Annotated in this window: 37 protein-coding genes and 2 pseudogenes (1 of these 39 running past the window's edge); 35 read left to right on the top strand and 4 right to left on the bottom strand. The window is 42.9% G+C overall.

The window, feature by feature from the left end; genetic code table 11:
* The 4 genes in view from AC6CIF_RS21670 to AC6CIF_RS21655 are tightly spaced (at most 46 nt apart) and all read left to right on the top strand, a layout consistent with a single transcriptional unit that may run on beyond the window.
* Positions 1-309, top strand: partial view of an ABC transporter permease gene (locus AC6CIF_RS21670; RefSeq protein WP_498201500.1) — the 3' portion only. It extends 633 nt beyond the left edge of the window; the window shows 309 of its 942 coding nt (coding positions 634-942); its start codon lies beyond the left edge, outside the window; its stop codon occupies positions 307-309.
* 12 nt (positions 310-321) lie between these two features.
* Positions 322-1194, top strand: a complete 873-nt coding sequence (locus tag AC6CIF_RS21665) for a carbohydrate ABC transporter permease (RefSeq protein WP_347398345.1) — start codon at positions 322-324, stop codon at positions 1192-1194.
* Between the two features lie 46 nt (positions 1195-1240).
* Positions 1241-2413, top strand: a complete 1173-nt coding sequence (locus AC6CIF_RS21660) for an alpha/beta hydrolase (protein WP_498201499.1) — start codon at positions 1241-1243, stop codon at positions 2411-2413.
* A gap of 14 nt (positions 2414-2427) precedes the next feature.
* Positions 2428-5238: a glycoside hydrolase family 3 protein gene (locus tag AC6CIF_RS21655; RefSeq protein ID WP_498201498.1), complete on the top strand. Its 2811-nt coding sequence runs from the start codon at positions 2428-2430 to the stop codon at positions 5236-5238.
* An 82-nt stretch (positions 5239-5320) separates the two neighbouring features.
* Here the strand turns inward: AC6CIF_RS21655 and AC6CIF_RS21650 are convergent, their stop codons facing one another.
* Positions 5321-6931, bottom strand: a complete 1611-nt coding sequence (locus tag AC6CIF_RS21650; protein WP_062329962.1) for a response regulator — start codon at positions 6929-6931, stop codon at positions 5321-5323.
* A gap of 249 nt (positions 6932-7180) precedes the next feature.
* On the opposite strand from AC6CIF_RS21650, the gene AC6CIF_RS21645 reads away from it, so the two are divergent.
* From AC6CIF_RS21645 to AC6CIF_RS21565, 17 genes are all read left to right on the top strand, one after another.
* Positions 7181-8233 (top strand): family 43 glycosylhydrolase, encoded by a 1053-nt coding sequence (locus AC6CIF_RS21645; protein ID WP_249912593.1) that lies wholly within the window; start codon positions 7181-7183, stop codon positions 8231-8233.
* A 24-nt stretch (positions 8234-8257) separates the two neighbouring features.
* Positions 8258-9613 carry an alpha/beta hydrolase family protein gene (locus AC6CIF_RS21640; RefSeq protein WP_498201497.1) on the top strand — a complete coding sequence of 452 codons (1356 nt, stop codon included), beginning with the start codon at positions 8258-8260 and terminating at the stop codon, positions 9611-9613.
* A 16-nt stretch (positions 9614-9629) separates the two neighbouring features.
* Positions 9630-10724: a pectin acetylesterase-family hydrolase gene (locus AC6CIF_RS21635; RefSeq protein WP_498201496.1), complete on the top strand. Its 1095-nt coding sequence runs from the start codon at positions 9630-9632 to the stop codon at positions 10722-10724.
* A 546-nt stretch (positions 10725-11270) separates the two neighbouring features.
* The gene (locus AC6CIF_RS21630) at positions 11271-12893 is read left to right on the top strand and encodes a carboxylesterase/lipase family protein (protein WP_498201495.1); all 1623 of its coding nucleotides are present in this window, start codon (positions 11271-11273) and stop codon (positions 12891-12893) included.
* Between the two features lie 192 nt (positions 12894-13085).
* A complete protein-coding gene (locus AC6CIF_RS21625; RefSeq protein ID WP_498201494.1) occupies positions 13086-14192 on the top strand; it encodes a pectin acetylesterase-family hydrolase in 1107 nt (368 codons plus the stop codon).
* Positions 14193-14733: 541 nt separating this feature from the next.
* Complete coding sequence (locus tag AC6CIF_RS21620) at positions 14734-16440, top strand: type 2 periplasmic-binding domain-containing protein (protein WP_498201493.1); 1707 nt, start codon at positions 14734-14736, stop codon at positions 16438-16440.
* Positions 16441-16898: 458 nt separating this feature from the next.
* A complete protein-coding gene (locus AC6CIF_RS21615) occupies positions 16899-18449 on the top strand; it encodes a tannase/feruloyl esterase family alpha/beta hydrolase (protein ID WP_498201492.1) in 1551 nt (516 codons plus the stop codon).
* A 70-nt stretch (positions 18450-18519) separates the two neighbouring features.
* Positions 18520-20124, top strand: a complete 1605-nt coding sequence (locus tag AC6CIF_RS21610; RefSeq protein ID WP_413036925.1) for a carboxylesterase/lipase family protein — start codon at positions 18520-18522, stop codon at positions 20122-20124.
* Positions 20125-20347: 223 nt separating this feature from the next.
* Positions 20348-21712, top strand: coding sequence for a hypothetical protein (locus tag AC6CIF_RS21605; RefSeq protein WP_498201491.1), 1365 nt, complete (start codon positions 20348-20350; stop codon positions 21710-21712).
* A 273-nt stretch (positions 21713-21985) separates the two neighbouring features.
* The gene (locus AC6CIF_RS21600; protein ID WP_498201490.1) at positions 21986-22918 is read left to right on the top strand and encodes an ABC transporter permease; all 933 of its coding nucleotides are present in this window, start codon (positions 21986-21988) and stop codon (positions 22916-22918) included.
* Positions 22919-22930: 12 nt separating this feature from the next.
* Positions 22931-23803, top strand: coding sequence for a carbohydrate ABC transporter permease (locus tag AC6CIF_RS21595; protein WP_498201489.1), 873 nt, complete (start codon positions 22931-22933; stop codon positions 23801-23803).
* Positions 23804-23978: 175 nt separating this feature from the next.
* Positions 23979-26132, top strand: a complete 2154-nt coding sequence (locus AC6CIF_RS21590; RefSeq protein WP_498201488.1) for a glycoside hydrolase family 3 N-terminal domain-containing protein — start codon at positions 23979-23981, stop codon at positions 26130-26132.
* A 113-nt stretch (positions 26133-26245) separates the two neighbouring features.
* The gene (locus tag AC6CIF_RS21585; RefSeq protein ID WP_498201487.1) at positions 26246-28879 is read left to right on the top strand and encodes a glycosylhydrolase-like jelly roll fold domain-containing protein; all 2634 of its coding nucleotides are present in this window, start codon (positions 26246-26248) and stop codon (positions 28877-28879) included.
* Positions 28880-29344: 465 nt separating this feature from the next.
* Positions 29345-30373, top strand: a complete 1029-nt coding sequence (locus AC6CIF_RS21580; protein ID WP_249912583.1) for an alpha/beta hydrolase — start codon at positions 29345-29347, stop codon at positions 30371-30373.
* A 717-nt stretch (positions 30374-31090) separates the two neighbouring features.
* Complete coding sequence (locus AC6CIF_RS21575) at positions 31091-33550, top strand: glycoside hydrolase family 2 TIM barrel-domain containing protein (RefSeq protein ID WP_498201486.1); 2460 nt, start codon at positions 31091-31093, stop codon at positions 33548-33550.
* A gap of 337 nt (positions 33551-33887) precedes the next feature.
* Positions 33888-36716 carry an alpha-L-rhamnosidase gene (locus tag AC6CIF_RS21570; RefSeq protein ID WP_498201485.1) on the top strand — a complete coding sequence of 943 codons (2829 nt, stop codon included), beginning with the start codon at positions 33888-33890 and terminating at the stop codon, positions 36714-36716.
* Positions 36717-36773: 57 nt separating this feature from the next.
* Entirely contained in the window at positions 36774-37703 is a 930-nt protein-coding gene (locus AC6CIF_RS21565) for an AraC family transcriptional regulator (protein WP_498201484.1), read from the top strand.
* A gap of 130 nt (positions 37704-37833) precedes the next feature.
* On the opposite strand, the gene AC6CIF_RS21560 is transcribed toward AC6CIF_RS21565, so the two are convergent.
* A complete protein-coding gene (locus tag AC6CIF_RS21560; protein WP_402872793.1) occupies positions 37834-38259 on the bottom strand; it encodes a TetR-like C-terminal domain-containing protein in 426 nt (141 codons plus the stop codon).
* Positions 38260-38464: 205 nt separating this feature from the next.
* On the opposite strand from AC6CIF_RS21560, the gene AC6CIF_RS21555 reads away from it, so the two are divergent.
* The 6 genes from AC6CIF_RS21555 to araA all read left to right on the top strand — a co-directional run bounded on the left by AC6CIF_RS21555 (position 38465) and on the right by araA (position 46020).
* Entirely contained in the window at positions 38465-39616 is a 1152-nt protein-coding gene (locus AC6CIF_RS21555; RefSeq protein WP_430020793.1) for a pectin acetylesterase-family hydrolase, read from the top strand.
* Positions 39617-39692: 76 nt separating this feature from the next.
* The gene (locus AC6CIF_RS21550; RefSeq protein WP_498201483.1) at positions 39693-40631 is read left to right on the top strand and encodes a poly(ethylene terephthalate) hydrolase family protein; all 939 of its coding nucleotides are present in this window, start codon (positions 39693-39695) and stop codon (positions 40629-40631) included.
* A 352-nt stretch (positions 40632-40983) separates the two neighbouring features.
* Positions 40984-42507, top strand: a complete 1524-nt coding sequence (locus AC6CIF_RS21545; RefSeq protein WP_413036914.1) for an FGGY-family carbohydrate kinase — start codon at positions 40984-40986, stop codon at positions 42505-42507.
* Between the two features lie 40 nt (positions 42508-42547).
* Complete coding sequence (locus tag AC6CIF_RS21540; RefSeq protein ID WP_498201482.1) at positions 42548-43426, top strand: class II fructose-bisphosphate aldolase; 879 nt, start codon at positions 42548-42550, stop codon at positions 43424-43426.
* A 35-nt stretch (positions 43427-43461) separates the two neighbouring features.
* Positions 43462-44511: an aldose 1-epimerase family protein gene (locus AC6CIF_RS21535; RefSeq protein WP_062319811.1), complete on the top strand. Its 1050-nt coding sequence runs from the start codon at positions 43462-43464 to the stop codon at positions 44509-44511.
* Positions 44512-44526: 15 nt separating this feature from the next.
* Positions 44527-46020 carry an L-arabinose isomerase gene (gene araA / locus AC6CIF_RS21530; protein ID WP_498201481.1) on the top strand — a complete coding sequence of 498 codons (1494 nt, stop codon included), beginning with the start codon at positions 44527-44529 and terminating at the stop codon, positions 46018-46020.
* 356 nt (positions 46021-46376) lie between these two features.
* Here araA and AC6CIF_RS21525 read toward each other — a convergent pair whose 3' ends face one another.
* The gene (locus tag AC6CIF_RS21525) at positions 46377-46763 is read right to left on the bottom strand and encodes a winged helix-turn-helix transcriptional regulator (RefSeq protein ID WP_062319807.1); all 387 of its coding nucleotides are present in this window, start codon (positions 46761-46763) and stop codon (positions 46377-46379) included.
* A 149-nt stretch (positions 46764-46912) separates the two neighbouring features.
* On the opposite strand from AC6CIF_RS21525, the gene AC6CIF_RS21520 reads away from it, so the two are divergent.
* On the top strand, positions 46913-47869 hold the full coding sequence (locus AC6CIF_RS21520; RefSeq protein WP_430020788.1) for an NAD(P)H-dependent flavin oxidoreductase: 957 nt from the start codon (positions 46913-46915) through the stop codon (positions 47867-47869).
* Positions 47870-48019: 150 nt separating this feature from the next.
* On the opposite strand, the gene AC6CIF_RS21515 is transcribed toward AC6CIF_RS21520, so the two are convergent.
* Entirely contained in the window at positions 48020-49231 is a 1212-nt protein-coding gene (locus AC6CIF_RS21515; protein WP_068963925.1) for an MFS transporter, read from the bottom strand.
* A gap of 204 nt (positions 49232-49435) precedes the next feature.
* Between AC6CIF_RS21515 and AC6CIF_RS21510 the strand changes: the two genes are divergently transcribed.
* From AC6CIF_RS21510 to AC6CIF_RS21480, 7 genes and pseudogenes are all read left to right on the top strand, one after another.
* Positions 49436-50362, top strand: a complete 927-nt coding sequence (locus AC6CIF_RS21510; protein WP_062319802.1) for an AraC family transcriptional regulator — start codon at positions 49436-49438, stop codon at positions 50360-50362.
* 1234 nt (positions 50363-51596) lie between these two features.
* Positions 51597-52433: a BglG family transcription antiterminator LicT gene (gene licT / locus AC6CIF_RS21505; RefSeq protein WP_062319797.1), complete on the top strand. Its 837-nt coding sequence runs from the start codon at positions 51597-51599 to the stop codon at positions 52431-52433.
* Positions 52434-52576: 143 nt separating this feature from the next.
* Complete coding sequence (locus AC6CIF_RS21500) at positions 52577-54463, top strand: beta-glucoside-specific PTS transporter subunit IIABC (RefSeq protein WP_498201480.1); 1887 nt, start codon at positions 52577-52579, stop codon at positions 54461-54463.
* Between the two features lie 29 nt (positions 54464-54492).
* Positions 54493-55906, top strand: a pseudogene (locus AC6CIF_RS21495) (6-phospho-beta-glucosidase).
* A 235-nt stretch (positions 55907-56141) separates the two neighbouring features.
* Complete coding sequence (locus AC6CIF_RS21490) at positions 56142-56252, top strand: helix-turn-helix domain-containing protein (protein WP_498201479.1); 111 nt, start codon at positions 56142-56144, stop codon at positions 56250-56252.
* Positions 56253-56362: 110 nt separating this feature from the next.
* A complete protein-coding gene (locus AC6CIF_RS21485; RefSeq protein WP_498201478.1) occupies positions 56363-56698 on the top strand; it encodes an aldo/keto reductase in 336 nt (111 codons plus the stop codon).
* 51 nt (positions 56699-56749) lie between these two features.
* A pseudogene (locus AC6CIF_RS21480) lies at positions 56750-57088 on the top strand (aldo/keto reductase); the annotation flags it as partial.
* Between the last annotated feature and the right edge of the window lie 583 nt (positions 57089-57671).

Here is a 57671-nt window from a genome sequence, read left to right as displayed (position 1 = left end):
GGAGCGGGCAAACTGAAACAAATGTTGAATATCACCCTTCCAAGTCTGATCCCCACCATCTGTGTCATGCTGACGATCTCTCTGGGCGGCGTACTCAATGCAGGCTTTGACCAGATCTTCAACTTGTACAATCCGCTGGTCTACGAAAGCGGCGATATCATCGATACCTTTGTGTACCGCATTGGCTTGATCGGGGGGAACTACAGTTTCGGTACAGCCATCGGATTATTCAAGTCCGTGGTGGGTCTGATCCTGATTTTAGTGGGATACCGAATCGCTTACAAAGTAGCAGGATACAAGATTTTCTAAGGAGTGGACCTAATGCGTACAACAGCCAAATTCAGTACATTTCAACTCATCAACAATCTGGTCATGATCATGCTGGCCGTGATGTGTATTCTGCCCTTTCTGCATGTGTTGTCTGTATCTTTAAGTTCCAGTGCAGCCGTATCCGCTAATCAAGTGACGTTCTGGCCGATTGGTTTGAACTTGGGTTCCTACAGCAAGGCACTGGAAGATACCCAATTACTTCGTTCCCTCTGGATCTCGGTGGAGCGAACCTTGTTAAGTGTCACGCTGGGACTTCTGGTGACCAGCATGGCAGCCTATGTGCTCTCCAAAGGGGGAGGACGAAACGGGATTGCGGGCTACAAATGGTTTGTCGGATTTTTTATTGTAGCGATGCTGTTTAACGGGGGGATGATCCCGACGTATCTGGTGGTGACCAAAATCGGTCTGTATAACTCGATATGGGCATTGATCCTGCCGACGATGGTCAATGTCTTTAATATCATCCTGATAATGAATTTTTTCAAGGCATTGCCGAAAGAGCTGGAAGAAGCGGCTTTTATCGACGGTGCCGGGCATTGGAAAGTGTATCTGAGAGTCATGATGCCCTTATCGCTGCCTGTCATGGCGACTGTGGGTCTGTTCACCGTAGTAGGGGAATGGAATGAATGGTTATCAGGTCAAATCTATATGAAGCCTGAGAATGTTCCTCTAAGTACATTTTTAAAAGCCGCTATATCCATGCCTAATATTGATATCAAGAATGCAGAAGAGGCCGCGAAATTCAATGCCTTGTCCCTGAATTCTGCGCAGATCTTCATCGGAGCTTTACCGATCTTGCTGATCTATCCGTTCCTCCAAAAATTCTTTGCTAAAGGTATCGTCATTGGTGCAGTGAAGGAGTAGGACAAGCTTGATAAATTACATCTAAATTTAAGGAGAAGAATGACAAATGAGTTATAGCCAAGAAGCAATCGCGAGAACTTTGGCAGGCGAAGGTACTGTAATCGTTAACGGTGCGGAAGTGAAGGTCTGCAAGGGTGCAGACTATCCTGAAGGCAAGCTTGACCCCTGGCTAATGGAAATATTGAAGCGGAAAAACAAGCTCAATGAAAAGGATGATACACCTGGTGTAGACATTGCTGCATTAACAGGTGTAGATATCGAGAAGTTAATTTCTGGTGAGGAAGATCCGGCTCAACTGATGTTGGTCCTGCGTAATTTACAAGAGAAAGTTCACTTGAACGCTGATAACGAAGACAGCATCAACCTCTGCGAAGGAGAAATTGAGGTTACATATGAGGACCGGGTATATTATCGCAACATTAACCGCTTATGGCGCTATCAGAGGCCAAATATGGACACTCAAAAGGCCTATCCATGCTTCATTCATTTTCACGGCGGGGGATGGTTTACCGGTTCTCCCCGGGGGAGGGATAATATGTTGAAATATATTGCTGAAAAATCGGACGCGGTCATATTTGATTTCGATTATTCGCTTGCACCAGAATACCGTTTCCCAGAAGCCTTTAATGAATGTTATGAAGTCATTAAGTACATCTATGATCATGCAGAGCAGTATCATATTGATCCGAAGCGAATAGCAGTTGGCGGCGGCAGCGCCGGAGCGAACCTGACGGCTGGGTTGACACTACGAGCTAAACATGAAGGGCGGAACGGGCTCATCGCTCTTCAAATTTTAATTAATCCGCCACTTTTGTGGACAGATGACCATCCCGATGGATTTATTTGGTCTATAAATCAGTTTCCTGTTACTGAAGGAGGAGAATCCTTTTTTGGAAAACAAACGGATCGCGCCACGGATTGGGCTTTGCGCTTGATGGCCCAAAACTATATGGGCAAAGAACCGCTAAGTAATATATACTTTTCTCCCATGTTGGCGGATGATTTTAGCGGGCTGCCGCCTGCGCTGGTCGTTACCGCCGAGCTGGATGGCCTACGGCTGGAAGCAGAACATTACGCAGGCCAATTAAAAAAAGCAGGAGTTCCTGTTAAAGCTTGCCGCTACAATGGAACTAATCACGATTCACTGGCTTACTTCGGTCATTTTCCGGCAGGAGAAGCGTGTGCAATTGAAATTGTGAACGAACTGACCAAGATGTGATAGGGGGGCAAGGGATGAATGAGATAAACTTTGACTTGCAGCGCTACGCTGCAAAAGCGCGGCAGGCCGCAGCAGAAGGTGCTGTACTGCTCAAAAATGATTGCAATGTTTTGCCTGTTGCACCAGGAAGTAAGGTCGCTCTGTTTGGCCGTTCACAGTTTAACTATTACAAGTGCGGTACCGGATCCGGGGGATTGGTCAATACCAAATATGTTGTTGGGATTGCTGAGGCCTTGGAAAGTAAAGATGGCTATGAGATTAATCAGGCGGTCAAGCAGTCTTATCTCGAATGGGTGCAGGAGCATCCGTTTGAAAAAGGTTCTGGTTGGGGTAAGGAACCGTGGTTTCAAGAAGAAATGTTCCTTCATGCTGATCTGGTTAAGCAAGCGGCCAGGGAGTCAGAAGCGGCAATCATCATTCTTGGCCGCACAGCTGGGGAAGACCAGGATAACAAACCGGAAGCCGGAAGCTATTTACTGACAGAAGCTGAGGAAGTTATGTTAGAAATGGTTTGTAAAGAATTTGAACGGACTGTGGTGTTGCTGAATGTAGGCAATATCATAGATATGAAATGGGTGGAGATTTATAAACCTTCGGCTGTGCTGTATGTTTGGCAAGGTGGACAGGAGGGCGGCAATGGTGTTCTCGATGTTTTGACCGGAAGGATAAGTCCGAGCGGACGAATGACAGACACCATAGCAAGAGACATTGAGGATTATCCGTCCACGGCGAATCATGGGGGTTCAATACGCAACTTGTACCAGGAGGATATCTATGTTGGATACCGCTACTTTGAGACTTTTGCCAAAGACCGTGTCCTGTATCCATTTGGCTTCGGCCTGTCCTACACCACATTTGAAACACGGACAGAACGGATAGAGCGTTTGAACGATAGTGTCCGGATTTATGTTACTGTTACCAATACCGGAGATAGGCCAGGGAAACAGGTCGTTCAGGTTTACTGTGAAGCTCCGCAAGGCAAACTGGGTAAACCAGCCCGCGTGCTCGCTGGGTTTGCGAAAACCAAAGAACTGATTCCGGGTGGAAAACAATCCGTTGAAATCGAAATAAATTTTAAAACAATAGCGTCCTATGATGATGCCGGCATCACTGGGTGCAGATCGGCTTGGGTATTGGAAGCCGGGAGCTACATCTTCCATGTGGGAGATCATGTGAGGAATGCGAAATCCTGCGGGAGCATTGCCATAGACAAGCTGCAGGTACTGGAACAATTACAGGAGTCCATGGCACCGGTTGTTGCATTCGAGCGAATGCGTTGTGCCTCTGACGGCAGTCTAATCTATGAACCGGTTCCAATACGGACTATAGAACCAAAGACGCGCCGCGTGGAAACTCTTCCAAATGAAATTCCTTATACTGGAGATAAAGGATATAAGCTTGCAGATGTCAAATCGAATATGGTCAGCATGGAAGATTATATTGCTCAGCTTTCGGATGAAGATTTATGTTGTATTGTGCGTGGTGAAGGCATGAGCAGTCCAAAGGTTACTCCGGGTACAGCCGGCGCATTCGGCGGTGTGACAAAGAGGTTGGAAGCTTTCGGAATCCCTCTTGCTTGCTCAGCAGATGGTCCGAGCGGTATACGTATGGACTGTGGAAATACAGCATTTTCCATGCCCAATGGGACCTGCCTGGGCTGTACTTTTAATGAAGCATTGCTGAGAGAACTGTATGCGTACGCAGGTTTGGAACTGCGGAAAAACCATGTGGACACTCTACTTGGACCCGGAATGAACATCCATCGTAATCCTCTGAATGGCCGGAATTTTGAATATTTCAGTGAGGATCCGTTCCTGACGGGCAGGATGGTGGTTGCACAACTGCATGGTATGAATCCCTATGATGTGACGGGTACCATTAAACATTTTGCATGCAATAGCCAGGAGGCGCACCGCAACACGGTGGAGGCTGTGGTATCGGAAAGGGCCCTGCGGGAGATTTATCTGCGAGGGTTTGAAATTGCGGTCAAGGAGGGCAATGCGATTTCGGTTATGACTTCGTATAACCCGATCAATGGGTTTTGGTCTGCCAGCAACTATGATCTCACAACTACAATCCTGCGGGGACAGTGGGGCTTCAGAGGGATTGTAATGACCGATTGGTGGGCAAAGGGAAATGACGAAGGAGAAGAGGGGAGTGTCCAGAATGTGGCAGCAATGATACGGGCACAGAACGATTTGTTCATGGTAGTAAGTGACTCCGAGCAGAATGCCCGAGGGGATAACTCGGCCGAAGCCATGCGGGAGGGAACCGCGACACGGGGTGAGTATCAGCGCTCAGCAATGAACATTTGCCACTATTTGATGGGAACAACAGCTTTTAACCGGATGCATGGGATGGAAACAGAGCTGGACAAGGCATTGGCTGCCTTCAGGGAAGAGGAAGGCGATGTGGTCTTGGATATACTTTCGGTACCAGTGGAAAAGGAGTCTGTTGTGTCAGGAGAGATATTTGATATCTCTCGGGGACGGAGTACTTTTATACGAGCTGACCTAAAGGAGCGGGGGATATACCGGGTGGAGTTGACGTGCCGCGCTGGCGCTGAGAACAGTGAACTTGCCCAAATTCCAGTGAGTATTTTCCACAATGCTGAATTTATGCACACAATAACGCTGACAGGTGCAGATTCTGAATGGAAAACCTACACGGTTGATATCCAGCAGCCGATTTTGCAAAAGCACACACACTTTAAGTTCGTTTTTAGCCAAAGCGGAATGGAAATCAAGGAGTTTAGAATCATTATGACCAGCTCTTTGGAGGAACGTATTCAGCAGGCACTATCAGTCCCCGGCGGTCAAATTTAGTAACTGGGTACAATTTAGCAAAAAAAGGCTTCCAGTAATCAATTACCTGGGAGCCTTTTGTCGTGTGATCGATAAATAAGTTTTACCGGTTCCGATAATCCTGCGGCGTCTTGCCGAAATGTTCCTTGAAGATTTTGATGAAATGAGGGGTTGCCTGAAAGCCCAGCTGGTCGCTGATTTCAGATATTTTCAAGTCCGTATTTCGCAGGAGATGAACCGCTCTTTCCATTCGGAAATGATAAATATAATCACCAATCGTTTCATTCATAACCGTCTTGTAAATCTTGGAGAGATACACCGGATGCAGACCCACATGGTCGGCAATGATTTGCAATGAAATCCCCTCAGACAAATGTTCATGAATAAATGTTCGGACTTTGGTGGCAACCTGCTGTTGTGCATTCTCCATTTGGGTCGACGTCTTAGCCTTTAATGCAATTATAATTTTACTTGCCCAGTCGTAAATTCGTTGTCTTGAGAGATGCCCCTTCTTGCGGAGCAACAAATCGAATTCTGGTCCCATCTGATCATATAAGCTGGATCCATTCGGCTGGAAACAGATGGTGAATGAGGATGAGAGATAAAGCAGCACTGTAAATAATTGATCCTGTGAAAGATCGTAAGATTGTTCGTCTGCACTACTGCCGACAATGAGCAATTCATCAATCTTGGCAATCGCCTCGTCCCAGCTGCCTGAATCCAGCAGTGTTGAAAGTGCAGGCGGAGCATATAATTTTTTGACGATGGAGCTCTGAGGCTGCTCACTTTTTTCATTAATGGTTAGGAAGAAACTTTTATTATTTCCAATATTCCGGTTAATGGCGTTTATTGCGGCCAAATATAAGTTTTGCAGGTCGTCTGGAAACTTGGCGATGTTGCTTAGGCAGATCGAGAGCGAGCCCTTCAGGAATTTTTGGACATGGTTCTGCAGCTTCACTGCAAATGAATCCACCAAGTGCAAGTCGTCTGACTGGTTGCCTTTGATGAGAAAAACTAAGTATCCCTGCTCGGTGACGCAGTGCCATAAAGTGAACAATTTTTGGAACACTTCATCTGCAATGTTGGTAACGGCATATTCAAGGAGTGATAAGGATTGGAGGTCGTACCCCGAGAAGTCCTCCTCCATGCGAACAACCATCATCATATAGGGGTCATCGAACCGAAAGGGAACACCTACCAGAGCAAGTCTCTCATCCAAAACCTCATGGCGGATGATCTTGTTCTTAAGCAGGTCGTTAAGCAGCTGTGACCGCATCAGTGGGAGATTAGCCTCTAGGGTTTGCTTAATACGCTGGAAGGATATGACTTCCTTCCATTCCTCTTCAACATTATGAATTGCTTTCTTAACCGAGTTAATTAACTCATTATAATCGACTGGCTTAAGCAAGTAATCCTGTGTCTGAAAAGCTAAGGCTTTTTTGGCGTATTCAAACTCGTCATGTCCCGAAAGGATGATACAGCGGATTTTGCGTGAATAATGCTGCATCACTTCGATTAACTCCAATCCGGACATTTCTGGCATCTGAATGTCCGTAATCATAATGTCAATCGAATACTTGGCCGCAATGTGCAGTGCTTCTTGCGCAGAGTATGCACAATGTACCTCTTCTATTCCATAATCTTTCCATTGTACAGTCATAGCCAGACTATCTACGACAGAGGTCTCATCATCAACAATAAGTAGTTGGTACATAATTTTATTCCTCCGGTTGGTTGCTAATCTCCCATTTCTGCTTGAGGTAACCTCATTATATGAATCTGTTAGTCGGCTGGCAATGTCTATAGACTGGAATTCCGTCTTAGATTAGAAATGAGATATTTATGTTTGGATTCCTATATATCAACAGCTAAATACAGGAACCTATAATTAAGCTGTGAGGAAAGTATAGAATTTGTCAACACATGACTAAAATCTATTACCAAGAAAGGATCCAAATTATCTATGCAAACATCAATTAGACCGGGGCAAATCTGGCTGGATACGGAAGGCAAACGAATTCAAGCTCACGCAGGTTCTATCTTTTACGAGAATGATACGTTCTATTGGTACGGTGAGAATAAGGAGAAGACAACACCGGGCAGCGGAATCTGGCACTGGGGAGTCCGTTGTTATTCGTCCAAGGACCTTTACAATTGGCAAGATGAGGGGTTGATTATTCCCCCAGTGGAAAATGATCCTGCTTCTTCTCTTCATCCAGCCAGTTATATGGATCGTCCACACATTATTTTCAACAAGAATACCGGGAAATATATTTGCTTCCTCAAGATTATGGAAAAGGATAGCACCCAGACTCTGACCATCATGTCCGCAGATCAATTACTAGGGCCTTATATGATGATTAAAACCAAGTTCCGCCCTTTAAATATGAGTGCCGGTGATTTCGACCTGGCAGTTGCACGGGACGGGAAAGCGTATTATTACTTCGAACGGGTTCACAGTGAATTGATTTGTGCTGATTTGACCGCGGATTATACAGGTGTAACGGGATTTTATTCAACTCATTTCCCCAATTTTTATCCGCCTTACGTCCGTGAGGCCCCGGCATATTTTACAAGAAGAAACTTGCATTATTTGGTGACCTCAGGTACGACAAGCTATAATCCGAATCCTTCAGAAGTTGCATGTTCACGGTCTTTCCACGGCCCATTCGAAATTCTGGGTAATCCGCATGTGAATGATCCCTCAAATACTTCCTTCTGTTCCCAGATCTCTTCGGTATTCAAGCATCCGAAGAAGAAAGATCTGTATATCGCCTTGGCTGACCGCTGGATTACTGATGAAGAAGGCATGATTTCATATGACGTTCTGGCTGACGCCTATGACCGGTATTTTAATCCAGACCGCCAAGATGAACCAGTTACGTTTACCGGTTCCTCTTATAATGTGAATGAGAATACACATAAAGCAGATTATGTTTGGCTACCGTTCCGGTTCGACGGGAAGATGGCTTATCTGGACTGGAAAGACGAATGGCGGATTGAAGATTATGATTAATCATGGAGCGAAGGAGGAACATGCATGAAACGTGATATCCGAAAAATGATGGCACTATTATCGGAAGCCAATGTAAAAGAACAGGACCTGCCTTTCTCCGTTGAAAAACGGGATATTGAAATTCCTTTCATTTCAAAAAACGGCACTGTGCGCCGGCGTCCCCTTCGTATTTATGTTCCGGAAACTGGGCCGACTCCGAAACCGCTGGTGTTCATCGCGCATTATGAAATGCCCGAAAATGACGCAACGTTGAACCTTTATTTGAGGAAAGGCTGGGCTGTATCGACACCGATTGATTTTCAGTCTGAATATAATGGGAATCTGATCGATGACGACCTGATTTTCAACAGCGCCGCATTATCAGCCGTCAGGAAGCAGCCCGACATGGACCGGACACGGATCGTTGTCAGTGGGGGAAGCGCCGGCGGCTATATGACGCAGATGTTGTCTGTTCTGCATCTTGGTCTCTGCTGCTCTGTTTCCTTTAGCGGAATTACCAATATATTATTTAACATGAAGTATCTTCAGTCAGCAAACGAACATAACAAGGAGATTCTTGAAACGCTAACCGCAGACGAACGAAAAGACTTCATTCGCTGTCTGGAAGTAATTCCAGTGCCTATAATCGGTGCGATATTCGGACAGTTCGCTCCAATTCTGGCAAAGATCCAGGAGAATTCACACGGCGAGATTTGGAAGGCTTTATCTCCATCCTGCATGGCAAGATGTTTTACCGGTCCGGTATTATTTTCTCATTTTACCTCTGACTTGCTGGTACCCATTGATCAACTGACCAAACGATTCACATATGCCGAGCTTGACAAGTCCCTTCCCGACGGATTCCGTATCCGTATGTCAGAGTTCCCGCTCGAAGAAGAGCTGCAGCGATCAATGGCTGAAATGCTTCCTGCAGGTGATTTATTTGAGAATCTTTGTCCGCCCCCGCAAACATCAGGAGAAAATTTCAAGCTCTCCTTCGATCTCAGCAAACGCTTCAACATACTCGTATTCGATGAAGGCAATGTCGAAGCAGAGGGTGGGCATTATAAAAAAATGGATCTTGGTTCCATTGACGCGACCGCCTATATACAGGCTCAGCTTCAGAAGTCGTCCAGAGAAACAAACTGGCTGACCGCCGGAAAACTGGCGCTCATGGCTGAGCGGTATGCGGGAAAAGGCTTCCTGATTCCCGGACAGGCTGGCATCGACGATACCGTTTATGGTTCGGTTGCTATGAACTGTCAGGAGATTCTTGAGGAGCTGTCGGAGTTTGGCGAGCTTCATCCTGAGGAATTTGCCGATACGCTTCGTACAGTAATGACTGCAAGACCGGATCTTGCGGATGCACTGGGTGAGATCAAAAACCGACTATTAATCTAATAAGGAGCGCTGTCATATGTTTGATAATGACGAAGAGTTAAGGGGATATTTGCCGAAGCACTTCCCGATATTAGAGGGAAAGCCTGAAGCCGGACAATGGTATAGGCTCCCGGTTCCCGGAGCAATTAGTGCAGATGGCTTGCCTTACTGGGGATTTCTGCGGAAAGGAACAGAGCCGGGCCTTATCGTTTATTTCTCCGGTGGAGGTGTATCGCTGAATGCATATATGGCGGCACGTCCCAATAAGTTAAATGAGATTTCGGAGACATTTTATTTTGACGGCAAAGCGTTGCCGTACATCGATGCATTCGTAAAGCAAGGCCTTTTTGACCCTTCCCAAGATAATCCCTTTCGGAACTGGAGCTGCATCTTGGTAAGCTATACAACAGGTGATTTCCATGTGGGGAATAGCGACTACCCTTATACAGCAATAGACGGTTCGCCTGCTGTGCTGCATCATCATGGCTATCGCAATTATCGGGGGCTTATGGAGCAGGCGCTTCAATTTATATCAGCTCCCACGAAACTGCTGATCACCGGCGGCAGTGCAGGCGCTTTCGGTGCTTCGGCTTTGGCTGCGGATGTCATGGATTATTTCCCGGAGTGCCGGGATGTGACCTGCTGTCCGGATAGCTCATTGTTGCTCTATAACGAGTGGCAGGCAGTTGCTCAGCATGTCTGGCAGGCAAATGAACGGATATGGAAACCGCTGCACGGGCAAAATATTTGCCTTGACTGGCTTCGCGCCCTTTATGCTGAGAAGGGTGACGGCGTAAGGTACCTCTTTATTTGCTCCATTAGGGATAGTGCTCTGGCAAGGTACCAACATTTTTTGGATCACGGCACTATGGAGCTTACAAGGGAACAAAGTCTACAATTCGAAAAGGATCTCAGGAATATGGTCGATGTGCTGAAGAGCGAAATCCCTGGCATTGGTGTCTTCCTGCTGGATAACCCCGATACGGGGCTTGATCCGGAGCTCCTGGGTACACAGCATACCTTTCTTCACACTCCCGAGTTTTTTCAGCCCGTCAAAGATGGTGTCAGTCTTCGTGATTGGCTGTGGAATGCCGTGAATGGAAGTGTTCTAAATATAGGGTTGGAACGTTGAAAAGGCAAAATTGAATTGTGATGGAATGAAAATTAAATCGAAAGGCTCCGTGGCAATTTAAAGATTGCTCAGGAGCCTTTTTTTTATTAGAAAGCTTGATGCAATCGAATAAGTACTCTTAGAAATCTAGATGTAAACTTCCCATTAAAGATATAAATGCACACTGTACTGGATGTCCATAAGGTTCATGGCCAGCTTTAATTTTCGATGGTAATTACAATCTATAATTAGAACACTTAGAATGAGATACCTATGTTTGTATTCCTTTATTTCGGAGGTCAGATGCATCAAATTATAATGAAGTTAACTCAATCGTGAGGGGTGATAACACACCTTTTTTTAGCATGTATACATTGTTTTTCATGGTTGGTTACGTTCCTCGTAAGAAAAATCTGTCAAAAATAAAGGGAGGAATGTTGAGATCAAAATGGTAGTCGTTCTTGTTGTAGGGTGAATCACGACCGCGCAGCCCATTTTGCGCATGGATTGTATTAACCATGGTGGAATGTTGTTTGATTAAGGTAATCCGAGAGAGGGGTAATGCTCGTGAAAAAGGTGATAGTAGTTATCTTAAGCGCAATGTTGATTCTGTCTGTTTTTGTACCCAACAACGCACTGGCAGTCACAAACGACAATCAAGAGCAATCAATCCGAGATCTTAATTACAAGAGAATTATAAAAGGGGAGGAAAATAATACTCTCAAACCTGACAAGATTACAAAACATGTCACTGGCGGCAAAATTAGAGGTTATCTTTCCCCAAATGATAGTTCAGTGGCAATATATAAAGGAATCCCTTATGCTGCGCCTCCTGTTGGAGAAAACAGATGGCGGGCTCCACAGGATGTAAAAGCATGGTCTGGTGTAAAAGAGACGAGAGAATATGGATTTTCATGTATGCAAAAAATAAATAAAGAAGATTACACAAATTATCCTGAATATATGGTTTCAGACAAAGTATCCGAGGATTGCTTGACTCTAAATATATGGACTAACAGCAAAACGGGAATGAAGGCAAATATGCCGGTTGTATTTTACATTCACGGAGGAGGTTGGGTCGGAGGCGGGTCGGACATCGAAATTATAGACGGAGAACATCTTGCATCACAAGATGTTATATTTGTAAGTGTCAATTATCGTTTGGGTGTATTTGGATGGTTTGCGTCCTCCGATTTAGTTGAAGAAGATCCTGAGAACTCTAGCGGAAACTACGGACTGATGGATGTGGTGAAAGGATTGGAATGGGTAAATGACAATATTAGTGCGTTCGGCGGAGATCCGAATAATGTAACAATTATGGGGGGCTCCGCTGGAGCGAATCTGGTAAACACATTATTGGTATCCCCTAAAGCCAAAGGGTTATTCAAGCACGCTTTCAGCATGAGTTATCCTCTCGATATCATCAATACGTACCCTAAATTGAGTGATAGAAAGTTGAATGGTGATCGAATTGTAGAGAATGCAGGAGGCTTGGAAGCCCTCAGAAATATGTCGACCGAAGAAGTATATAATTTAGGTTTATTCGCAGCACCTTGTATTGACGGAACTTATGTTACCAAAAATTTCAGAGAAGCTCTGGAATCAGGCATGTCAAAAGATATAGATTTAATAACTGGAGTAGTTTGGAATGATATTAACGGGACTGATGAAAGTATGAGAGGTGACGGTTTGTTTACTTCATTTATGGTTCCTGTTCCCGAAGCGACCGAAGGTGAAGTGCTGGCAACGGTATTAAACGGTGTTGCTATTGCAAGGGAAAAGGGAGGTTCAAAAGGAAAGACATATGTTCTAGAGTTCAATCACATTATGCCTGGACCTGTAAATTTAGGGGCATTTCACGGGTCTGAAATCCCTTATTTCCTGAATTACTTTTCTGATTTTAGAAAAGCCTTCTGGCAGAAGAAGGATTATAACGTAGGAAAAATAGCATCCTCCTACTTAATCAATTTCAGTAAAACAGGATCTCCCAATGGAAAAGGTTTAGTCAAGTGGAATCCGAGTAAGGGAGATTACACACATTTTGTAATGAAAGCCAAGAGTGAAGAGCAGAAAATAAAACACGCAGACATTATTGTTGAGGAGTTCAAGAAAGCAGGATTTGACTTTTTACAGTATGGAAAAAAAACAAACTTAGATATTCAAGAGCTTGCTGTGGCAAATGAGAAATAAATGGTAAGAGAACATTAATGAACCACATTTTAATGAAGTAAATTAAATGGTTGCCTTATTTGAAAGCGTTACCAGATTTGAGAAGGAATGAAGATTAGATTGAGATGGCTGTCTTTCTTATTATAGGGTCACTCACGACAGAGTTAACCGTTGTAAGAATGGAATGTATTAGACTTTAAAGGAGAGAATCATATGTTGGATAATGTTGAGGGATATAAAAAATATCTTGAAGAACATCAGTTACCTGTGTTGGAGGAAGTGCCGGTTTCCGGACAGTGGTACAGAGTCCCGGTTCCCGGAGCTATTTGTGCAGGGGGTTCACCTTACTGGGGCTACATGCGTAAAGGAACGGAGCCTGGTCTCATCGTCTTTTTTTTAGGCGGAGGTGTATCGATAAATGCCTACACGGCTGCCCGGCCATCCAGGTTAGGTGTGCAAGGAGAAACCTTTTATTTTGACGACAAATCATTGCCTTATATGGATATGGCACTTAATCGCGGTATCTTTAATGACACACAGGATAATCCTTTTCGAAACTGGAGTTGCATTTTCGTCAGCTACGCTACAGGGGATTTTCATGTGGGAAATGGTGATTTTCATTATACAACAACGGACGGCTCACCTGCTGTGCTGCACCATCATGGGTACTCCAATTACAGTGGGCTTATGGAGCAAGCGACGAAGCATCTGTCTGCTCCGACAAAACTGTTGATTACGGGAACAAGTGGGGGTGCTTTCGGTGTTGCAGCCTTAGCTTCGGATGTCATGGGTTATTTTCCGGAGTGCAGCGATGTAACCTGCTGCCCTGATAGTGCTTTGTTACTTAATGATCAATGGAGGACAATAGCACAGAACAACTGGCAGGCAAGCAAACGGATATGGGAGCCTCTCCAGGGTCCAAATATCTGTCTTGAATGGATGCGTAACCTCTATGCCGAGAAGGGTAATACCGTTCGATATCTTTATATCAACTCCATTAGAGATGTTGCTTTTGCTATGTATCAACACTATATTGATCACGGCACCTTAGAAGTGAAGCGGGAACAATGTCTGCAATTCGAGAAGGATCTCAAGGAGATGGTGGATACCTTGAAGTCTGAAATCCCCGGCATCGGAATTTTCCTGTTCGACAACCCAATTGGGGAAATGAACCCGGAATCTATGGGTACAGTTCATACCCTAATTCACGACCCCGAATTTTATCGACCGGTCAAACATGGCACAAGCCTGCGAGATTGGCTGTGGAGTGCCGTGAATGGTAACGTGTACAATGCTGGTCTAGACCTACTAGAAGGGTAGATTTGAATAATTCAATTGTAATAATGGTTTACAAGGAAACGAGATAAAGTATGAGAATTTGCAGAAAAATAGGACATTTATGGCTGACGTTGACGCACAGACGACGTCAGTTTTTTTGTTTGTTCTCATTCTGTCTCAATTAAATATAAAATGAGATAGGTATTTTAACCGTAATACGACGATTATGGCGCTATCAGTGGGCAAATAAGGACACTCATTATTTATTTTTAGCGGGCGGACTCTCCCAAGGGTGAACACGATATTTAGAAGTAAATTACGAAGAAATCCGATACTACGTCACAAAAGCATTGCGAGCATTGGCAGAAGGATCAGTAGGGATAAAAAATAACCGATATTTTGCTCCTTACATAATCCCGCTGTTTGGCCCTTCGTAGTTTAAACTATTATACAAAAGCAATACCAGTTCTGGTGCTTCCAAGTTGTTGTTTGGATTAAGATATCGGATGTTGCTTATTCGTTATTTCATAGGTGACATCATGTTTCTATAATGAAAGCGTAACCAAAAAAATAGGGGGGTTGAATGAATATGAAATGGTTAGCTACCGTTCTTTCTGTTGGTTTACTTACTACTGCGCTAATCGGTTGCAGCAATGTCAATAACAACGGCGAGGCCGAGAAGGGAAAGGCAAATCTGGAAACAACGAAGAAGCTGAATATCGTGAATGGCAAGATTGAGCCAACAGCGTCGTTTACCACAGTTATGGGAGAAAATCCGGGCTATAAATATAGAGAAGGGGAATCCGTTACGGACAATGTGTTCACCCGCTGGGTCGAAGACAAGTTTGGCGTAAAGATTAAAGCTTTATGGACAGGAGGCGGTACGGATGGTTCGTATAATACAAAATTGAAACTCATGCTATCCGCGAACGACGAATTGCCGGATATTATAAGCTCGGCTAATCCCGATAACACCAATCTTCTCATCGATTCGGGCAAGTTTATGGAAGTGGAAGAAGTATTCGAGAAATACGCCTCCCCAACTTGGAAACAGGCGTTAGCCGATATAAAGGATCCTTGGTTACCGGTCACTCGAGACGGCAAAAAGATGGCGATTCCTGGAACTGGTACAGATTATGGGCAAGCAAACAACGTTTTATGGATCCGTCAGGACTGGCTGGACAATCTCAAGTTGAAAGCACCTACTTCAATTGAAGAGTTGGAAACGGTCATGGATGCTTTCGTCAATCAGGATCCCGACGGTAATGGGCAGAAGGATACATATGCCCTGGATTTTGCCATGAAGGATAGGATGACCAGTAGTCTCCTTGGAGACGGGTCCTGGATCTTTGGACTTTACGGGGCCATGCCGGAAAGATGGTATCCAGGAGAAGACGGCAAGCTTCAAAATGGTTCGATTTTACCGGGGGTCAAACAGGGCTTAATGAAGATGAAAGAGTGGAAGGATAAAGGGTATTTTGCGAGCGATATTGCCTTACATGACCCAAATACAATTGTCACCGCGGTCACATCCAATAAGGTTGGAATTGTTGCAGCTCCCTCTTTCTTCATCCAATATCCTGGTTCCATGTTGCTTGCGACCAACCCTACGGCGATGTTTAAACCATATCCGCTGCCTAATGGGGTCAATGGTCCAGCTTTGCACACCTATTTTACGATGTCCGGCGGAATTATGATTAATAAAGATATTTCGGATGAAGCGCTTCAAGCTTTCTTTCATTATATGAACTCGATGTATGCTGTCTACGAATCCGATAACCCGCTTGAATATTTTAAAGGATTTCAAGAGGGCTATCAGTATGTTGTCAAAGATGGAAAGATTGTGACCGACGAGAAGCAAATTCCCGGTGGAAAGATTGATTCGAACAGTTACATTTTTGGGGGCATGCCGGATGTTTCATCAAAGATGAAGGAAATAATAGTAAAAGTAGCAAAGAAAGAAGAACTCACAAAGAAAGATCAAACTTTTATGCAAGCTCTTGGGATTGCAGATGACACGAATCCATTACAAAGAATCGTGTACGATGCGATGCTTCTGTCCATGGATGGAGAATCTTCGCGCGTAAAGGAACATTACAAGGGACCGGTAACGCCAACTATGTCGTCCAGAAATGAGCTGTTGCAAAAAATGCAAATGGAGACATTCTCGAAGATCATTTATGGAGAGTCTTCGATTGATGCGTTTGATAAATTTGTAGAGAAGTGGAAGTCTTCGGGCGGAGATACCATTACAAACGAAGTCAATGAATGGTACGATTCGGTTAAGTAATAAGTAGAGAGGTTCTCGAGCAGACCGAGAACCTCTTTTTACATACTTGTTGATTTCACCAAAAATGGACTGCCTGCATTTTCCGCCATTTATTCTTTCAACTTTAAAATGCGATATTCATATTTAAATTCCTTTATATCATCCTTGGGAAGCGCCAACTTATAATTAGACTAATTGATTACAGGCTACATTCCAGGTGCCTTTGGTGCTACAGCCCTGGCTTCCAATTTAATCGGTTATTTCCCTGCTCGTCGCGTTGTGACCTGCTGCGAGGACATTCTCTATCATCGATGGCAGTCAGTAGCGCGACTTTTGGCAGGCTAGAGGGTCTGCAAATGCTGGAGATGGATGTTGAGATCTGTTTATCCTAAGTCAAGCGTGGACTCGAGGTTAATTTGGCATGGGATAAGCAGCTCGTTCTTCTGTACTTTTCAAGAAAAGACGAAAGGGGCACCAACATGTGTACTGAAGATGAGGCAAGAGGAAAACTGAAATCCCTGAAAATTACAAATGGAGAAATTACGCAAATCGAGTTTGTGCCAGCTGGCGTGCCTGATTTTGGTCTGGCCTTTCCATTGGAACCGCTTCCGGAGCACTGTCGCGTCTGCGTCCGAATGAGTCCGGAAGGCGACTCGAATATTCTGATCGAAGTATGGATGCCGCTTACCAATTGGAACAGTAACTTCTTGGGGACTGGAAACGGGGGCCACGCAGGCACCATGAACCGATTGTCTTTGATTAATGGAATCCGTCGAGGATATGCTACAGCCAATACAGATATGGGAACCGCCCCGGACCCGGACATGCTTATCGGTAAGCCGGAAAGGTGGGTTGACTTCGGTTACCGGGCAACGCACCTTATGACCGTTGTTGCAAAGGAAATCATTCAAGCATTTTACGGCAGAGCGCCTAAATTTTCTTACTTTACAGGAGGCTCCACTGGTGGTCAGCAAGGATTAATGGAGGCACAACGGTATCCTGAAGATTACAATGGGATTCTAGTAATGGCACCAGCCAATAATCGTACCCATTTACACATTGCTTTCATATGGAATTGGCTTGCCCTAACGCAGAATCCGGATGCAGGGTTTGACGAACAACAGGCTGCAACTGTTACGGAGCAAATCCTTGTGCATTACGGCGCTGAAGGCGGATGCATTCCAGGAGACCATTTTTTTGCACAGCCTGATCGGATAACCGTTAATACGGATATTTTTAAAGACGGTAAGCTATTGAATGATGAACAGATCCGTGCAATGCAAATCATCTATAACGGTCCTGTAAACCCTGTAACGGGGGAACGGATTTTTGCTCCGGTTGTTGTACCGGGCAGTGAGCGTTTTCCTTTGGGCCTTTCCGCTCAAAGTGATAAGGATGAGTTTGCTAAAGGTTTTCTTTACCTATTCCGCTGGATTTTTGGCAAAGACTATGACTTCGCGAAGTTTGATTTTAATCGCGATGTGGATTTTGTTGACGAACAGTTGGCCCCAATTCTAAATGCAAATAGCGCAGACTTACAGGATTATAAGAACGCGGGCGGAAAAATTATCATGCTTCACGGCACGGCCGATCCGATTATCCCGTACACGGACTCCCTGCAGTACTACGAGCGGGTGATCGAAGCACAGAACGGCCTAGAAAATACACAATCGTTCTTCCGGTATTACATCATCCCGGGGCTTGCCCATGTCTTCGATGGTCCGGGTGTTCAGGATATTGGGATCGGAATCCGGGCAACGCCCAAGGATAGAGAGCATGATGCGCTAACTGCGCTTTCTGCTTGGGTCGAAGAAGGAATCGCTCCGGAACGGTTGCTGCCTGTTGCCTTCAAAGATGGTTCGATAGTGAACGGCTTTATTTTGGATGAATACGAGTATGAGAGACCTGTATATGCCTATCCGAGCATGGCTGTATACAAATCGGGTGATCCCAATCAGCTCGCTCATTATAGTAAAGAGAAACATATCATCAGCAATTTGCCAAAACCTGCTCTTAAGTACCTGAATTGACAGTTCAAAGAAAAACGATTCGGTTTCTATACGAAGGTTATTCTCAGCAAATGACAGGAGGATATAGGATATGAAACCTGTAGAACAAAGTTGGTCACAGGTAACTGAAGTTAACCCGGTCATAGAGATTAATACCGGAAAAATCATGGGGTTTAATCGAAATGGAAACGGCGTTTTTTTAGGAATTCCTTACGGTGATCGTTGTGATGGAGAGTATCGTTTTAAAGCACCGCGACCAGCTACGAGGTGGGACGGAATACGAGACTGTACCCGGTTTGGTCCGATCGCAATGCAGGAACAGAACTCGCTGGATACGTTGCCTGATGCAGTGAGACAAGTGCTGTTGGAATACGGTAAACACTTTTCCGGCGGGACTCCTTATGACAAGCGTGAAGAATATTGCGATGAGAACTGCTTGGTTCTCAACGTGGTAACTCCCGGAATTGATGAGAGAAAACGGCCGGTTATGGTGTATATTCATGGTGGCGGTTATATGTCCGGCTCGGGAGCGGTAACGGCGGCAATCTGCGACCGATTGGCGGACGAGGAAGATATCATTATCGTGACAGTTAATCATAGATTGAATCTGTTCGGAGGATTGTATCTTGGAGAATTTGATGAGGAATACGCGGAGTCCGGAATAGCAGGACAGCTAGACTTGGTTATGGCCCTGCAGTGGATACGAAGTAATATCGAAAAGTTCAGTGGCGACCCGTCAAATGTTACATTGATCGGCGAATCCGGTGGCGGAATAAAAATCGGGCATCTGATGTCGATGCCTGCTGCCAAAGGGCTTTACTCAAAGGCAATCATCGTTAGCGGATCGATTCAGATCGGAGCCAAAACAAAAGAACAGGGTACGGCTGAAACGCTGAAGGTGTTGAAGCAGCTTGGCATTGCTAAAAAGAATTGGCGAAAGCTTCTGGAAGTACCGGCAGAAACCTTGATAGGTACCATTCGCGGAATGAGATTGGTGCAGGAAGAAAGCACTCCGTTTTATCCAACACCCGACGGTGTACACATTCCCTTCAATCCGGATCGCGTTTATCAAACATTTGATTGTTCAGCGGAAGTGCCGCTTCTGGTGGGTGCTTCCGAGGAAGAACTGGCTATGGAAGTAAGGGATCCCATGATGACCTGGGAAGAGGTAAGAATAGAGTTGCTTAAGCAGAGCTTTGCTGAGGTTCAAAGGATAAAAGGCCTGTCGGAAGATAATGTGGATGCGGTGATTCGAACCTTTCGCGATGCATGTGAAGACCGGAAACAACCATGGAAAATCTTGGTGCAAATTATTTCCATGTGTCATTTCCTTGGTGGCGGTGCTTATAAGAATGCCATGGCTAAGGCAGAGCAAAAGGTTGCGCCGGTTTGGCATTATATGACGACCTATGATTCTCCGATGCCAGGAATGGGGGCGCTGGCTTGCGCTTGGCACACAGCTGATTTACCGTTGATTTTCCGTGCCGTCTATCATAAAGAAGCCGAACGACTTTCAAAGTCAATGGCGCACGCCTTGGCCTCCTTCGCCCGTACCGGTTCCCCGGCAACAGAAAAGTTGGATTGGCCGGCATTTACCGTAGAAGACAAAAAGACCATGCTATTCGATGAAGAATCGGGCTGGAAAGAAGATCCTTATCAAGCGATTCATAAGGTTCTTGACGAAATCAACACATGAGTAATCGAGAGGAGCCAATATGCTTCAGATCTATGATATAAGAACGGAATACTTTTCGAATAAGATGGGCTTGGATACGGTAACCTCGCTTTTTATAGAAATTAAGAAGCAACAATGGGGGAGTCCTCCAGATAAGTTATCGTATCGTTGCAAGAACATCTGCATTTACAAAAATTAGACAAGGGGGGAGGATGTATCGGATTACGGATACATCCAAAAGAAGATGAGAAAAAATCTGTTTACTGTAAATGAAGATAGATTTTTTGCAGAAGCATTTTCTAAAACGCTTGATATGAACCAGTCAGTTGAACTGGGAGGTTTAGCAATTAGTCTTTATAAATCTTTATCAGATAACAGCAAAGAGACATTAGATAATATTCAGAAAGTATATGAGGTTTATGAAAGTGCCAGCTTAACGTTCTATCCCAATGGAAAAGTAAGTGTTGCTCATAAAATTACCGATAAAGTTTATCATGCGTTGGCAGAAAATGACGTGTTCAAATACATGATGAAACAAACGGCCAATAAGGTGCTGGACTACTCGGTTGATCATGAAAAAGGGCTCATCGCTATAGGGGATGGATCGACATATGTCTACAATATGGAAGTTGACTCAATATATAGACAATCCATATTGGCTAATGAAGTATTTTTTTCTTCCGGACAAGTAGGAGATATTCCTTCGGATGAGAACGAAGCTGCTTATACTGTGATGAGGAATGTTTCGTATGGTTCTAATCCGTCAGATATACGAAATCAAATGGATGTGTATATACCTGATAATTTGGATACGAGTAAGAAAAATGGAGCTTTCCTCCTTCTTTATGGTGGTGGATGGGTATCTGGAGGGAAAGAATCCACGCAGAGTACTGCTCGGATGTATGCTTCCGAAGGATATATATCCATTGCCATTAATATGCATAATACCTACATTAATCCCGAAACTCAAAAAACAGAGACGACAGTTTTTGATATGTTGAATGATATTCACAATAGTGTTAAAAAGTTAAAAGCACTATCTGACGAAAATAATTGGAATATAACTCAAATGGCTACGTACGGTGGATCAGCTGGAGGAAATCTTGCTCTGCTTTATGCATACTCAAGAGGAACAGATATGCCGTATTTTGAAACAGAAGAGATTTTGCCAGTAAAATTTGTTGTAAATCTGGTAGGTCCAGTAGATATGCATTTTTCAGCTTTCGGAGGAGATAAAGACTGGGAGGATCACGAGGCGCATGCAGCATTGATGGGTTCAGGGATTACACTAAAATTGACCGGTGCAGCAAATAATCCGGATCTGACAGAAGAAGAAAAGGAAAAACATATACAAGCCATGTCGCCAGTGTATTACGTAGAAACGTTTGGTGGAGTCCCAACGGTGATGGGGTACTCTAAGAGAGATACTGCAGTAAATCCAAAACATGGGAAAATTCTAAAAGAACATCTAGATAAGAAATCTATCCAAAATGATTTATTCACGTTCCCTAAATCAATTCATGGTTTAGATGATGATCCAGAAGAGGCTGAAGCATTCCATGCTAAATCAATTGAATATGCAGAAATCTACTTCAACGTAATGGATTAAGTTAAAAAGCAGGAATAACCTTTATGGCTGACGCTGACACATAGTCGACGTCAGCTTTTGTTGTTCATTCTGTTTTAAATTGCAATTTTATGATTTTAAAAGATAGCGTCATTGGCGCAGATTAGAGCCTGCTACTCCTTTAAATAGCATTCTGCATATTCAATATTTAGAATGCGTTATTGGTATTTGCATTGCTTTATATCAAGCCGAAATGGCAGAAATTATAATGAAAATGAACATGGATTATAAGAATCAGCTGGGAGGATTTAGATCATGGGCATGAATACTGCTGTACCGGCAAAAAAAATGAAATTATCCAGAACAAAAGGTAGCTGGGGATTATATTTGATGATCCTGCCTGCGGTGGTACTGACCGCGATTTTTGTCTATGTACCCATGAGTGGCCTCTTAATGGCCTTTCAGGATTATAAGCCTTATCTGGGGATCTCCAAATCTCCCTGGGTCGGGTTAGACCAATTCAAGTTTTTATTCGAGTATCCAGACAGCATCCAAGTCATTTGGAACACCCTGAAAATTTCGTTCCTCAAATTGGTCATCGGTATGATCAGTACGCTTGCGTTTGCCCTGTTGATCAATGAAGTGAAACATAAATTTCTGCGCACCTCGGTTCAGACCTTTGTGTTTCTACCTCACTTCATTTCCTGGGTAGTGCTCGGCGGCATTTTCATCCAGCTGCTCAATCCGGAATATGGATTGGTGAACCAGCTGCTTATCGCCTTGGGTCAGGAGCCTGTGTTCTTCCTCGGGAGCAACAAGTGGTTTGTGCCAATTGTGCTCTTGACGGACGCATGGAAAGAATTCGGATACGGGTCCATCATTTATCTGGCAGCTCTGGTGGGCATTAATCCGGCTCTATATGAAGCCGCTCAAATTGACGGAGCAGGCAAGCTGAAACAAATGTTGAATATCACTCTTCCGAGTCTGATCCCCACCATCTGTGTCATGCTGACGATTTCTCTGGGCGGCGTGCTCAATGCAGGCTTTGACCAGATCTTCAACTTGTACAATCCGCTGGTCTACGAAAGCGGCGATATCATCGATACCTTTGTGTACCGCATTGGCTTGATCGGGGGGAACTACAGTTTCGGTACAGCCATTGGACTATTCAAATCCGTGGTGGGTCTGATCCTGATTCTAGTGGGCTACCGGATCGCTTACAAAGTGGCAGGATACAAGATTTTTTAAGGAGTGGACCTAATGCGTACAACAGCCAAATTCAGTACATTTCAACTCATCAACAATCTGGTCATGATCCTACTGGCCGTGATGTGCATTCTGCCCTTTCTGCATGTGTTGTCTGTATCTTTAAGTTCCAGTGCAGCCGTATCCGCCAATAAAGTGACGTTCTGGCCGATTGGTTTTAACTTGGGTTCCTACAGCAAGGCACTGGAAGATACCCAGTTACTTCGTTCCCTCTGGATCTCGGTAGAGCGGACCTTGTTAAGTGTCACGCTGGGACTGCTGGTGACCAGTATGGCAGCCTATGTGCTCTCCAAAGGCGGAGGACGAAACGGGATTGCAGGTTACAGATGGTTTGTCGGATTTTTTATTGTAGCCTTGCTGTTTAACGGGGGAATGATCCCGACGTATTTGGTAGTGACCAAAATCGGTCTGTATAACTCGATATGGGCGTTGATCCTGCCGACGATGGTCAATGTCTTTAACATCATCCTGATTATGAATTTTTTCAAGGCATTGCCGAAAGAGCTGGAAGAAGCCGCTTTTATCGACGGTGCCGGGCACTGGAAAGTGTATCTAAGAGTGATGATGCCCTTATCGCTGCCCGTCATGGCGACCGTGGGTCTGTTCACCGTGGTAGGCGAATGGAATGAATGGTTATCCGGTCAAATCTATATGAAGCCGGAGAACGTGCCGCTGAGTACGTTTTTGAAAGCTGCCATATCCATGCCGAATATTGATATCAAGAATGCAGAAGAGGCCGCGAAATTCAATGCCGTGTCCCTGAATTCTGCACAAATCTTCATCGGAGCTTTGCCGATCTTGCTGATCTATCCCTTCCTCCAAAAATTCTTTGCAAAAGGTATCGTCATTGGTGCTGTGAAGGAGTAAGTACATTCAGGAATGGGAGGGCCAAAGTTCATATGAAGAAAAAAAAGAAATCAGCAGTATTGGAAGCGATGGAAACGGACGCATGGTCGTTATTTATAAATAATTTGAAAAACTCAATGTATATGTAGTAATGACTGGTAGCTAAATTTAATTTATATTTTCCGGAGGAATCAAATTGAAGAAGAATTACGAAAATGAAATTCAATCCTTATTACTTAAAATGACCATAGAAGAAAAGGTTGGACAACTTCAGCAGTGTGGACCATCTTTGGTAGGAGCATTTGATGTAAGCTTCGAAGAACTGGTTAATATGGTGTTTGACGGAAGGATCAGCAAAGCCGATTTCCAGATCATGATGAGTACAGCTAAACAGGATTTTCGCGAGGAAGACTTAAGAGCAGGCAAAATCGGTTCCTATAATGGACTAAATGATGCGAAAAAGGCTAATGAGCTGCAAAAAATAGCTGTAACTGAAACGCGTCTAGGTATTCCACTTTTGTTCGGATACGATGTGATTCATGGCTATCGCACCGTAACACCAATTCCGCTTGCAGAAAGCTGCGCGTGGGAGCCTGAATTATGGAAAAAAACAGCAAGGATATCGGCAGAAGAAGCGACTGCAGGCGGTGTCCATATGACATTCGCTCCAATGGTGGATGTAGCAAAGGATGCCAGATGGGGCCGTGTCAGTGAAGGGGCAGGAGAAGATGTTTTACTGTCATCCATTTACGGTGCTGCAAAAGTAAATGGATTTCAAGGGGATGATTTGACAAAGGAAGACGCGATGGTGGCCTGCGTTAAACATTTTACCGGTTATGGTGCAGCGGAGGCGGGGAAAGATTACAACCGGGTGGATATATCGATGCAGCGTTTATTCGAAGAATATCTCCCGCCATTCGAGGCTTGTATTAAAGCCGGAGCAAGAGCGGTCATGCCCGCTTTTAATGATATTAATGGAATGCCATGCACGGTGAATTCATGGCTCCTCACAGGTGTTCTTCGAGGTGAATGGGGATTTGACGGAATGACCATTAGCGATGCGAATGCCATTGCAGAATGTGTCACTCATGGAATTGCAGAGAACCTAGCAGATGCATCTAAGCAGGCCATTGAAGCCGGACTCGACATGGATATGACCTCGAATGCTTACATTGAAACGCTGGCTGAACTGATTGCTAACGGTGATGTGGAAGAACATGTGCTGGATAGAGCTGTGGCTGATATCCTGCGGATTAAGTTTGAACTGGGATTATTTGATCAACCGTACCGTACTTCGGAAGCACGTGAGAAAGCTGCTATATTGAAGCCAGCCTACCGTTCCCTGGCAAGAGAAGCTGCAGAGAAATCCATCGTTCTGCTGAAAAACGATAATGTGCTGCCTTTAAAAAATGGGGTGAAGTTGGGTTTAATGGGTGAGCTGGCCAATAACCGGGAGGAGATGACGGGAGCCTGGGCCATCAAAGCAGACGGACAAGACTGTGTAAGCCTTGTCGATGCTTGCAAGGCTCAAGGAATTAACTTTATTTACATGGCTGAAGATACAGTGATTCCTGAAGAGTGCGATGTTTATGTCGCTGCTATTGGAGAATTCAAAAATCAGAGTGGTGAAGCGGCCTGTCGTGCTTCTATAGAGCTGCCCACAGAACAGATCGATTTATTGAAGAGATTAATAGAAACAGGTAAACCGGTGATTGCCGTTCTGTTTAATGGAAGGCCCCTAGCAATCCCGTGGGTAGCGGACAACGTACATGCAATTGTCGAGGCATGGCATCCGGGTGTAGAAGCAGGGAATGCCATCTTAAATATACTGTTCGGGATAATAAATCCATCCGCTAAATTAACCACAACCTTTCCTTATTCCAGCGGGCAATGCCCGGTTTACTATGCACATACTAATACCGGTCGCCCGGGAGGAAAGAGTAAATTCACTTCAAAATATTTAGACACACCGCTTGAGCCGGTTTATCCGTTTGGATATGGCTTAAGCTATACAACATTCCTATATTCGGATCTGCAGGTGAGGAAAGAGCATGAAGGAATCAGAGTGTCCGTTAAGGTAAGGAATACTGGAGATCGCGATGGAACTGAGATTATTCAGTGTTATATCCGCGATATCGTGGCGAAGCGTGTCCGGCCTGTAAAACAGCTGGTCGATTTTACGAAGATTCCATTGCAGGCAGGAGTGGAAAACGAAGTCGATTTTCTAGTTCCCTATCAGGCAATGGGCTACTATGACATGAGTATGAATTATGTTATTGAAGAAGGAGAATTTGAAATTTTTGTGGGAGGTAATTCAGTAGATTGTCTGTCAAGTAGGTTCTGGCTGTAAAACCGTAAAACTTGCTCTACTGCGATTTTTCAGAAAAAGAACATAGCGAGATCATTACTTATTTACATCGAATCGAAATCAATGAGTTAAAAATAGAAGGGAAGGGTCTTGTAGTGCCAAATAAATTAAATGATGTTCTATCCGGAAGGGAAGCTAACTATATCTTGCCGTTTTTTTGGCAGCATGGGGAAGATGAAGAGGTTCTTCGGGAAGAAATGGCCCGGATTCACGAATCGGGTATAGGTGCAGTATGTGTTGAAGCACGTCCGCACCCCGACTTTCTTGGACCGAACTGGTGGAGAGACATGGATATAATTATAGAAGAAGCCAAGACACGAGGAATGCGAGTATGGGTTCTCGATGACGATCACTTTCCAACAGGTCACGCTGCCGGCCGGTTAAAGGACGCGCCGGAAGAATTGCGCCGCGTTTTTCTATCTAAACTGCATATTGATGCTCTAGGACCAAAGGCGGGCTCATCATTTGCTGTGGCCGTTCCCAATCTTCCCGGATTTTATGAAGCCGCCTCGTCCAACCTGACTGCCATTGCGGTTCAGCGGAACTCTGTTACAGGCGAATTATTAGACGAGGCTATTGATTTGACCTCACGGGTGGTGAACGGCAGATTGTATTGGGATGTACCTGAAGGATACTGGAGAATATTTACGGTTTTTGAGAATGCCATCGGAGGAGACCCTTCAAAGCGGGATTACTTGAATCCGCTTATAAAGGATTCAACCAAAGTCTTGATCGATACCGTGTATGAAGCCTTTTACTCACGTTACCAGGAATACTTCGGGAATACCTTTGCAGGCTTCTTTTCGGATGAGCCGGGCTTCTACAGTGGAAAGAATGCAATTATTACCAACTATGAGATTACCGTTGGGCAAGATAAGGCAGATTTGCCATGGTGCCCTGAGATGGAACGGCTGCTTGAGCAAGAACTGGGCTCTGACTATAAAACACTTTTACCCTTGCTATGGCAAAATGGCAGCAAGGAGGCAACTTCGAAGACTCGCTATTGTTATATGAATCTGGTAAGCATGCTATATGCCGAACACTTCACCGACCAAATCGGTGATTGGTGTAGAGAACGGAAAATCGAATATATTGGTCATGTAATCGAAGACAACAATACACACGCACGTTTGGGTGTCGGTAGCGGGCATTTCTTCAGAGCGTTGGGGGGACAGGACATGTCGGGGCTGGATGTCGTACTGTGGCAGCTTAATCCCGGCTTTGATGAAATCCCGTCGGCATGGGTTGCGGGTGAAGCCGACAACGAGTTTTTCAACTATGGTCTTGCCAAGATGGCGGCATCGCTGTCCCATCTTGATCCGAAAAAGCAAGGCAGAACCATGGCTGAAGTATTCGGTGCTTACGGTTGGGCCGAAGGTCTGAAGCTGATGAAGTGGATGACTGACCACATGCTCGTACGTGGGGTTAATTACTTCGTCCCTCATGCGTTCTCTCCAAAGGAGTTCCCCGATCCGGATTGTCCGCCGCATATGTATGCACGAGGTAAAAATCCGCAATATCGTTATTACAAACATTTAAATCATTATACTAATCGCATGTCTCATCTCCTGACCAGCGGATTGCACATCGCATCGGCGGTGGTTTTGTACCATGCGGAGGCAGAATGGTCAGGACAATATATGTATTTTCATAAACCGGTAAAGGAACTAATGCGTGCGCAGATTGACTGCGATGTCGTGCCGTGTGATTCGATCATTGCGGATGCAGCAGTTCAGAACGAGAAACTGACGTTGTTGAGCGAAACTTATGACTGTTTAATCGTTCCATACAGTGAAGCACTTCCGAGTGAAGTATTGCTGCGGTTTATTGAATTAACGGAGAAAGGTTTGCCGGTTTTCTTTGTGGGCGGGCTACCAGCAAGAACGAGCGAGGGTGGGAAAGGGGAACTTGTAGAGCAATTAAAACGATGCAAACATGTAAAAGTAGTTGCACTTGAAGATTTAGCGCAGAAGTTAAAAAGCTCCGGGTTTACAGATATCCTCACGGACGGCAGCTACCCGTTTCTGCGATACTATCATGTACGGCATCAGGATATGGATGTATTTATGTTCTTCAATGAACACCCCATTCAGGATATATGTACGGAAGTGATTCTACCGGTTAAGGGTTCGCTTGTCTTCTATGATGCTTATTCCAATAAGGTTATCCATACGTGCAGTGTTCAGGAAGGTGATTCTACCCGAATCTCGCTCGAGCTGTCCCCATTTGAGGCGATTGTTGTGCTATCAAGCGATTGCTTTGAACCATTCGAGACAGCGCCGGGCTTGAAAAGAGATGGTGAGGAGATTCTCATTGAATCATTGTGGTCTATCTCGACAGCAATCTCAGAACAATATCCTCACTTTACCCCATGGGCCGAGCATCAAAAGTTGACCGATCTAAGTGTACCTAGTCTTCTACCCGACTTCTCAGGGACGTTCCGATATGAAACATTTTTGAACTACGATGGGCTTAACGGAAAACAACTTATTCTTGATCTTGGGAAAGTATTTGAAACAGCGGAAGTGTTCATAAACGGCACATCCGCTGGTGTCCGGATCAGCGCACCCTACCGTTTTGACGTAAGTAAGCTTATTCAATCAGGAGAAAATACCATTTCTGTTGAAGTAACCAATACGCTTTCAAAAGAGATTACGGATTTCTGTTCCCGGGTAGCACAGCATGAACCGAGTGGTCTTCTTGGACCTGTCCGGTTGAGTGCTCGATAGAATTTTTTCGGAGTTACATGGCAATAAGTAGCTACCGCATCCTGTAGCATTGGATCTCATAGACGGGTACGCTTGAAGCTGTCGCTTACAAAGATGACAAGGAATATGGACGTTAAAACTAAAGAGCTAACTTATGAATGAGGCAGTTGCCCATCCTGATTTTATCTTGAATTCAAAAGGGAACTGCCTTTTGTCAGGGTGACTTAATCCCCTTACGCCTTCCGCGTCTTACTTATACCTATGAGTTGTGAATCAATTGCACCCTTTTACATCAGTTTATTTTCAGTTTAGGTTCCACTAATAAAATATGAAAGAACAAAGATACGGAAACACCTTATTGAAAAAATCAAACTAAAAGGGTTAGGAGGATTGTCTATGAATTAAAAGTGATTGAAGCGAGAGTTAATGAACTTCAAGCTAAGCATAAGTGTTATCGTCAATTCACAAAATAAGAGAGGTTATTACATGAGTGAAAATAATGGAATTCCAGAACATACTTCAGAAAAAAAAAGCTTTTTCAAGCGTTACCGAGTTGCTATCCTTATCGCGTTTATTGCAATCGCGGGCATCGGTGCTTTAGCGTATTATTGGCTTAATACCGCAGGCGGAACGAAAGTGAGTAAGCTCGGCGTTATGAAAATAAGGGAAAACGCTATTACAATCAGAAAAGAAGCGAATGAAAAGGATACTTTGGGTAAGAGAATAGTTATTGAACGAGATGGTAAGGATCCAGTAGAAGCCATCTGGTATGAACCAGAAGGACGTACGGAAGATCTTCCGGTGTTTGTCTATGCGCATGGTGGTGCGTGGATCAGCTTTGATGCAATCGATGGAGATGAATTTAATAAAAAGATCGCAGACTCAGCTAACTGCATCGTTGTCAATCTTAACTACAGATTGCTTCAAACAGAGCCATTCCCTTACCAACAGGAAGAAATGGCTGATACGGTAAAATGGCTGCAGGAAAATGCAGAATCCTTGAAAGTTCAACCTGACAATATTGTCATTAGCGGAGGAAGTGCTGGGGGACACATTACTGCCGGTACTGCGCTGCTCCTTTCAAGAGAAAACATTAAAGTTGCTGCGCAACTCCTTGAAATGCCCTTTCTTGACTTTACAGCACCTAAAGAGGATGATTTAGGAATTTTTAGTGGGTTTATTGGACAGCTCCATGATACCTTCTTTCCTGATGTTCCCACTGATGACCCAATTGTATCTCCTCCCTATGCTTCAGCGGAAGAACTCAAGAAGCTTCCCCCTGCTTATTTTATCCTTGGAAAGCAAGACCCGCTTCATTTGCAGGGCGAACGATATGCAAAGATATTGGAGAAGGAAGGCATTTATACAAATATTAAATACTTCGATACTAATCACGGATATACAGTAGAGAAGAAGGATGAAAACGGCGAGACTGTTAGTGTAGCTGATATCGAAAATAACGAAGCGGGCGAAAAATATAAAATTGAGTTGCTCCAAAGTATATTTAATAAATGACCTATTAGCCAAAGACAGCGTAATGCCTTTAGCAGCACAATTCCGTCTCCCGAGGCGCTCTCTACGAGTCCTCGGGAGTTTTTTAATCCTGTTTACATAAATAAGAACAACATTTGGAGTTCGCTATAGAAGCAGCGTACGCTATGGTCACTCTGCTGTTCAAGGGCGGACTTGCACTCACGTATCTGGTTGCAGTAGGCTCAGAGTATTTCAGTGAGGACCTCCTTCTGAAAAGCGCACCAGATACTTTGTTTCCGGACGCTACCTTTAAGCTTTGGTGCTGACGGATCAATGGTATTGAAAATCTGATATTCTTTATATTTCTTCTACTTACAAAATTAAGAGAAATAAGTTTGAAGTAACAAACGATGGAAGGTATAAATTCTCTTAAATAAAAATATGGTAGATGCAAAGTTGCGGTATCTGCCGCTGGAGGATCGGTCAAAACTAGATCTCTATACTGAAATTAATACATTTAATTAATCTAACTAAACCGAAAAACACCGTAAGGTGATTTTTTGTGGTGACAAAGTCGGTAAACCACTTTGTACTAGATATGCAAATTACAAGGCAGCGGCTTGTACCAGAAATAGTTAAAAGTGCGCTATCAGAGTTTCATTTCCGTTATATTAATCTATTCTAGGGGATGCCTATAATAAATTCAGATTTAGTAATTAAGTTTGAGGCAGTTTTCTCAGTGAAATGGAGGAGAAGCGAGTGTTAAAGCAGGATTTTAACAAAGATTGGACATTCGGAAATAATATAAGCATCATTGAAGCTTCTACGAAGGGTATTAAGAAAAATTTAAACCATGTGGATTTGCCCCATGATGCGATGATCTTGACGGAGCGCTCCGCAGATAACCCTGCTGGTTCAGGAGGAGCATATTTTCAAGGCGGAAATTATGAGTATGTAAAGAAACTCATTTTACCAAAAGAGGATCAGGGGAAAGTTGTCTTTCTAGAATTTGAAGGCGTTTACATGAATACTTTCGTTTATGTTAACGGTGATCTGGCAGGTAAAAATGATTACGGGTACACGAATTTCTATGTGCAGATCAACGATTTTCTTCGCTACGGACAAGAGAACGAAGTTAAGGTTGTGGTGAAGAACGGCTCCCAACCCAATAGCCGTTGGTATACCGGCTCAGGGATTTACCGTAATGTCAAGCTGATGAAAGCGGAACCGATTTATATTGCCATGGACGGCGTTCGGATTACAACAGTAGATGCAGAACCGGATCTGGCCGTACTCCAAATTGAGATCGCGATCAAAAATGAGAATCTGGGACTGCACACCGGTTATGCAATCACCACAATCAAGGACGCTGAAGAAAAAGTAGTAAGCGAGGAGGCGACGAAATTCTCAGTAGCATCCCGAGGTGAGATATCGGCCTGGCAGAGAATAACACTGTCGTCTCCTAAACTCTGGGACACGGATAACCCGAATCTGTACACTTGCACTACAGTCATAAAGTTGAACGACAAGGTTGTGGACGAAGACATCACGACATTTGGTATACGCAAGCTGCAGCTGGACAGCGTTCATGGCCTGCGCATCAATGGTAGGACGTTGAAGTTAAAAGGAGGATGCATTCACCATGATAACGGAGTCATTGGCGCCGCTGCCTTCAAAGACGCCGAAGAACGCCGGATTCGTAAGCTAAAAGAAGCAGGTTACAATGCAATACGCGCTGCCCACCACCCGATGGGCAGAACGCTGTTGGATGCTTGCGATAAGCACGGTATGCTTGTGATGGATGAATTGACCGACTGTTGGACGCACGGCAAAATCGATTATGACTACGCCACAACGTTTATAGAGCATTGGGAACAGGACGTGGAACGCATGATTGGCAAGGATTACAACCATCCTAGTGTTATCATGTATTCGATCGGTAATGAACTTGCGGAAATTGGTTCTCGACATGGTAACATTCTGGGCCGAAAAATTATTGAGAAGATTCGTTCACTGGATGACACCCGTTACATCACCAATGGCGTGAATCCAATCATGACCACCTTGGGAAGGATCAAAGAAATCGCAGTTGACCAAGGATTCTCTGAATTAAGCAGTTCGCTGGATAGCGGTGAGATTAATCAGGTTATGCAAGCGATGGGACCGCTTATGGGTCAATTTTCATCAAGTAACATCATTCAAGACATGATCGAGGAAGCACTGGGAGTGCTAGACATCGAAGGTTACAATTATTCACCTGAACGGTACCTCATTGAACACGAGAAGTCCAACAATAAAACCTTTGTTGGCGCAGAGTCACATCCGGCAGCACTGGACCATATATGGGAAATTGTGAAAAATAATGGATTTGTATTGGGAGACTTTTCGTGGACCGCTTGGGATTACCTGGGTGAGGTTGGCATCGGCAAAGTCAGTTATGAAGGAGACCCAGGCATCATTGTCTATGCTCCATATCCATGGATTACCGCCCAGACCGGGGATTTCGATATTACGGGTCACCGGCTTCCGATTTCCTATTGGCGTGAGATTGTGTGGGGTGGACGCGGTCACAAGCCCTACATTGCCGTGCAGAAACCTGAGTACTATGGTCGAGATGCAAAATTGAGCCTATGGGGCTGGACGGATTCCATAAGCAGCTGGACATGGCCCGGTTGGGAGGGCAAAGGAGTCGTAGTTGAGGTATACTCGGATGCTGAGGAAGCAGAACTATTTATCAATGGTAAATCTCAAGGCAGGAAGACGGTTGGAGACGATTTCAAGAAATTTTACTGCAAGTGGGATACCACATTTGAGCCAGGGGAAGTTGAAGCTGTTGCTTACATCGGAGGCAAGGAAGTCGGACGTTACAACCTGAAGTCGGCCGGAACACCGCAACTGAAAGTGACCAAGGAGCGCGAAGATCTGCGTGCAGGGTCAAACGATCTTTGCTACGTTAACATTGAACTTGTTGATGCCAGCGGAATCCTTAATACGGCGGTGCAGCGGAAAGTTACAGTTGCCATAGAGGGACCAGCCGTCATTCAAGGCAGTGGAACGGGAAGAGCGAGAACGGAAGAGAACTATTTCGATTCGATGCATGAGACTTACAACGGTCGAATGCAGGTCGTCGTTCGGGCTGGTGTGGAAAAAGGAACTGCTACGCTGATTATTTCCACTGAGAAATCAGAAAGCGTAACGATTGAAATACCTGTAGTGTAAGCGATAAGCAAAAACAGTTCCCCATCCTGGATCGCCAGATGATTCGGATGGGGAACTGTTTTTTTGTCATACGATTTAATAACCTTTACAGTTTTCTTAAGGATCAGAAAACAGTTTTTATAGAAGCGTTAAAAAGAATACAAGGTTGACGGTTTCAATTGCCATTACCCATTGACGGCAGCATTTTTTGTTTTAGCTATGCTGACCCAATCATATTAAGAATACGATATGTATGCTTGTATTCCTCTATATCGTCGCCTAAATGAGCCAATCTATAATTAGGTAAGTGATGTGTGTGATGGATATTAATTAAAATAACTAATTCTGAGAGGTTCTCATGAAAATTATTCATTTAAAAACAAACCGTGTGGTGAATCCACTGGGTTTTGATTTAGGCAAACCGAGATTTTCATACACTGTAATCGACACGAATGGCAAGAAGCAAGCGGCAGCCCGGTATGTGGTGGCGCTTGATGATGAATTCCAAGACGTTGTATTTGACAGCGGAACGAGAGAGGATATTAACAGTCTTGCCTTTGAGCTTCCGCTAGAATTGATGCCGCGAAGCCGCTATTTTTGGCGTGTAGAGGTATGGGCGGATAATGGAGAGCACGCCACAAGCGAGACTGCTTGGTTTGAGACAGCCAAGCTGAGCGAAGCATGGAAAGGGACATGGATCACTCCAAAATTCAATAAGACCATTCATCCGATTTTAAAAAAATCGTTACTGCTGAAAGGCCCCGTTGCTTCGGCTCGAGTCTATGTATGTGGACTGGGGCTTTACGAAATATATATTAACGGTCTAAAAGCCGGAAACGAATTTCTGACACCTAACTTCAATAATTATCATAAATGGCTGCAATATCAAACATATGATGTGACCGAACTTCTGCAAACAGGTCAGAATAAGATATCGGTAAGGCTTGGAAATGGCTTATACAAAGGGCGTTTTGGTTTTGATGGCCATTCGAGCGAGATCTACGGTAATACGTTTGTTCTTCTATATGAAATGGTTGTGACATACAGGGACGGCTCAACTGAGATCATTGTTTCCAATGACTCATGGACTGCGGAACAAAGTCAAATTATATCGGGAAATTTATACGACGGTGAAATTTATGATGCAACCTTTCAAGCCTCTGAAAGCTATCCCGTTAGAGAAGTTGAACTTGGTTATGATCGACTCAAGGCCAGGCTTAGTCTTCCTGTAGTGATCAAGGAGAAAAGGAAGCCTCTCGAAGTGATTCATACTCCTGCGGGCGAGACGGTCTTGGATATGGGGCAGAACATGGTAGGCTGGATCGAATATCGGACCAACGCTCCCAAAGGAAGTATCATTCGGTTACAATACGGCGAAGTGCTACAGGAAGGAAATTTCTACCGAGATAATTTGCGCACCGCATTGGCGGAACATCAATTTACGGCAGATGGACGGGAAACGATCGTTCGTCCTTACTTCACCTACTATGGATTCAGATATGTAAAGGTTGAAGGCTGGATCGGACAATTGAATTCTGAGGATTTTACTGGATGTGTTCTTTATTCGGACCTTGATGATACAGGGCATTTTGAGACCGACAATTCTCTGATCAACCGCTTGTTTCAGAATGCAAAGTGGGGACAAAAGGGGAACTTCCTGGATGTTCCAACAGATTGCCCTCAGCGGGATGAACGAATGGGCTGGACGGGGGACGCTCAGGTATTCTCTGGTACCGCCTGTTTTAATATGGATTCCTATGCTTTTTTCAACAAGTATTGCTTTGACCTTGGAAGTGAACAGGAGGAACGCCAAGGAGAGGTTCCGGTGGTTGTTCCTGCTGCTAATATTCGTGTGGGTGGTTCCAGCGCTTGGGGAGATGCGTCCGTAATTATTCCATGGAATGTATATCTACATTACGGAGATGTGACCATTCTTCAGCAGCAGTTTGAAAGCATGAAAGGATGGGCCGACTACATTATAAAAAAAGATACGGACTCAGGGGGACGTAGACTATGGACGGTAGGGTTCCATTTTGGAGATTGGCTTTCCCTAGACAGCAGCAATCCGGATTCTCCTTTCGGCGGAACCGATAAGGATTTCATCGCCTCTGCTTACTACTGTTATTCAACAAACATTGTGGCCAAAGCAGCGAAGGTATTAGGGCAGGAAGCAGAAGCGGCATACTATGAGCGTATTTCAAAGGAAATTAAAGTTGCAATTCAGGAGGAATTTTTTACTATAACAGGCCGGTTGGCGATCGATACACAAACTGCATACGCTGTTGCGCTGTTTATGGATTTGGTTCCAAAAGACTATATCGACAAAGTGGTTGAGGCTCTACGGAAGCGTTTAAAAGCTGACCGTAATCACCTGAAAACAGGGTTTGTCGGAACACCTTACTTAAATCATGTACTGACAAATCATGGATGTAATGATCTTGCTTATACTTTACTGCTTAATGACGACTACCCGAGTTGGCTTTATGCCGTGAAGCTGGGTGCAACGACCATTTGGGAACGGTGGAATTCAGTTCTACCAGACGGAACGATTAGTGGTACAGGCATGAATTCCTTAAACCATTATGCTTACGGCGCAATCGTAGAATGGATGTATCGTTGCATGGCGGGAATTAATCCCGTTGAGGAGGCCCCGGGTTTCCAGCGCGTGGAGCTCGTCCCGCAACCGGATAACCGGCTGAAGTGGGTGAAAGCAACAGTTGAAACCGCATCGGGCACCTATCGTAGCGGATGGGAGATTGATAAGGAAGGAAGGCTTGATTTTACTTTTGATATTCCTTTCAATGCATCTGCCCGTATACGATTACCCCATGCCCATTTAAAGGATTTAGAAATTAACGGTGTTACCTGGGAGTTTACTGACATAACCGGAGAACAACTTGAGGAAGAGGTCCTATTGGAATTATTCAGTGGAAGCTATTCGATCAGCTATTCTCCGACCAAGAGTTATTTGAGGATATTTAGCACGAAAACTCCACTAATTGAACTTTTGCACCACGATGAGGCTGCACCGCTCATACGGACAATGATGTCTGAACAGGTTAAAGTCAATCCGGATGATTTGGGCGCTTCAATCGGTAATTCTTCCCTCCGGGATTTGGCAGCGTTCTATTCATTGCCTACACATATTTTGGATCATTTGGATGAACGTTTAAGCCAAATAAAATAACATTCATCAGGTTTAACGACAGATATTCCCGAAAAAGCTATTTAGGGGATGAGAGAAATGAAGTACTTACACAAAAAAGAATTAATCAAATATACAGATAACCTGTCCATCAAAATGTACGTTTGTCGAATAGAAACTGTTCCTTTACATTGGCATCAAGAGTTGGAAATTATCATGTTAGTTAAAGGCGATCTCCAAGTTCATGTGGAAACCCATGACTATTGTATGCAAAAAGGCGATCTAATCTTGATTAACTCGAATAATGTCCATTCCTTTACGGGTACGGATTATCAAAATTTAGCCGTGATCATACAAATGGATATGAATATGTTCCAGAATCTTCATCCCCAAATTGAGAAAATGGAGTTTATTTGTAATAGTGTTACGGATCTAAAATCACTGGACAAATATGCTACTTTAAAAAGTTTTTTAATAAATATTTTACGAGTATTTCATACTAAAGAGACAGGATTTATTATTGAAATTTCCATTATCCTACAGCAAATTATCCTCAGTCTTATCAGAGAATTTGAAATAAATATGATTGATGAAGAAAATCTGGAAAAATCAAATGACAATCTGAAAAGGTTAGAACGAATCCTAGATTATATCGATCTAAACTATAACAGGAAGATAACTTTGGAGGAAATATCCAATCATGAGTATCTAAGTAAGTATTATTTCTCTCATTTCTTCAAAAATAAGATGGGGATGAGTTTTCAATCCTATTTAAAATATGTACGGTTAAGAAAGGCTTATGAAATGCTCCTGCACACCAATGAAAGAGTAATTGACGTTGCAATGATGAATGGGTTTGCTAATTCCCAGATTTTCGCTTCCAGCTTCAAGGAGCAATATGGAATGACACCAAAACAGTTTAGAATAGAGTCCAAGCATGGGAAGCTGGAGTTGAAGAACGATGACAAAGTTCAAGATCACAAATATGTTGATGAAGATATTAAACAGGTACTTAATTTATTGAAGTAAAACGTAAGACCAACTTCCAAAGTTCACTTTGTAGGTTGGTCTTTATTTTAGCAGTATTACTCGGACTCGTCTTCAAACTCAAGCAAGCCACACCATAGAACGCAACACAGGCTTATGTCATTTCTTGAGCCTATTGCAATGCAGTTGTAAGTAAAGTATTCATCTCATCAGCAGATTCTTGCATGCCCCGCATCATCCACTCTACAATCCAGCCATATAGTCCATAGGCAAAGAAAGACTTTCTATAGGCATCTATGTTTGATGATTCACCCTTGGGGCCGCAGATATCCAAAATGGTATCAAGAATCAATTCTGTCAGATGGTTACGGTACAAAAGCTGATAGAAATTGTCGTTGTCCTTATAGTGCTGAAACAGACTGCCAAAAAGGTTTTGCGGATTGGAGTTTGGGTTACTTTCAAATTCAGATCCCCATTTTTGTGTCAGATACATAACGTGCTGTCTGAGGACATCTGTTTTATCAGAGAAATTACGATAGAAGGATGCTCTGCCAACCTCAGCGTTCATTGTTATTTCGCTGATGGAAATGTCAGACAAAGTACGTTTCTGCATAAGCTGAATGAGTGTAGTCGTAATCTGTTCTTTGACATATCGGTTCTTCTGTTGATTATTAATGATGATACATTCCTTTGCTTTTGTCTCATTTTTGGTGGCTGCATTGACGATCAGTCAATTAGGTTGATACAATTGTCACATCGAAGAAGACTATAATAAATAATTCAATTTGTCAAGGGAGTAATGTATGGAAAAGTCAAATGGAAAGAAACGGCATATTCTGCGGAATACAATGATAAGCATTTTTATAGTAATTGCGGTTTTGGCTATCGTAGTTTTTGTTATGCTAAAAAACTCCGTTCTAATCAGCTTTCCGGAATTGAAGGGAAGCCCGGAAGTAGGAGAGTGGTATGCTATTACGCCGGAAGAGGCAAAATCGTCTGATGGGAGCGAATGGAATGGATTCATTCGTTTAGGAAGCGAAAATAAGGTTATGGTGTATTTCTTTGGTGGTGGAGCAAGTATAAATGAATACACTGCAGCGCATCCAAAAGACTTTTATGCAGATGTGGTAAAAAACCAAGATTTCGTCGCTAAGATGGGAATTGCAAGTGATACAGAAGATAACCCATTTAAAGATTGGACAATCCTTGTTCTTCCATACAGTACAGGCGATTTTCATTCAGGAACAGGTGAATATGCCTATTCGGATGACAAGGGGAACTCAAAAACGTTATATCATTATGGCTATACTAATTTCTCTCTTTTCATGAAGGAGGCAGTAAAGTATACTGGCACGCCGGATACACTCCTTGTTACTGGATTTTCTGCTGGGGGATTTGGAACATCACTACTTGCAGATGATGTTATTGATTATTATCCATCAACCTCAAATGTTACAGTTGCTGTTGACAGTTCTTTGCTGCTCACAGATGATTGGCAGGATATATCTGAGAATGTCTGGAAATCCCCACAACCAATATCAGAACGTCTCAATACGGACAATATCGTGCTTGACAGCCTGACGGCATTATCTGACAAACGTGGAGATAGCGTGAAAATATTGTTTGATAGTTCTGTGCGAGATGGGGAGCTGGCGAAGTGGCAGGCATATCTTGATCATGGAGAAATGTCGGCAACCGATAAAAGTGGTGATGTTTTTCAGTCAAATCTGAAAGCGATGGTTGAAGGGCTTCAAAACAATATACCAGGCGTGGGAATCTACATCTGGGATGGCCTGTCTTATAACAAGGAGCTAAACCTGACACAACACACAATCATTTCAAGTAATGTGTTTGATAAATTAAATGGTAAGAAGAGCATAAGTGATTGGATACTTGATGCAGTAAATGGTGATATCAAACAATATGGAATTGAATTATTAGAAAAAGAATATTGATAGTCTTCAGAATATTGTACCTACGGGGAAAGCAGATAAGGACAAGTTTATGAAAAATACAGGGAGATTTTTGAAGATGATAGGAAAAATTTTGTTAATCATCTTGGGAATATTAGTGCTAGTGGTGGTTAGCATGACGCTCTATGGTAAATGGAAATCGACGCAGCCGCTTTTAGATGAAGGCTATTCTGATGTTTACAAGACTGAAAGTCCGTTAGAACAAAAATATATCAAAATGGGAACGTATGATGTTTCTACTATTGAATATGATTCAAATGATGATGAAGGTGTTCAGACTAAAGTTTGGTACCCGACTAAATTGACAAATACCGATCACACTTATCCTCTAATTGTGATTGCAAATGCTAGCGACATGAGTGCGAGCAGATACGAACCCTTTTTTAAGCATCTTGCGACATGGGGATTTGTAGTTGTGGGGAATGAAGACCGTATGTCTAGTAGTGGTAAGTTTAACGCAGAAAGCCTTGACTTAATGCTCGAATTAAATTCAAATGCCGATAATATATTCTATGGGAAAATAGACATCAACAATATTGGGATAGCAGGGTATTCTCAAGGTGGTGTTGGAGCCATCAACGCCGTAACCGCTCAAGAAAACGGTCATTACTACAAAACAATTTTTACAGGGAGTGCTGCAAATTTTGAACTCTCGAAAGCATTGGGGTGGAACTACGATGTAAGTAAAATCACCATCCCCTATTTTATGACAGCCGGCACTCTCAAAAATGATACGGGAGAGGATAACGGAATAGGAGTAGCACCGCTATCATCCCTTATTAAAAACTACGATTTGATTACCAATGATGTTTTGAAAGTCCGAGCCAGGGCAGTGAATGCTGACCATGAAGATATGCTGGTACACTCTGATGGATATTTGACAGCATGGATGATGTACCACCTGCAGGGAGATGAAGAAGCAGGTAAGGCATTCCTTGGGAAAAATGCGGAGATTCTAAATAATGCTAACTGGCAGGATGTGCAAATATCAAAATAAGCGTAAAATAACCCACACCTATTTACCAGGATGTGGGTTATTTTACGTTGTGTCGATTTCCAGCCGTCCTTCTTTCATGAATACTGTAAGTTCCCCTGTTTTCCCACTGATTCAAGCTGTAGGCAATTCCCCCGCTGCGTTCTCTTCAGCTGCAACTTATGATAGCCGGCATAGCCATTTACATGTAGATCCCCAATGAAGCTTGTCAAGTAACTGCGTGGGTGTTCCCGCCTTGAGTCGGCTGGTAATGGTAGAATAAACAATTTTTAATACATGGTTCAGCAAGTTATAGCAAGAAGTCAATCTGTTCCCTCTCTAAAATAGAGTAGTAGGGAGGCGAAGGAGGGCTGAAATGGATTTAATTGGATTGGACATTGGGTCGACAGGAGCGAAGTGCATAATTACGAATTCTGATGGTAATGTGATGGCTCAAGCGTATGAGGAATACAGTATGGAGTCGCCGATAAGCGGTTATTTTGAATTGAATCCTCAGATTGTTTGGGAAGCAGTTCAATCCATAATGCATTCTGTAATAAGAGAGTATAACAAACGGAGTACTCATCTCGCTGGTATTTCAATTTCTTCCTTTGGAGAAGCTGCAGTTCTCATCGACAAGGAAGGCAGAGAGCTTGGGAACAGCTTGCTTTATATCGACAGCAGGGGAAATGAGCAATTAAAAGCGTTTATCAAAAAAATAGAAGCGGATGAAATTATCCATAAAACAGGCTTGAAGCCTCATTCAATGTATACGCTCTCTAAATTGATGTGGTACCGGGAGGAGCAGCCGGATATTTATGCAAAGATTCATACGTTTCTTCCTTTTGGCTCCTATATTCTTTACAAGCTGGGTGCCGGCCCTATTCTGGATTATTCTTTGGCCTCCAGAACAATGGCATTTGATGTCCGTAGGCTCCAGTGGGATGAACATATTATAGAGGTGGCTGGCTTACACAAAAGGATATTTCCGGAGATTGCAGCTCTGGGAACAGTAGTCGGTCAGATTTCGCTGGAGGCAGCACAAAACTTCGGGTTACCTTCTGATTTCAAACTGGTATTAGGCGGGCATGATCAGGTGTGCGCTGCTATAGGAGCGGGGATAACAGAAGAAGGCTCGGCTGTTGATGGAATTGGAACAGTAGAGTGTATCACACCGGTTTTTAGTAAAGAGACGATAAATCAACAGGATATGGCATCCAGCAATCTAGCTCTGGTTCCATTTATCAAAGGAAAATATGCAACCTACGCTTTTAATTTTACGGGGGGTTCTTTACTCAAATGGTATAGAGATCAGTTTGGCTATGAAGAGAAAATGGAAGCGGATCTAACGGGACGAAGTGTATATGACATTATGAGTGAGAACGTTAGTGACAGTCCCACCAATATTCTGGTGCTGCCGCACTTCGCAGGATCAGGCACTCCGTATATGAACCCTTTGGCAGTAGGAGCTGTACTAGGGATTGATTTCAACACTACGAAGTCAGATTTATTTAGAGCTTTAATGGAAGGCGTTACCTATGAGATGAGGCAAAATATAGAATGCCTGGAACAAGCGGGAATCCGGATTGATAAATTACGAGCTTGTGGTGGCGGGGCCAAGTCAGATCTGTGGTTACAAATCAAAGCAGACATTATGAATAAAACGATCGTTGCACTTGATATAGATGAAGCTGGAATATTAGGCACCATCATCCTTTGCGGAGTAGCGCTTGGTGAGTTCTCTTCTTATGAGGAAGCTACACGACGTTTGGTGAAAGTGAATAAAACATTTCATCCTCAAGCAAAAAATCGGAAGCAATATGACGAGAATTACGCCAAATATAAACGCTTGTATCAAGCGGTTAACGAAGTAATGTCAAACGAACCCATGGAAAGGTAGATTTCTGACTGAACGAAAAGTAGACAGGAGATGTATAAGAATGCCTTTAGTTACGCTAAATGAGCTGATGAAAGATGCTGAAGCCAAGAATTACGCCGTTGGTGCCTACAATGTTAATAATCTGGAATTGATCCGGGGCATCATTGCTGCCGCCGAAGATTCACAATCGCCGGTAATTCTTTCCTTCGCTGAAGTTCATATTCCCCTTGTGCCGCTTGAGGTTATTGCTCCGATTATGCTAGAAGCCGCGAGAAAAGCCAAGGTTCCAGTTGCTGTGCATCTTGATCATGGGCAAGATCATGAGATTTTGATCCGTGCGATGAAACTTGGCTTTTCCTCTATCATGTTTGACGGTGCACATTTGCAGCTTGAAGAGAATATTAGACAGACGAATGAGATCAGCAAAATTGCGAAAGCTCTCGGTGTTTCCGTTGAAGCCGAGCTTGGCAAGATACTTCGCCCCGAGGGCGGCGGGGATGAGGAAGAAGAGGAAGAGTATGATCCGGATGATATCTACACCAATCCAAAGGAAGCCAAGACATTTATAGAAAATACAAATATTGATGCTCTGGCCGTCGCTTATGGAACCGCACACGGCGTCTACACCAAAGAACCTGTCCTGGACTTTAACCGTCTGCAGTTAATTAAGGATATAACCGGCATGCCGCTGGTGATGCATGGAGGATCCGGACTGGATGAGGCAGCCTATGTGAAATCCATTCAATGCGGAATTCGCAAGCTTAACTACTATTCAAACATGGCATTTGAGGTGGCCAATACAATTCAGTCGAAATTGAATGCAAATAGCGATCAAAACAAAAAAAGTTACTATCATGATCTTTCTAAATGGGCCATGGAGGCCATTCAGGAGGACATTGTACGAACTATGAGAATTTTCGGGAGTGCGGGAAAAGCCTAGAGCTTGACCAACCAAAATTTGAAGGAGCTACAGTGATGGTAAGACTTTATGGCAAGGAATGGACCCGGCGTGAATTGGAGTCGAGGGTTGGCAGAATGGATCAACTTGGTGGAGTACAGCGTTTTGTTATGAGGGAAGGACCGGAGGCAGGTCAAGAGGCCTTTCAAGTGCGTACGGGTGCTGGACTCTCCTATTGGGTTCACCCCAGCAAAGGGATGGATATCTCGCTAGCTGAATTTTGTGGTATCCCGGTTAGCTGGTCTGCAAGCAATGGGAATCCCCATTCTTCTTACTATGACGCTGAAGGAAATAACTGGCTCCGTTCAGCTTCAGGCGGTTTGCTGATGACTTGTGGCTTATCACAGGTAGGAGCATCGGGACAGGATGAGTATGGATCATTTGGCTTGCACGGACAAATTCATCATACTCCAGCCCGTCAGACTTCCTATTACGCAGAATGGCATGGAACCGATTATGAGATGTTCACACGCGGAGTGTTGGAGGAAACATCGATTTTCGGCCATACACTTCGCCTAACTCGTACAATCATAAGCAGGCTTGGGGAGAACCGTCTGAAGATTATGGATACTGTCGAAAATGTAAGTTTCATACCAGTGCCCCACATGATGCTATATCATTTTAACTTCGGTTTTCCTCTACTAATGGAAGATACGATCATTGTATTGCCGGAAAGTAAATCTACCTCTCGTGATGCAGGGATGGATATGTCCAGGTTACACGAATGGCAGGCCCCAGATCCTCTTTTTACGGAACAAGTTTACTACCATGAACCATTAGAGCAGCAAGAGAAGATCAGTGTCCAGATTATTAGTCCTTCATTCCCTGTAAACGATTTTAATTCTTCCTCAAAGGGTCTCACCGTGGAATTGAAGTGGGATCCAGTAACGTTACCCAGATTGGTACAGTGGAGAATGCCAGGTGCTGGTGAGCATGTACTGGGAATAGAACCGTCCAATTGCTGGACCAAAGGTAGAGCGGAGGAGCGCAAGACCGATTCGTTAAGGATGCTTCAGCCAGGAGAAACCGTTCAATATGAAATTGAATTAAATTTTAAATCTAACTAAGTGGAGGATAACGATATGTTGCATGCTAAACCTTATGTATTTTGGTTCGTGACAGGAAGTCAAGGTTTGTACGGAGATGATGTATTGTCCAAAGTAGAGAGTAACTCCAAAAAAATGATTGCTGAATTGAATCATGAGGCTAACCTTCCATACTCCATTCAATTCAAAGAAGTAGTCACTACGCCTGAAGCGATTCGCCGTGTTTGTCTTGAGGCAAACTCCAGTGAAAACTGTGCGGGCATCCTAACATGGATGCATACCTTCTCACCAGCTAAAATGTGGATCTCTGGATTGAATCAATTGCGCAAGCCGTTGCTTCATCTGCATACCCAGTATAATGTGGACATTCCTTGGGACAGCATCGACATGGAGTTTATGAACTTGAATCAAGCGGCGCATGGCGACCGGGAGTTTGGTTTTATTGGCGCACGCCTCGGAACGGCAAGAAAAATTATTGCAGGGCATTGGAAAGATGAAGAGGTACGCACAAGAATTGGTGCATGGATGAAGACCTCCGCTGGTTACACCGAGAGCCAAACTATGAAAATCGCCAGATTCGGTGATAACATGCGCTATGTGGCTGTGACTGAAGGGGACAAAGTCGAAGGACAAATAAAATTCGGGTGGACTATTAACGGATATCCAGCGGGTGATTTAGCCGAACGCGTTAAAGAAGTGAGTGAAGCCAAGGTACGGGAACTGATGGATGAATATACCGAATTGTATGATTTCACTGATAACGGTCGTATTGAAGGAGCTGAACGAGAGGCAATCCATGAACAGGCAAGAATGGAAATTGCTCTGACTGAATTCCTGAATGAAGGTGGTTATACTGCGTTTGTAACCAGCTTTCAGGATCTGCATGGTTTAAAACAGTTGCCCGGGTTGGCGGCACAGCGTCTAATGGCAGCAGGTTATGGATTTGGCGGGGAAGGAGATTGGAAAACGGCAGCCTTGGTACGGATGATGAAAATGATGGCCGATAACAAAGGTACTTCTTTCATGGAAGATTACACGTATCATTTGCAAAAAGGTAACGAGATGGTACTGGGTTCACATATGCTGGAAATATGCCCGACACTAGCAGCAGACAGACCGAGAATTGAAGTGCACCCTCTATTTGTAGGCGGTAAGGGTGACCCCGCCCGTCTGATCTTTAATGGAGCAAGCGGCAAAGGGGTTAACGCAACCGTGGTGGACATGGGTGACCGTTTCCGTTTGATCGTTAATGAAGTGAATGCGGTACAGAATGAAAAACGCATGCCTCACCTTCCCGTAGCCAGCTTGCTCTGGAAACCCGAACCGTCATTGACTAAAGCGGCAGAGGCTTGGATTCTTGCAGGGGGCGCACATCACTTTGGATTCTCTTTCCATGTAACGAGCGAGCAGCTTAAAGATTGGGCGCGCATGGCAGGAATTGAATGCCTAGTTATCAACACTTCGACCACGTTGGATTCCTTGGAGAATGAAATCCGCTGGAATGATCTCTATTATAGATTGAATCACTAGTTAGTGTTGGACTTGAAAATCATTTGAACCGAACAAAGCCAATTATAATCTAGGGTCTACCATTAGTTTACTAAAACTGTTGGTAGACTTTTTAACTACATAGTGGCGGATTTAGTTTTACCACTCATCACTTTAGCGATTTTTTCCAGTAACGTTATTTCCGATTTTCCAACCTCAAGTTAAAATGTACCCATTGTAATCGTAAAAGAAGACAACGGGGAGGACATCTTAAAGTTTAAGAAAGTCGCCAATTTAAATAGTGAAATAGTGAATTTCTTTGGTGTTTTCGTAACCGGAAATTTATACGTCCTATTGATTATATAGTGCTTACTAGGCTGTTACTTAACGATGGTAAGTTAGGTCATATCATCAGTTGGTTCTTTGTTAAGAGAATTTTGACCATACTTTTCCCCAAATTGTTCCACACTTTTTAATATAGGAAGAAAATCCATTCCTTTTTCGGTTAAAGAATATTCCACTTTGGGCGGAATTTCTGAGAAAACATGGCGCTCGATAAACCCATCTTTCTCTAATTCTCTTAGTTGCTTAGTTAAGGATCCTTGTGAAATATTAGTGAATGTGGACTTAATCTCCCCAAAACGTCGTTTTTGCGTTGAAAGAAGCCAAAGAATCATAATTTTCCATCTTCCTGAAAGTACATGTTGGGTATGAATTAAACCATATACAATTGAGTCTCCATTGATTAAATCAGAGTTGATACCATCCTTACAGATGCGGCCCATAGTATATCTTCCTTTCTCTCCATTAGTACTAAAAAAGTGACTAGGTCACATTTTTTTGCCTACTTCCAATGTCAAAGAGATCTGTTTATTATATGAGACATCCATTACTAACTCAATCACTATTTCGATGATATGAAGGGAGTCTTTTTATGAATAGAGTAACCAAATTACTGGGGATTAAATACCCCATTATATCGGCAGCTATGAGCTGGGTTACCTCGGCTACATTTGTTGCTGCAGTTTCAAACGCTGGAGGGATGGGAGTTCTTGGGCCAAATGCTGGTCAACACAACTCGGCGAAAAGTTTAGATGAATTTATAGAAGGTGTACGAAGTGAGATCAGGAAAGTAAGGGAGTTGACGGATAAACCGTTTGCAGTCAATTACATTTTACCCTTCGATGTTAATGGGACTAGTTTATTCACTAACGCGTTGTTTGATGTTTTAGTTGAAGAGAATGTAAAAATTGTTGTAGTTATTGGAACTATAATGCATCAAAACGAAATAGAGAAACTAAAAAAACACGATTTCACAGTAATTTATCGCCCAATTAACCCCACAGTTCAAAATTTGATTGAAGCTGAGACTGCAGGAGTAGACGCCCTCATTGTAACTGGGAATGAAGCAGGAGGTCATATTAGCCAGTATGAAATTAGTCTGTTCACACTTGTTCCTCAAGCTGCAGATTCTTTAAATATCCCCTTTATTGCAGCAGGAGGAATTATCGATGGCAGAGGAGTACAAGCTGTAATGAATCTAGGCGCAGAAGGAGTATACATGGGCACTCGTTTTGTAGCGACTCATGAGAATCCAGCAAGTGATGCGGCCAAGCAAGCAATTCTTCAAGTTACTAGTGACGAATTCCTTAGACTTGAAGGAGCTAATGAACGAACCGTTCCTACAATTGGAGGAAAGAGAGCGTTTCAACTCATTAAAGAAGGAAAACACGCTGAAGCTGGAACTTATATAAAAAATGGGTTTAAAACGGGATTACTTGACGGTAATCTGGAGGTTGGTACAATTTCCATCTCTCCATCGGCAGGAGGGATCAAAGAAATTAAAACTTGCAAACAGGTTATAGATGAGATTGTTAATGCTATTTCATAACGAAAAAAATCTTCTGAAACATCTAAAAACGAAGAATATCATTTCATAAACCAAAAGTGGTGACCATTTCCGGAATCCACTCGGGAAAAGGTCACCACTTTTATGAAATTTTTTTGTCTTTATCTAGATAATTATTTAAGATATTAACTTTTAAGAGGATTTAGTTTCAATTTTCTTGGCAGCTGGAGAGAACAATCCAGCGATCAATACAGCAATTATTACTACAAGTAGGGCATAGAGCAGCCCTACTGATTCACCTAAAAGTCCAATGAAAGGGGGCCCAACCAAAAAAGCTAAATAACCTAACGTGGAAACGAAAGCAACTCTCTCTGTTGCACCATTGGGATTATCTCCAGCAGCGGACAAACCTACCGGAAATCCTAAAGATGCACCGATTCCCCATAAAAAAACTCCTGCTGCAGCAAAGTAGAAATTAATATCAAGTATCACAACAGCTAATCCCGATACGGCTATGATTGCAGCTGATACCAATATTGGAACTCGGCCAAAGCGGTCTAGTAAGAAGCCACCGGACATTCGGCCGATTAGCATAGCTAATAAAAAAACACCGTATACAATCGTACCTGTAACATGAGTCACCTGGTAAGCATCTACAAATAAAATGGGTAACCAATCATTTGCCGTACCTTCTGCCAAAGCCATTCCCATAACAATAATACCAATGTAAACTAGTCTTAACTCTTTGAAGATGCTAACCTTGGTTTGTGGAGAACTGACTGAATGATGATTAGTTATTAGGTCTACTTTTCCTGTAGCCGTCGGTAAATACTTTATACAAATAACTCCGAACAAGATAATCACAAAAGCAATGATTATAAAATGTATAAAGACAGGAATTTTTACCGATATGGCAAGTGAGCCTAAGCCTACTCCTAAGAGAGTACCTCCACTAAACGATGCGTGAAGAGCGGGAAGTAATGTTTTATTGGTACTTCGCTCAAGTGCTGCTCCCTCCACATTTTGAGCTACGTCTATAATTCCATAACCAAGCCCGAAAACAACAAGACCTGAGAAAACAAGCAGCTTTATAGCCAATAGAATACTAAAACCCGCTATAAGCAATCCTAAAGACAAAATGATAACGCTTAAGGCAATTGCTTTTCGTGCTCCTATATGACGGATCACCGAACTTGCAGATACAAGACCAACAATTGCTCCCGCCGCAATTCCAAAAATGATCCAGCCCATTATTGACGTAGATGCATGAAGAATATCTCTTACCTCAGGTGTTCTCGAAGTCCACGAAGAAAAAGCCATTCCCGACAGAGCAAAGAAAACAAACAAAGAAATTTTCCACTTGTTAATATTAAGAATTATTGTTTTATTATTATATTGTTCCACAAGAGTACCTCATCTTTAGTATTTTTTGATTCTGATATTCGTTACTGATATACCTTGACCTTGTTACTGCCTCCGTTTCATTCATAATTAGAATTATTGTTTCTCTAAACTCTTTTTATTAATTTATCTCTATTTTTCAATACATACTTGCAGTATAAAGTGAATTTGTAGTACAATATCGCCGAATTTCAGGAGGTGTTTGGATTGCAGGGGGCCATATTAACTAACGAACAATATAGGGAAGTTGCCACTCACGGTTCAATCAATTTCCCCATTCAATATTATCTAGACGATACGTTATATTTTCATAATCAAACCATTAACCGTCATTGGCATCCTGAGTTAGAGTTTGCTCTCATTCAAGAAGGGAAAGTTGATTACTGGATAGGTGGGAACAAACGAACACTTGAAGCAGGGGATGGGATTTTCGTCAATACTCGAGTCATTCATGGTTATGAAGCTATAGAAAGGGCGTTGGTTCCAAATATCGTTTTTTCTCCGGAATTCATATCAGGTGGAAATCATCTTGTCTTTCAGAAATTTGTGCAACCCATAATGTTTTCAACGATTTCAGGACTTTTCTTAAATAGAAAAGTGAAATGGCAAGACGAGATTCTTCATTCTTTAAACATAGTGTTTGAATTAATGAATTCTAAGAATATGACAAAAGAACTTGATCTTCAGGTATTAATGTCTTCCATATGGAAGACGCTGTACTTGCATCAAGAGTCTTATGAAAATTCATCACATTCTTCAAATTATTATATTCTTCAAACCCGACTGCAACTGATGTTAGATTTCATATATAAAAATTATGAAAGAAAAGTTCGCCTTACCGATATTGCAGATGCAGCGAAAGTAAGTAAAAGTGAGGCATTACGTTGTTTTAAACTAGGTGCTGACATCACCCCAGTTGAGTACTTAATACAGTATCGATTATCAAAAGCAAAAGAATTACTCTTAAATTCAGAAAAAAATGTTACCGAAATCGCCTCACAAACAGGCTTTGAAAACGTTGGATATTTTAGTCGAATGTTTAAAAAATATTATGGAGCGACACCAAGATTACTACGTAAAACAAGTCTACAAAAAACAGTAGATGTCTTACCTAGCAATCATCCACATAGGTAAATAAACTATGGTTCTGAGGTCAGCGGCTAATCAAAATACCAAACTTGTGCTTCGGATTCCAAAGTAAAAGGCTCTTAAATGTTTAACCGTAGATTCGAACAATCCGAAGAACTACAGAAGCGGTAAGCATAACGTGAGTATACAAAAACCTGCTGAAAAATATCTGGTTTAGGAGATATCCGTTATGAAATAGTATTGCGCTACGACTGCTTCGGAGTTTTTTGCTGCGAATAATCAGGAAGTCAATCGAACATTTACCAATGAGATAACTTAAAAATCGTGAAAAGAGTTTCATTAAGCAGACATCAGCAGACACTTTAGAGTGTCTGCTGTATTTTTTTCGTGAAGCTTAAAATAACGATATTATTGTTTCGATTTCTTTATATCTGCTTCCTTTCCTATAGTTTACTATTTAATTAACACACATATATATGACGGAAAAGGAGTAACTTTATAGGGGCTGCTTTTAGCCTATTTTGGACTTCTCTTTTTTTGCTCGAAGGGTATCCCTATCATTATTCGAGTCAGACTGTCTGTTTGGATTAGTTGGTGTGGTTGGAGCCTTGGGTGTGCCATGGATTGGATGCTTTATTGATCTGTTTATGCCATCGCAGGTCATCGGCATCATGACATTAATTCTCTTGCTTTTGTTTGCTTTATTTGTCTGGATCGTCAGTGTTCTCATTCTAATTTTGAGGATTATACTTGTGGAGTTGGGCGTTCAAGGCGCCCAAGTCATGAATCTAACTCGCATTTATTCGCTAGATAAAGGTGCTAAAAGTAGACTTAATACTGACTTCATGGTTAGCACATTTTTCGGCGGAACTTATGGATCAACGTTAAACAGTTATTTGTGGAGTATCGGTCAATGGACTTGCTAGATGCTGTGTAGTCCCAGCTTCAATTGTTGTATGGGGATTTTCATATCTTAAGAACCGGAAACTTGATTATAATATCTGATGAACTTCTTGAATCATTGTTCAATAAAACAATGAAGTAGGGAGTTTGATCAATGATATGTAAAGTAACTCGCTCTCATTTAGTATGAGGCACCAATTAAATATTTGAATTTTCCCTTGATAGCGCTTTTAAAATCGTATATAATGTGTTTACAATAAATATTAGGGTTGTTACTGCACAGCAGGCAAAGCCTAAACTAATCCGTGCTAAGTGATATTTAGTTCTGGATTGTTTAGGCTTTTTTGTTATTAAAAAAAACAAAGTGGGCGAGATTTTGAGAATAAAAAAAATATTTAACAATAATGTTGCTCTAGTTGAAGGACCCAATCGATCCGAGGTTATTGTTATTGGGAAAGGACTGGCATACCATAAAAATCCAGGTGAAGATATAGATCTGGCTAGAATTGAAAAAACTTTTGTAATGGAGACCAAAGAATTATCTGAACGGCTTTCAACATTATTAAGTGAAATTCCTCCAGAGCATCTGGAATTAACGGATCAGATTATTCGATACGCAGCGAGCGATCTGCAAACTTCCTTTAGCAACAATATTTATTTGGCTCTCACCGATCATATTAGTTATGCAATAACTCGCTCTGCACAGGGAATGAGCCTTAAAAATGCATTGCTCTGGGAGATACAAAAATTTTACCCGAAAGAGTATCAAACTGCTTTGCATGCTCTACAAATTATCGAAAACAAAACCGGGTTTACGCTGCCTATTGATGAAGCTGGTTTTATCGCCATGCATTTTGTGAATGGACAGCAGGACGGTCAGGAAATGGAACAGACCGTGCTCGTTACCCAAATGGTTCAGGGAATCCTTAATATAGTGACCCTTCACTACGGAATCGAATTGGATGAGAATTCGTTAAACTACAGTCGCTTTGTGACTCATTTGAGATATTTTTCGTATCGCACTATGCGTAATGAGACGATTCCGAGCGAAGATGATGAACTCTACAAACAAGTGGTTTCCAAATATCCCGAAGCTTTTGACTGTAGTGAGAAGGTTAGAACTTACTTACAGGAAGAGTATAAGATTGAAACGACCGAAGCTGAAATGGTTTATTTCATGCTCCATATCAGGCGCGTGACCAGCAGGAACTAATATTTACAATATAGATCAGGGTTGTTACCATTCGTTGGGCAAAGCCTGGATAAGTGATAAGTACATTTTATTGGTGTGCTTCCTCACCTATTCAGGTTTTTTTATTTTATATACACCCAGAATAAGTTAAAAGGAGCAATGTGATGAAGTACGAAAAATTAGCAAAGGACATTATGCAAAATATTGGTGGGGAGGAGAATGTATCCAATCTTGTCCATTGTGCAACTCGGTTAAGATTTAATCTTAAGGACAACCAATTGCCAGATAAAGAGAAGCTGAAAAGCCTGGAAGGTGTACTGACCGTTGTCGAAAGTGGTGGTCAATTCCAAGTGGTTATAGGAAATGACGTTGCACACGTATATCAAGAGATTAGCAAACTAGAGACAGGTAATACTGCCTCTGAGGATGGAGATAAATCTAAAGAGAAGATCATGGCCAGAATTTTTGCAGTGATTTCTGGAAGTTTTTCTCCCCTGTTGCCTGCTATGGCTGGAGCGGGGATACTTAAAGCTGTCTTAACCTTGTTCACAACTTTCGGGTGGATCTCTGCAGAAAGTGGAACTTACCTAATCCTAGCTGCAGCAGCAAATGCTGTTTTCTATTTCCTCCCTATATTCCTGGGAATCTCAGCATCGATCAAATTCGGCGCAAATCCATATGTTGGTGGAGTTATTGGTGCAGCATTAATGGAGCCGAATTTTACGGGATTATTGGCTAGTGGAGATACTTCTTCATTTCTAGGTATTCCTGTAGTCTTGATGGATTATTCGTCCACTGTCTTTCCTGTGTTCGTAGCGACTTGGATATTCTCTTATGTGGAGAAATATCTTAAGAAAATCATCCACAAAGAGCTACAGACATTTTTGGTACCGTTACTGTGCTTAGTCATTATTGTACCACTGACTGCTATGATCTTTGGTCCATTTGGAGTGTATATCGGAAACGCGATAGCAGATTCCATTAATTATCTCATGGGAGTAAGCGGGCTATTGACAGGAGCTGTAATTGGGGGATTAATCTTTTTCCTTGTTGTTTTTGGCCTTCATTGGGGCATTATTCCCATCGTTCTAGCAAATCTTGCAAATGGAACAGATCCGATCCTTGCGATGTGGGCAGCATCTAACTTTGCAATGGCAGGGGTGGCACTGGCTGTTTTCCTTAAATCCAAAGAAAAGTCTTTGAAATCAATTGCGGGTTCCTCTACTTTAAGTTTGTTGTTAGCAGGTGTCTCTGAGCCGACTGTCTACGGGATATTGCTGCGTTATAAGCGCACGATCCCATTTGTTATTGTTGCCGGAGCTATCGGAGGAGCCATAAATGGTGGTTTCAATACGTATGCTACAGCATTTGTCTTTCAGAATATTTTTTCAATCGGAGCATTTGAACCTATTGGGTATTATTTAATAGGAATTGCAGCAGCCATGGCGATTGGTTTTATTCTGACGATTCTTTTAGGATACATGGATAAAAAAGCTGTAACTGTAACTGAGTCCAATGATGTAACTTCTACTATGGAAACAAAGGCGGTTCAAGCAGAGACCAGTGTCAATGTTACTGATGGTTCGTCACGCTTAAAGAAAGAGGTACTATTCAGCCCATTAACAGGGGATGTGAAACCCTTGACTGAAGTTCCTGATCCTGCCTTTGCAGAAGAAGCAATGGGGAAAGGTATTGCGATAATCCCGAGTATTGGGCAAGCATTCTCACCAGTGAATGGTACGATTGGTACTGTACTTAAGTCAGGTCATGCTGTAATCATACAGTCCGAAAATGGCGCGGAAATATTGATTCATATTGGAATAAACACCGTTCAATTAAAAGGGCAATATTTCACGCCTCGAGTGAAGGCAGGAGATCAGGTACTCAAAGGGGATCTATTGATTGATTTCGATCTTGAGAAGATTAAGGAAGCCGGATACAATCCGATCACTCCAGTTATAATCTCGAATACCAGCGATTATTTGGATGTTATTGAAACAACAAACTCATCGGTTTTGAAAGAAGATAAGTTGCTGACGCTAGTTGTCTAAGCAACACTACTTAGGAAGGAGACTAGCCTATGCAATCCAACACATACACTTTTCCAAAAAACTTCCTTTGGGGCGGCGCTGTAGCAGCCAATCAGGTAGAAGGTGCATTTTTAAAGGAAGGAAAAGGGTTGTCTACAGCAGATGTATTGCCTCATGGAATTACGGGTCCAATTATGGAATTTCCCGAAGGTAAATACCCATCTCACGAAGCTATAGACTTTTACCATCGATATAAAGAAGACATAGCACTGTTTGCAGAAATGGGGTTTCGCTGTTTTCGGACATCGATAGCCTGGACACGTATTTTTCCTGAAGGAGATGAAGAGTTTCCTAATGAAGAGGGCCTCCGTTTCTATGAACGCTTAATGGATGAATTACTGAAATACAATATTGAACCTGTCATTACGATCTCCCATTATGAAATGCCATTAGGATTGGCTAAGAAATATGGAGGCTGGAGAAGCCGCAAGACCATTGAATGTTATGAACGATTTGCAAAAGTTCTATTTGATAGATTTAAAGGGAAAGTAAAGTATTGGATGACCTTTAACGAAATTAATATTCTTGCTCATTACCCCTTTACAGGTGGTGGAATTATTGTACAGGAAGGGGAAAATAAGAAGCAGATCCAATATCAAGCTGCACATCATCAATTCGTCGCAAGTGCTCTCGCTGTTAAAGCCTGTCATGAAGCTATTCCTGATGCCAAAATTGGGTGTATGTTGGCTTATATTCCTGCTTATCCTTTGACCAGTGCTCCTGAAGATGTTTTTGCGGCTCTGCAAGGAGAGCGGGAAATCCTAATGTTCGGTGATGTGCAGGCAAGGGGAGGGTACCCTTCATATGCTGCACAATTCTTTAAAGAGAATAATGTAGTTCTTGAGAAGGAATCCGAGGATGATCTTATTTTGAAAAGTTACCCTGTTGATTTTATTGGCTTTAGCTACTATATGAGCCGTGCTGTAAGTGCAAATCCCGAGGGGAAAGAAACAACGGCTGGCAATCTGTTTGGTGGTGTCAAAAATCCTTATCTATCTTCATCGGAATGGGGCTGGCAAATTGATCCGATTGGTCTAAGGATTGCTCTAAATCTGTTATATGACCGTTATCAGAAACCGTTGTTTATTGTGGAGAATGGTCTGGGTGCAGCAGACATCGTGGAAGGAGACGACTTGATTAATGATGATTACCGCATCAATTATTTGCGGGAGCACTTATCTGAGGTCGCCAAAGCTATCCAAGATGGAGTTGATTTAATCGGATACACAAGTTGGGGACCAATCGACTTGATCAGTGCATCTACTGGAGAAATGAAAAAACGTTACGGATATATTTACGTCGATAAAGATAATGCCGGTGAAGGAAGCTTAAGAAGGATAAAAAAAGAAAAGTTTTTCTTGGTATAAAAAGGTGATTGCATCAAATGGATCTGATTTAGATTAATATTTAACAGATATAAAGGCCGTCCTTTAATTAGGGACGGCTTTTATGTTAAGGATAATTATGTGTTATACCATGTATATTTACTACGTTATTAAATAATGGAGCAGTATCGATAATGTGAGCTAATAGCTCTAAGGTGCGACAGGAGGTAATCGAAGTAGACACTTATGAAGTAATAACGCTCCAAAAAGGACTCATGATTTTAGATTTATTGTGAAAGAAGCACTCACTGACAGTGAGTGCTATCATGCGGGAATTGTCACTGAATAAAACTACAGCTTATCGATTGTTAAACATGCTGGAGAAGATGAACTATGTGGTCAATACCATAAATTTAATCATCTGAATCCACGAGTTTTTCGCGATGAACGGATTGATTGGCATAAAGATGTTCAGTGGAAGTCACTCGAAGCACCATATCATCTAGCCCGTGATGTTAGCGAGGCAGTATATGAGGTGAGTCAATCTCCTTATAATATGCTACAGCGTACAGCTGGGAGGGAACTTCTTCCTTATTGTGTTGCCCATAGTATTTCCTTTATCTCTTATGCCCTCTGGCTTACGGAATTCTTGGAGGCAAGTACTCTGAGGATTTCAAACCTGAGAATGGAGACTGCTGTAAAGGAAACCCTTTTATTCGCGGATAAAGTTCGCTCCAACAATCTGCAAAAAGCAGATAAGCTTAAAGTAATCGCTTCTTCCAAGCAAATTCAGCTTTCTGATTTTGTTCTTGCTTGGCTGTTAGCACAGACGGGAATTGATTCAGTGATTCTTGATGGCAAAAGGCCCTGAGCAGGTTGCCGGCAACGTTAAGGCAGATGACATTCAGCATATACGAATGAAGAACAAGTGAGCAGGGCCATTGCAGAGTCGGATACTTCAAGGGGGGGGGAATCATTCATAATAACAAAAGTGGCAAATGGAGATCAGGGGTATGATGCTACTCTTCGTGCTTTTGAAACCAGTTTGGAAAAGCTGCAGCTCGATTACTTGGATCTGTACTTGATTCATTGGCCGGTGAAGGGGAAGTCACTTGATACCTGGAGAGCACTCGAGCATCTTTATACGCAGCAAAGAATCAGGGCCATCGGAGTGAGTAATTATCAAATTGCAAATCTTGAGGTTTTGCTGACGGAGGCCGAGATTATTCCTGCACAAGTCCATATTACGTTGGACATCTAAAGCAGTTTTGTTACTATTCCAAAATCATTTAATGCAAAAAGTCTTGTTGAAAATATCTCTATCTTTGATTTTGTTTTGACTGAAGACGAAATGAACAGAATTGCATTGCTGAATAAGAACGAGAAGTTGCCGATGCCAAATACGAGAAAATTCCGATCTCTTTGATGAAAAGTGATCAACCAGTATTAAGTACACGACTATTGCTGACGATGGCCATTGCTTCAATTAGTGTATCAGGAGCATTATGGGCACCTTGGATTGACTTTCTTACCGAACGTTTCAAGGCTAAATGGATCATTGATTTTATAATTCTGATTATTGGATTTTCTTTTGCGTGATTTACTTGCAGTGGCAATACACTTATTGGTTTGGTTTTGGAATCAGATTGTTAGACTGGGGTGTTCAGGCGCAAATTTCAAATCAGACAAAGATCTATGCCTTGGATAAAGGTGCCAAAAGTCGGCTTAATACGTTGCTCTTGGTAAGCATTTTTCTTGGGTGGCCATTGGATATGGGCAGCGAAAACGAAACAGGGAATGAGTTTAGAACCTGTTACATCCAAACGGGGACGCCTTAGAACAAA

This window comes from Paenibacillus sp. GQ49 (assembly GCF_059759055.1).
The sequence above is the reverse complement of the archived record's forward strand: the minus strand, read 5'-3'. Positions and strand labels throughout refer to the sequence as shown.

Excerpts from the sequence above, each read along its gene's own strand:
- AC6CIF_RS21665 (WP_347398345.1), top strand. The coding sequence starts at position 322 with ATGCGTACAACAGCCAAATTCAGTACATTTCAACTCATCAACAATCTG.
- AC6CIF_RS21660 (WP_498201499.1), top strand. The coding sequence starts at position 1,241 with ATGAGTTATAGCCAAGAAGCAATCGCGAGAACTTTGGCAGGCGAAGGT.
- AC6CIF_RS21655 (WP_498201498.1), top strand. The coding sequence starts at position 2,428 with ATGAATGAGATAAACTTTGACTTGCAGCGCTACGCTGCAAAAGCGCGG.
- AC6CIF_RS21650 (WP_062329962.1), bottom strand. The coding sequence starts at position 6,931 with ATGTACCAACTACTTATTGTTGATGATGAGACCTCTGTCGTAGATAGT.
- AC6CIF_RS21645 (WP_249912593.1), top strand. The coding sequence starts at position 7,181 with ATGCAAACATCAATTAGACCGGGGCAAATCTGGCTGGATACGGAAGGC.
- AC6CIF_RS21640 (WP_498201497.1), top strand. The coding sequence starts at position 8,258 with ATGAAACGTGATATCCGAAAAATGATGGCACTATTATCGGAAGCCAAT.
- AC6CIF_RS21635 (WP_498201496.1), top strand. The coding sequence starts at position 9,630 with ATGTTTGATAATGACGAAGAGTTAAGGGGATATTTGCCGAAGCACTTC.
- AC6CIF_RS21625 (WP_498201494.1), top strand. The coding sequence starts at position 13,086 with ATGTTGGATAATGTTGAGGGATATAAAAAATATCTTGAAGAACATCAG.
- AC6CIF_RS21620 (WP_498201493.1), top strand. The coding sequence starts at position 14,734 with ATGAATATGAAATGGTTAGCTACCGTTCTTTCTGTTGGTTTACTTACT.
- AC6CIF_RS21615 (WP_498201492.1), top strand. The coding sequence starts at position 16,899 with ATGTGTACTGAAGATGAGGCAAGAGGAAAACTGAAATCCCTGAAAATT.
- AC6CIF_RS21610 (WP_413036925.1), top strand. The coding sequence starts at position 18,520 with ATGAAACCTGTAGAACAAAGTTGGTCACAGGTAACTGAAGTTAACCCG.
- AC6CIF_RS21605 (WP_498201491.1), top strand. The coding sequence starts at position 20,348 with ATGAGAAAAAATCTGTTTACTGTAAATGAAGATAGATTTTTTGCAGAA.
- AC6CIF_RS21600 (WP_498201490.1), top strand. The coding sequence starts at position 21,986 with ATGGGCATGAATACTGCTGTACCGGCAAAAAAAATGAAATTATCCAGA.
- AC6CIF_RS21595 (WP_498201489.1), top strand. The coding sequence starts at position 22,931 with ATGCGTACAACAGCCAAATTCAGTACATTTCAACTCATCAACAATCTG.
- AC6CIF_RS21580 (WP_249912583.1), top strand. The coding sequence starts at position 29,345 with ATGAGTGAAAATAATGGAATTCCAGAACATACTTCAGAAAAAAAAAGC.
- AC6CIF_RS21570 (WP_498201485.1), top strand. The coding sequence starts at position 33,888 with ATGAAAATTATTCATTTAAAAACAAACCGTGTGGTGAATCCACTGGGT.
- AC6CIF_RS21565 (WP_498201484.1), top strand. The coding sequence starts at position 36,774 with ATGAAGTACTTACACAAAAAAGAATTAATCAAATATACAGATAACCTG.
- AC6CIF_RS21555 (WP_430020793.1), top strand. The coding sequence starts at position 38,465 with ATGGAAAAGTCAAATGGAAAGAAACGGCATATTCTGCGGAATACAATG.
- AC6CIF_RS21550 (WP_498201483.1), top strand. The coding sequence starts at position 39,693 with ATGATAGGAAAAATTTTGTTAATCATCTTGGGAATATTAGTGCTAGTG.
- AC6CIF_RS21545 (WP_413036914.1), top strand. The coding sequence starts at position 40,984 with ATGGATTTAATTGGATTGGACATTGGGTCGACAGGAGCGAAGTGCATA.
- AC6CIF_RS21540 (WP_498201482.1), top strand. The coding sequence starts at position 42,548 with ATGCCTTTAGTTACGCTAAATGAGCTGATGAAAGATGCTGAAGCCAAG.
- AC6CIF_RS21535 (WP_062319811.1), top strand. The coding sequence starts at position 43,462 with ATGGTAAGACTTTATGGCAAGGAATGGACCCGGCGTGAATTGGAGTCG.
- araA (WP_498201481.1), top strand. The coding sequence starts at position 44,527 with ATGTTGCATGCTAAACCTTATGTATTTTGGTTCGTGACAGGAAGTCAA.
- AC6CIF_RS21525 (WP_062319807.1), bottom strand. The coding sequence starts at position 46,763 with ATGGGCCGCATCTGTAAGGATGGTATCAACTCTGATTTAATCAATGGA.
- AC6CIF_RS21520 (WP_430020788.1), top strand. The coding sequence starts at position 46,913 with ATGAATAGAGTAACCAAATTACTGGGGATTAAATACCCCATTATATCG.
- AC6CIF_RS21500 (WP_498201480.1), top strand. The coding sequence starts at position 52,577 with ATGAAGTACGAAAAATTAGCAAAGGACATTATGCAAAATATTGGTGGG.